Origin of the sequence: Cupriavidus sp. D39 (genome assembly GCF_026627925.1) — a bacterium.
Lineage (GTDB): Bacteria > Pseudomonadota > Gammaproteobacteria > Burkholderiales > Burkholderiaceae > Cupriavidus > Cupriavidus ulmosensis.
In genome coordinates this window covers 575280-632789 of sequence record NZ_JAPNLE010000001.1, presented here as the reverse complement: position 1 = coordinate 632789, position 57510 = coordinate 575280, and the positions used below count along the sequence as shown (strand labels likewise).

The following is a 57510-nucleotide window of genomic DNA, read 5'->3' as shown; positions in this document are numbered from 1 at the left end:
TAGCAGCCAGGCTGATCCTGCGAACAACAGGTAGCCAATCGCAATGTAGCGCCTCGCACCAACCAGATGCGCGCTGCCGAAGGTGAAAGCCAAGGCTGCGGCAAAGCCTATCAGACTGGTCGTGGTCAACACCATGCCGGTGGTCTGGAATGTAAAGCCTAGCCCGCCCTGTAGCATGGTGGATACCACATAGGTCCACAGCCCATTCAGGAAGTAATAGATCGCGTAAAAGGCCAGCCCGACCAGAAAGCGGCGACCTAGCAGCAGCTCGGGGTCAAGCCAGGGGTCGGGGTGCCCGTGCAAGTGAGCGAAGGCAGCAGCAAAGAAAACCAGGCCGATAATTGGGGTAAGGGCAATTGAGGGCGAACTGGCCAGTTCATAGAAGCGCAGGTCGCCCAGTCCGTGCAACAACGTTAGTGCACCGGCGCCGAGCAGGATGACCGTCACCCAGTCCATGTCCTGGACATCGACTTCCCACGGCGCGCGTGTGGCGGTAAGCCGCTTCGGATAGGTCGCCAGCACAAAGATCAGTGTCAGCAAGGCGATCCCCCTGAAGAATGAAGACCATCTGCCAATTCGCACTTTCTACGAGTTGCGTCGTGATCCATGGAGCCAGGGCGACCAGGCCCATGGAGCCAATATTGAAGCCGATGAAAAGCGGGCGTCGCTCCTCGCGCGCTGCGGCGATCTGGATGATGATGCGCGAAGCCGCAAACAGCCCCCAGCTCCGAATCCCTGGACAGCACGCGCAAGACTCAATTCCAGCGAATTACGAGAGAGTGCGCACAGCACAGCGCCGAGGCCGGCCACTGCCAGGCCCGAAAGCGTGAACCCACGATAACTAATGTCGCGGGCCAGGCGGCGCAGCATCAGATTGGCGACTACCGCGGCCGCCGCATAGGAAGTCATGCTCCAGAGGAAATCTTCTGGCGAAGCATGCACCCCCCCGAATGTGGGTGCCCGCGACCCCCATCATTGCCGATGCCCAGAAGTCGACGCCGGTGGAACAGCCGAGCGCTAGCCCGATCAGATAGACCCGCACCGCGGAGAGGTCCGGATGCATGCTCAGCAGAGCCTTGCTAGACGTCATGGTGGTCGGGAAATCAGCTCAAGTGATTTTCAAATTATTTTCATTGGTTGTCTCCATGACAACCAGGCTAGTTTTCCGCCCACTGAACGCTGGCGGCTCTTAGTGCAACCCGGGACCTACCTTGTTCAAGCCGAACAGCATGACACCGAGGAATCCCGCCTCCAGGAAGAACGCGGTCAGCACTTCATAGGTGAGCAGGGGACCGGTGATGCCGCCGGCGAATTCAGAGAAGAAGCTCCAGTTGGTGCCGAACTGGTACGCCATCACGAGGCCGGAAACCACCCCCATCCCAAAGTTGACGGCGAAAATCTTCGACCAGAAGTGATAGAGATCGCGATACACCGTTTCCTGCGTACGGAGCCAGCAGCCCTCCAGTACAACAAGATAGCTTGCCATGCCAACCGTAATGGCCGGGAAGATGATGTGGAAGGAAATGGTGAAGGCAAACTGCGTGCGTGCTAGTTCGAGTGCCGTCAAACCGAACATATGGAGTCTCCAAGCCGCATCTCGCGTTGACCTTCGTACTGCGGGTCACTGGCGCATGCGACATTCACTTCAGCCAGCGGGCTTTGATTGATCTCCAACTGGCGTTGGCCGGCTCGCCTGTTCCGACAGAATGTGTTGGGCCGTCCGCAAGGCCATGGCGAGGCCGTTTTCCGTCGAGTTGCAGGTACCGGCAGTCGGTAACACTCCAGTGCTCACAAGAAAAAGATTCTCGTGGTCGTATGTGCGTCCCCACTGGTCGCAAACGAACTTTGCGGGGTCGTTACCCATGCTCAGCGTGCCGCAGATGTGCTGGTTGTTGGCGAAATCACCGTCCTTGCTATAGCGCAGATTGGTGCCACCCATCAGTTCGGCAACGCGTTTGAAATCGTCTTTCGACCGTTCTGCTCCTCTGCGTGTGTAGTCATCGATTGCATAGTGAGCCTGGGGTTTCGGGATACCCATTGCGTCCTTCTGATCACTCAGGGTGATCCGGTTTTCCGGGTGCGGAAGCACTTCTAGTACGTTCTTCAGGTTCATCTCCCGTGCCGCACTGTAACGCAAGCGCTTCTCGAACTCGACGCCATAGACTCCCGCACTGATCAATGCCTTCGTGGTGCCATCGACACGGGATATATTCGTGAAGTCCAGCCGGTATGGGGCGTGCTCGGAACGGAAGGCGCCGTCGCGCAGGGTGTTGATTGAGGTGGGACTCTGCGGTCCCCGTCCCAGCCACAGGTCCTCATCGGCGTCGAATGTGAGCGAGGTACTTGGGTGATCCATCAGGTTCCTGCCGACCATGTCGCTGCTGTTCGCCAGGCCCCTGGGGTATTTGTCGCTGGCCGAGAGCAATAACAGCCTTGGGCTTTCGATCCCGTTGGCCGCGACGATAAAGGTCTTGCCCGTGACGCGATGAGATCGCTTGTCCGGATCGTAGTACAGCGCTGCAGTGATCCGCCCTTTGTCGTCGTGCTCCAGCTTGTAGACGTTGGCGCTCGTCAGGATCTTGACGCCGGCAGCCTCCGCCGAAGCTGCGGCGACGCCACCATTGTATTGCGCGTCGATCGGGCAGATCGGCTGGCAACTGTTGTTGCCGCAACACGGTGGTCTGCCGTCGTAGGTGCGGCTGTTGCGCGCTGTGGTATTGCTGACCACTTCATAGGCCGGGGCGAGCCGTTCCCGAATCCGACGCATGGCCCATACTTCCGCTACTGGTTCCATCGGAAACGGTTTGCTGCGTGGCGAGCCGGTATTGGGCGCTCCCGAGACGCCCATGATTTCCTCCGCTTCCTGGTAGAACGGCTCGAGCTCATCGTAAGTGATGGGCCAGTCGACGCCAACACCATATAGGCTCTGTATCCGGAAATCGTTCGGTACATTGCGCCAGGCTTGCGCAGCCCAATGCCAGGTGCTGCCACCATACATCCGCATGTATTCGGCGGGGTAGGGGTAGGGCCCCGCTTGAATCAGGTGCCCATTGTCCTTGGGCTGGTAAATCGGGTGCGGTGCCCATGGGGCGGGCGGATAGGGCGACATCCAGTCGCTCCTGCGCGTGGAGTTCCGAAATCGTGCAACGATTTCTGCGCGAGTGATACGCGGCCCCGCCTCTAGGATCAGTACGGAGGCGCCACTCTTGACCAGTTTTCGCGCGGTCAGCGAACCGATGATCCCGGATCCAATGACGACAAAATCAGCAGAGGACTGGTCAGCCATTTTTCGCTCCTGCGTTCGGCTTCGCTGCCCAACTGCCATACACGCCATAGCAGTAGGTCGGAGGTTTCAAGACATCCGAGACGATGACGGCGTTGAGTGCGTTCTCATACGCGAAGGTTCGCACATTGTCTCCACTGCCAACCATGCCCAGGAACCACGCCGTCGCAATCTTGCGCGGTACGGCGGCCAGCGGCGACTGCTCGCTGTCCAGCACTTGCTGTAACTGAAGCGGGTCGATATTGCGCTCGTTGATCAGGGCTAGCAACTGGCGAGCGTCTGCGGGGAATTTGGCATCGTCGTCGGTCAGCGCCTGATACAGGCGCTTTGCCAGTGCGCCGTCAAGTGCCTGACGCCCCGCTATGATGGCGGATAGCGCGAGAAATGCACCCTGGTCGCCATCGGCTACGGGCTGGGCCAGCGCCCAGGGAATCAGCGAAGCTGTATAGGTAGAAAGCAAGCCGGCCAGTAACGCCCGGCGCGTGCGATTGGGCTCAGCGTCCTTGGTCGTCATTTGTTCGCGAGATTCCATAGCGATACCCGTCAAGGAAAGGATTGCTTCGCCTCCTGCGGAAGCGATTGACGCCCGGCTTGCTCAAAAATTATGCACGATGCCAAACATGCCAACAAACTGATTGCTGCCGGAAGCCGGCGTACTATTCTGCGAATCGCCCACGGTCGCCGTGGCGTTGACGATCTGTCCACGGCCGGCCGCACCGAGCGTCTGCCCGCTAGCGTGCTGGTAGGCCTGCAGCGCGTATAGCGCAGTCCGCTTCGAGAAGTGATAGGACTCCTTGAGCGACACCTGGTGATAGCGGGCGCTATCGGAAATGCCGTTCGAGGCACTGGCGCGCGTGTAGCTATAGCCGATGGCGGCGTCGAACTGCGGGGCGATATCGAAGTGGGCGATGGCGCCGTAAGTGTTGAATACAGCGGTGTCGGTAAAGAGTGAATTATTTCCGGGCTTGAACCGCACGTTTGTGTAAGTGAGTCCAAGGAGCGCCCGCCCGAGCTTGTATGTAGCCGCCGCGCCAACGTGCTGGACATCATGCGCGGACACAAAGCCGGTAGTGACCGATGAGGATCCGTAGCTGCCACTTGCATTGGGATCCAGCGCCTGCACGTTTCCGGTGTTGTACAAACGCAGATAGGCTGCCCCGATGGCAAACGGCCCATTTGCGTATTTGATACCCGAGCTGATGGAGCTGCCGCGCTGCAAGGTTCCAGGTATCTCCCCAAAGGCGTATTGCACGGCTGCGCTAAAGCCGGAAAGCAGGGGGTGACGTACTGGACAGAATTGTTGAGGCGGACAGTGGTATCCAAGGCGTCGAGATCGCCAGGATGCGCGCCTGTCGCGCCGGTCAGATACCCAACTGGACCGAGCCCGCCGAGTATTTGGTAGTAGGCGGAGTACTGGCGACCTAATGTCAGCGTCCCGGCACGCGTGTCCTGCAGGCCTACAAAGGCCTGCCGGTTAAATATCAGGCCGGAACTGGATTCCTTGCCCGAGTCGATATCAAAGCCTTCCTGCAGATCGAAAATGGCCGAGGTCGTTCCGCCGAGGGGCTCGCTACCGCGCAGGCCGAAACGCGAAGCCGAGACATTGCCGCTTCGGGTATAGAAATTGGAGTGGCCTTGCTGATTATTCGCATAGACAAGGGCATCGTCCACAATGCCGTACAGCGTGACGCTGCTTTGCGCGCTGGCCGACGCGCCAGTAAGGCAGAACAACGCGATAGCTGTGGCCTTGAGCAAATGGGATGGTTTCATCATCTCTCCAGGTGGCCTCCGCAAATACGCCAGTTTCACGTTGACGGTTCGCCCCACTGCCGTCATGCCGGCCCTGCATCAGCTTAGGTTGACCTTCTGCGCCTGCGTCGGACGACGAAAAATATCAGGCCGATGACAACAATTAGACCTACCGCCATGCTGACGCGGGCGAGGGCGACAAGACTCGAAGGCGCTCCGCCCTGCCGCAACGATTTGACTTCATCGGCTGTGACGACCGCCTTGGGATTCCCGTAGCGTTGAGTCAGGTAGGACGCCAGCGTGGCGATTTGCTGGTCGGAGAGTGAATGGGCGAATCCGGGCATCCGCAGTTCAGGCGGATCGACCTGGCGCTGAACGCCGTCCAGTATCACCATGACCAGATTGTTGGCCTTGGATCTGCCAAGCGCCGCATTGTGAAACAACGAGGGCAAGCCTCCGTCAAAACTGCCTTCCGCGTGTGCCTGGTGGCAAGTCGCACAATGGGCGTCGTAGAGTTGGGGACCGGTCATCCGGTTCAGGTCAGTGGGCAAGGGAACCCCGCGAATACTGATCAGATCGTCCGCCTTGGCACCCCATGAAGAGGCTGCACGGGTATCGGCGGCGTCGTGGATCGGGGGCACGCTCTTCAGATAGATCGCGATAGCATGCAGGTCGGCATCGTTCAGATGTCTCAGGCTGTGATCAATGGCTTCTGCCATGGGTCCGGCGGCCTGTGATTTATTCATGGCGTCACCGCTGTGCAGATAGCCGGCAATCTCCTGCTCGTTCCAACTCCCGATGCCACTGATCGCATCCGACGTGATGTTCGGCGCATACCATGTTCCCACATCACCTCCACCGAACTCACGAGCGCTATCTTCGGCCATCATGAAATTACGTGGGGTATGGCAGGCGCTGCAGTGCGCCAGCCCGCGGCTCAGGTAGGCGCCGCGGTTCCACTCAGCGCTTTTGCTCGGGTCGGAGCGGAATGGCTTGTCGTCGAGGAATAGCAGATTCCAGGCCGCCATCGACAGACGGATATTGAAGGGGAAGGGCAGGGCAGTGGGGTCGGGTGCGGCATCTACAGGCGCTACGCCATGCATGAAATAGGCGTACAGCGCTGCCGCATCGTCATCGGTCACCAGCGCATAGGACGTGTATGGCATTGCCGGATACAGACGTTGCCCGTCTGCACGCTCGCCCTTGCGCAACGCGTCGGTGAACTGTGCAAGTGTATAGTTGCCGATGCCGTGGGTTTTCGACGGAGTGATATTCGTCGAAACAATGGCACCCAGGGGCGTTGGAAGTGACAGCCCGCCTGCATAAGGCTTCCCGGCTGGCGCACTGTGGCAGGCCACGCAGTCGCCTGCCGTTGCCAGGTATTGGCCTCGTTTGATCCGATCGGCATCGCCGGCGCTCTGTGCCTCGCTGTGCGATGCATATATACCTGAGAGCGACGTCATCACGTAACTCAGGACGAGGACAAAACGAGGCATCCATCGAATCGCATGCACCCTGATCGCTCCCGCTTTCAAGTGGGGAGTGGAATCCCCCTCAATGCGATTGAGCCTAGTGTAAGGAACGAAACTGTGCAATGTACGTTCCTCATTGTGGCGCCCGTTGTACGATCCGTAGAGGGCAACGCGACCATCTTTTATCACGATTGATCTCGCCTGCCTCAACCTGGATACATTTAAAGTGTGCGCCATTCAGGATCGACGCAGGAAAACCTTAACCCTGCGCAATCCGGGACAGACGTGAATTCGCCATGCGACCCCTATTCTCAGGGCGCTCGCACTGGGCCACGAGATCCATATACCGATGGGGCTCGCACCTTAAATCGCGACTATCCTTTCGATACATCCGGTCACGCGAATGATCACCGAAACCTGTTATCCAGGGGAGGTTGATGCGCTCAGGTCTGCGCAGGGCTTCTGACTGAGAGAGTGGCACGTCGCGCAGGGGATCTTCATTACGACCTGGCAGCATTTGGGGCGCCCACATACGCTTTAAGACGTAGAACGACGTGCCACGAGACTGTCTTTCGGCATGCCAACGCACAAGATCCGAGTGCGGCCGCGCGGCTCTTTCGACCGCGCTGGCCCCAGCCACGCTTGCAGGTTGCGCCGCGTTGGGCGGTTTCCACAGCACGCAGACTGTCACCGAGCCAGCCGTCTTGGTCCGTGCCCAGAGCCTACCCTCGCGGCACGGCCGATGGCCCTCGCTTGACTGGATCGGCCAGTTCAAGGATGCGCGGTTGCGCGGGCTGGTCGACGAGGCGGTAAGAGACCGCCCTAACCTGCAGACCGCGTTCTGGAGCGATCCCAGCTCGAGCACGCTGGCGGTTCGCAGGCCAGGCGAGTGGATGTACAGGTTGTTGCCGCGACAAGCGAAGACCTCAACCGGATCGTGCTCGCCGGAAAATTCCGCGCAGACCTGTATTACAAGCTCAATGTATATCCGGTCCCGATTCCACCGCTACGCCGACGCAGGGAAGACATCCCTCAGTTGACGGAACATTTCCTCGGCAAGTACAACGCCCTGTAGAAGCTCGACTTGGCATCAAGTGCGCGAAGCCGTTGGTCTCTCAAGGTCTGCCCATTTCAAGCGCTGGAGCGGAGTCGGTGGTCGACTATGTGATCGGTCAGCGCATGAAGAAGAACGGGCATATGCGTTGGACGATGTCGGGGCCCAATACACATGCTGCATGTGAGATGTGCCATCCTCAACGGTGAGGACATACACAAGTTCAGGCGTTGGTACCCGCCTGACAAAACGTGCAGGCCGCGTGACTTATGACAAGCCGACGGCGGACAACGCCATGATGCTGTTCATCGACCACCAGATCGGCTTGATGGCTGGGCTGCGTGATTTCACGTCATTGTCCGAAATCAAGAGCAACGTGCTTGGCCTTGCGCGAGTCGCGAAGGCGATAAAACTGCCTGTGCTGCTCTCCTCGTCGAACGCCCAATGGCAAAATGGCGACACGTTGCCCGAACTCAAGGAGATTTTCTCGCCGGACCGACATTGTCAACTGCTACGAGGACCCTACCTTCCGCCAAGCACTTGAAGACCTGGTGGCAAAGACGGGGCGGCGGCACATCATCATCTCAGGCGTCACAATCGGAACCTGCTTCACATTCCCGACCCTCTCGATGCTACAAGATGGCTACAGCGTTTTCCCTGTGGTTGACGCCTGCGGCGCGTGGAACGCTTACGAGGCACAGGCTGCGATGTCTCGCATGGCGAATTCAGGTGCCTCACTGGCATCGACCTCGCACTGGCATGCGAACTACAGGCCGACTAGATGCGCCCGACTGCGAATGACATGTTGGCGCCCTTTATTCAGAACTTGCCCGAGTACGGCTTCGTAACTACAGAATTTCTGGAACAACGCAAATCAGCATGTCGTGCCAGACCCCTTCGGCATGGTCAAGTAACTGAAGAGAGGCCAATCGACACTGATGGGCGCCGGGGTATCTAGCGCTTGATCATCGCGGCGACGCGATGCAGCCGCCATCGAAACGCGCCGGTCAAGTTCGAACATTGTCGGTGCGAAGGTGCCGGCGTAGCCCGCTGCTTGGTGCTCGGTATTGAGTTCCCGTGCACGTGCCGTGCAGCGCTCGCCTTTGGGGCGATGCGTGCCCATGTCAATCGCTCTGCAAAGGGGCAGCCTTTTCTCCTGTCGCCTGTGCCGCGATTGCGCCCCTTAGCCCTCATCACGCGGGCCGCAGGCCTGAGAACGGGAGTCCCTTTAGCTAGTTCGGGTCCTTCGAAAGCGGCAACCCGCGAATGTTGCCCAAGTCATCCGTCCTGGGCTTCTAGCGGCTTGAAGGCGTACCTCGCAGCGCTACTATATAGAGGCAGGCTGCCGCACAGACATACCCGCTAAATCGGCCCAACACGTGTCTTCGCCTTGGGCTGGCCGACACATCAACTGAAACTGGGGGCGACTATGTTAAAGAGTTTGGCCATTCCGCTGACTTGCGTCACGCTGGGATCCTTCGGGATCGCTTACGCGCAGGGCGTGACTTCTCCGCGCGACCCATATTCGCAAGGAGCAGACACTGGTGTAAGGGATCCATATTCACAGGGGGCTCGCACCGGCAAATTCGACCCCTACACCGAGGGCGCGGATAAGTCCACGAAACAGGAGTTGGTGCCGAGTGCGAATGCGCCGCGCGATCCCTATACGCAGGGCGCAAACGCAGGGGCACGGGATCCGTATACGGAAGGCGCTCGCACCCTCAACCGCGATTATCCGTTCGACACATCCAGCCACGTGCAGGACCGCCGTAACCCGTACTTCCTGGGTCCCTAGCCTTAACGCCCTAGGTCCTTCTCCCGCCCAGGGCCGGGACTCCGGGTCTGCCGATGGTCGGCAGACCCGGGTGGCGGCCTCACCGGGCCGCAACCCTACGATCGGCAGCCTCCTGCCTCCTGCCTCCTGCCTCCTGCCTGCTGCCGGAATGGCCTACGATTTCCGGTGCTGACATCTCGACGAGATGTGTTCAGCGCACGCCCCCGTGGGTGGACAGGTGACCGATGACCAGCGGGAACGATTGAAAAAAGATTCTCAAGCCGCTTCTCAACCGACTACGGCGAAAGGCAGGCCTCTGCTGAGCCTCGATGTACCCTGCAACACTACACCAGTGGCTGCCGCGCTTTGCCGCGTTGCGCCGGCAGCCTTTTCGTTGACCTTCCACGAATCGAGTTTATTGAGGTTGGATTCCTGCGTTCTTTACCAGGGCCTTCCATTTCTTGGTCTCGTTATTTCCAAATTGACCGAGTTCCTCGGCAATCGCCGGATACGTCTCCAGCCCTGCGATGGCGAACCGCTGCTGCACGTCGGCAGCCTTCAGGTCTTGCAGAATGACTCGGGAGAAGACGTCGATGACGGGTTGCGGGGTGCCGGCAGGCACGTACACGCCATACCAACCAACCAGTTCGAAATCCCGATGCCGAGGCATGTTCCGACGGCTTGACGACCACGCAATTGCCGGCGGCCAGCGCCGGCGCAAGCTTGTTCGCCAGCAGCGCCAGCGGGGAATTCCAGGCTGTGATGAGGTCGACCACGCCGTATGGTTCCAGGGACAGATAGTCGAGCGTGTCCGGCTGGTCCAGGGGAATATGCTGACCGAAGAGCTTGTCCGCGTAGCCGGCGAAGTAACGCAGTTGCCGCCCGACCCAGACCATCTGCGGACGCGTTTCCCGTACGATCTTGCCGTTGTCAGTGCTTTCGATCCGCGAGCGAAGCCAGCTTCAACATCAGGGCGGCACGCTTCACGCCGGGCGTGTCACGCACGCCAACCGTTGCTAAACGCCCTGTTTGCCGCTGCGCCGGCCAGAGCGACATCCTCGGCACTGGCGTCCGGGATCTCTGCCCATACCTGGCCCGTGTAAGGATTGGTGCATTGCAGTATGCGACCGCCTGCGGAATCCACACGGTGGCCGTCCACATACAGCTGGTATCTCTGTATCACCCTTGTCTCCTGATTATTCGTCTGCCTTACGAGCGCCATATGCACATTGCTGCTGGTAATGTGCCGCGCCACGATCCAGCTTGCGCACCGAGTATATGGAGATGGGGAGAGCGGCGTCTAATACAGTTTTAAAACTTCAGTTATCTGCAAATGTCGCGCTTCAGGCGAGCACGCGTGAGCGTGCCAGCGCCCGCCACGATTACTGGAGCTAGGCGACGGCCACGAGTCTCCGGATGTGGCGGAAACGACGGCGTCATCGCGCACTCCTAGCGATCGTAGCTCCAAGAGCGCTGCGTACGGGATTCGCCGGGCTGGCCGACGCTATCGAGGGCGCCCGTCACACTCCGCGCTTCCACCCAATCCGATGCCGTTCCTGCGTGGCCTTGTGCCGCGCATCCTCTTCGCTGTGCAGGTAGGCGCTGGTGGTCGAGATGGACGAATGCCCGAAATTGTCCCTCACGAAGCGCAGGTCCACCTGCTGGTCCGTCATATGCGACCCCGCCGTATGGCGCAGCCAGTGCGCCGAGGCGCTGGCCAGCACCGCGGCCCGGCTTTCCCAATCCGGTCCGCGCGCGCGCAGGCGCTCGGCCGCCAGCGCGAAGATCTCCTTGAGCACCAGGTGCAGCGCGCCGCGCGACAAGGGTTTTTCCTTGCCAATGACCGGTAGCACGATGGGGCGATCCTCACCGGGCAATGGCATCGGCGGCAGGCCGTAGGCCTCGCGATAGCGCGCCAGCTCCACCATCATTTCGTCCGTGGCCGGCACCAGCCGCGTCTTGTCCCCCTTGCCCGTCACCTCCAGCCACCAACGCTCCAGGCCCTGGCTGTCACGCCGGCAAAAAACGCCCCCATGCGCGTGCTGGCCACCTCCGCCGCCCGCAAGCCCCCCAGGTACAGCACGGTCAGCAGCCAGCGGCAGCGCGCCGCGTGCAGGCGGTCGCGCTCGGTCGCACGTTCGAGCGTCCCCGGCATGGCGTCGATCGCGTCCTTGACCGCCTGCCACATGTCGTGACTCAGGTAGCGCGTGATACGCGGCTTGGCCGCGCCGCGCCGGCTGCGCGCCAGCGAGAGCGGGTTGCCGGCCAGGTAGCCGGCGTCGACCAGCCAGGCGAACAGGCCATTGAGGATCACCATGGTGTGGCGCGCGCTCACCGGCGAGAGCGGCCCGGCGAACGGCCGCCACGCGGGCGCGCCGCGCGCCAGCTTCTTGCGCGACGCCATGACCCAGCGCCAGGCCGGCTGCGGATCGGCCAGGAAGCGCTCGTACAGCAGCTGTTGAGGATCGTTAATTCCGCTAGCGGTGACCGCTATAGCCGCTAGCAATCACATAGCTGTAAATCATTGATCTATATGGCGAAACGGCCGTTCAGTGGCGTTTTTTGCCGTTGTGCAAGAGCAACGCCATTTTCCGTCCATGTCCAACGATTCCGCTAATGCGGCGCGGCGGATCATTAATTCGGCTAACGCGAGCTACGCCGAGCCGGCGTCGGCGAAATTCTATTGCTGGCCGGGTAGGGCGGACGGGGAGGGTGACAGTTCGGTAGAGCCATGCGTATGACCTCGCGAAAGATCCCAAAAATAGGGCTATTCTGGCGATCTGTGTTCACACAACAATCTGCGCGACGGTGAGCTCTCCATTGAAAGCGCCCGCGAGCGTCGGCAGGACAAAGGGCATCTTGCACCTTCATCGTAAATCCATCCTGGTCGGCACCCACATTTGCACAATTAGTGATCGCCATTAGCGGAATTAGCGATCTGCAACAGCTGCCCCCGTCGTACGATGACTGGGCGATCGCGCGCGGTCATTGGATCTGCGCACCGGTAAGCACACCCACTACCGGGAACCCGGGCTGGGCGAATACATGCTGTGTGACCAGTACTCGACAGGAACGCCTGCGCGCGTTCCTGCCATTCCGCTCGTCTGTTAACAGCGTGATGCTAGGATGCTTCCAAGCATTAGGAGATAGTCATGCAGCGCATTACCGAATATCGTGGGTTCGAGATTCACGTGGACTTGGTGAGCATATCGGAGGACATGTTCGATGCGTGGTTTAGTATCAGTGGCCCGTTTCGACCACCCGGTGTCGCAGCGATCGGGGAGCGCATCAAATTACACGGCGGGCCGTTTTCCCGTCGGTGGGCGCATCTGATTGCAGAATTGGCTGGCAGAGCCGCAATCGATGTCATTCTGGGTATCGAATAGCATTATGTCGCGTCGGGAAATGGTGGTACTCCATGAGGCCGTCGGATTCCATGGCAGCATTCCGTACCTCGCAGGCCCTCATGAGTGCCATGGCCTCGCGGATGGGATGACCCGGCACTCGCAGCGCGGGTGGAGCAAGTGATCCTCTTCTGCCGTGTGGCGCGTGCCAGAAAAACCGGATCATCCTGGCCGCTGAAGCGGCGCGGTCAGGTGGTCGGTTATCTCGGCGACACAACTACGCCGTCCTTCAGCGCACCAAAGAAGTCATCTGCACGGCATCACCGGCAGCATCCGTGTGAACACCACCAAGGGAATCTCAGCCAAGGCAAGCTGGAAGCAACACGGCAGGAGAAGGCGTTGCCGCTTCCGGGCGAGTATCCAATCGGGCAGGTGGTCATCTTTCACCTGCCGCTCCAATGGCATGCAGGATCTCATTCCGACTTATTCGAAGACAGGCGGCTTCGAGATCTTTCCTGAAATGCTGTACCCAATCGGTTTCATAGCCGATGGAATATTCCCTTGTCACCGGGTAGTACGTGAGAAGACGAGCGAAGATTCAGGGAGATGTGCGATGGCATCTCCATCTCGGCAAGCCGCGGCATCTCGCTATTCCCTCGCGAAGGCCTCAACTCACTCCACTGTGATTGTGAAAGACTTGGGTTTCCCCGGCGTGGCCTTGGGCAAGTCCACTCGAAGTACACCGTTCTTGTAAGTTGCCTTGGCTTGGTCAGCCACTACCGGGGCCGGCAGGGGCAACACGCGACGGAAGTTACCATAGGCGCATTGCATCACGCGCCAGCGGCCTTCCGTGCTCTCTCGGTCGAAGCGTTTCTCTCCACACACCACCAGGGCGTCGTCGCGCACTTCGAGGTTGATTTCCTGCTTTTCCATGCCCGGTACTTCCAGGCGCACCACCACGTGTTTTTCGTCTTCGAACACGTCGCCGCCCAGCATGGCCCAGCCCTGGGTCGGTAGATAAAAGCTGTTCTCGACTTCGCTCCTGCCAGGCAGATTGGCGTCTTCACCCGGTTTGAACCGGGTCAGCGCGCCGGCGGCAGTCTGCGTGAGATGGTGCCAGCCTTCGGCCAGGTTATCCCACAGAGAACCGAAACTCTCTTTCAACGATTCCAGTTTCATGTCAGCCCGCCTACGTGTGGGCAGCCATGGGCAATGCCCAAGGCCCGCTCGGCTTACATCACGCGATCTTGACCTCAATGCGGCTCGGTTGCGCATATTCGGCTTTGGGGATGCGCAGCTTGAGCACGCCGTGGTTGAACTCGGCCACCACCTTCTCGGCATCTAGTTCCTTGGAGAGCGTGAACACGCGCCGGTAACGCGGCAGGGAAACCTCCACGTAGCTGGCTTCCATGCCCTCCGGCTGATCCAGGACGACTTCGCCCTTGATGGTCAGGATGTCGCCTTCCACCTGCACGACCAGCTTGTCCTTGGGCACACCCGGCAGATCGGCGTACAGGGTGATGCCTGCGGCGTCCTCGTACACATTCACTGGCGGCATCAGGGCCGCTTCAGCGCTGCCAGTGTCGGCTTGTTTGGTGACAGCAGTATTTTCGCTCATGGCCAGATCCTCCTCGCATCACTGGATGCTGATTTGGCGCCGCTGCGCGGCTTCGAGGCGCTGGATGCTGATGTGCAGCACGCCGTCGCGGTACTTGGCTTCCACCGCATTGGGATTCACGTCGTCCGGTAGGCTCACCACGCGACGGAAGCGGCCGGCGAAGCGTTCATCGATATGCAGGGAGGTTTGCTCGTCCTTGTCAGAGAGATCGGGCTTGCGCTCGCCGACAATGGTCAGTACGCCCTTCACCAGTTGGACGTCGATGCTGGCCGGATCGGTGCCGGGGGCAAAGGCGTAGATTTCCACCGAGTGGGGTGTGCCGCCTACATTCATGGCCGGAAAACTGACCCGACCACGAATGCTGGGAGACAGCTCGAATGCCTGTTGCATCTCGCGCTGCAGGCGGTCCAGTTCTGAGAATACGTCACGGGGAAACAGGGACCGATACATCATGTTTGCCTCCATTCACTCTGGCGCGGGCGCCATATTCTGACGTCTCCGGTTGGAATGGTAAGGCTTCTCCCGAGGATATCAAGCTCTTGATTTGACTGATATTCGCCGTCATTCTTTCGAGCGGAAGGGCAGCATTAGAGACGTGGAAAGGGGGACACGCATGGAATTCCAGGACTACTACAAGACGCTGGGAGTGACACGTGATGCCACCGCTGAGGACATCAAGAAGGCGTTCCGCAAGCTCGCGCGCAAGTTCCATCCCGACGTTTCCAAGCAGCCGGATGCCGAAGTGCGCATGAAGGAGCTCAACGAAGCCTATGCTGTACTCTCCGACCCGGAAAAGCGCGCCGCGTACGAGCAATTGGGACGAGGCCATCAGCCCGGCCAGAAGTTCCGTCCGCCGCCGGACTGGGACACCGGCTTCGAGTTCTCCGGTCGGGACTTCTCGCCGCAGCAAGAGGCCAATTTCAGCGACTTCTTCGCCGAGCTGTTTGGCCACATGGGGCGCAGACACCGCGGTTTCCATACACACGGTGGCAAGTCCCCGTCGCGCGGTGGGGATCACCGCGCCAAGGTGCTGCTGGACCTCGGAGACACCTTCACCGGCGCCACCCGTCAGCTTTCGCTGCAGGTGCCAAGCGTGGACGCCCAGGGCGGGGTGCAGCTCAGGAGCCGGACCCTCAGCGTGAAAATTCCCAAAGGCGTGCGCGAAGGTCAGCTCATCCGCCTGGGCGGGCAGGGTGCACCGGGGATCGGCGGTGCGCCGGCGGGGGATCTTTTTCTGGAAGTGCGTTTCAAACCGCACGACCAACTGAAGGTGAAGGGACGCGATCTACACCTTACCCTGCCGGTGGCGCCATGGGAGGCGGCGTTGGGGGCGGTGGTGCCCATCGATTTACCTGGGGGCGAGCTGAAGGTGCGCATTCCCGTCGGCGCCCAGAGCGGCAGCGAGCTACGCGTGCGCGGCAAGGGCATTCCCGCTAATCCACCGGGCGATCTGCTGCTGCACATCCAGGTGGTGTTGCCGCCGGCAAACACCCCTAAAGCGCGGGAGTTTTATGAAACCATGGCCCGGGAACTGGCTTTTAAACCGCGCCCGGATAGGAGAGCCCGATCCAAGCTGGATGACGACATTCTGATCGGCAGCTTGATGGAAGAGGCTTGGCTGACTCCAGAGCAAGTGGTGGCAGAAAGATACCACTGGGCTCGCTGTCTGGACGGCGGTGCTTTCAGTTTGCCAAGGTTCCTGTCCCACGAATCGGAACGTAGCACTTTCGAGTCAAGGCCGATCCTCATACGGTGCAAATGTAGACAAGCGCTGATCGACCACGGCGCCACCGACGGTAAAGTGATACAGGCTTTGCCAAGCGTGATCTTTGATTCCCAGCATGGCGTGCATTTCATCATCGAAAAAACAGCCAATTCCCGTAGCGCGCGCTCCGGATGCTTCGGCTTCAAGATAGAGCGCCTGGCCGAGGATGCCGCATTCCCAGAAAAGATGGCGATATCGCCATGGTTGCTTCAGGGCGATTTCGAAATTTGCGAGCATTCCCAGCGCAAAGCAGGAATCGGCGGCGATGTCCTGGTGACAACAGATCAACTTTGCCACCGCGCGTAAATCGTAAGGCAGCAGAAAATAGAGCGGCAGATGGTCCGGTCCAGTCTTTTGCCACAGCCATTCTGGGCGCATAGCCTGCTTGAGGCTAGGCAGCGCCCCGGAATGTCTCACTAGCACATACAGGCCCGGCTCCAGATCGTCCACGCGGTGCACCAATAGCGCCGGATGCACCGCGACTGGAGACATCAGCGTATTCCACGGTGGCGTGTCACTACGTACCAACAGGCATGCCAGCATGGCGAAGAAAGCCGCGGCGGTGATGCGCGTCGTACCATCGAAACTCACAGCGCTGCGGCGTTGCCGAGCGATTCGGGCAAAGCTCAGATCAAGGGCGGGCGTCGCGGACCACAGGTGCGGCTCCGGATCTAGCGAGCTCGGTTCGCGAGTACGAGACTTGTGCGTGGCGCGATGGATCGAATCGATGTCCGGCCAACTCTCATGTCCCGCGCTTAGTTGATTCGCGTATCCGTACCAGTGCGCCTTATCCAAAGCAGCCTGCAGGCACCCAGGGTCCGGCTGTGCTTCAAGATTCCCGATCCAAAGCAGGGCATCTGGCACCTCTGGTTCGGCCCGTCCAAAATCCTCGCGGCGGTTCAATCCAAGCAATGCGGCCAACGCGTCATCCGCAACCGCCTCCACCAGCCGAGTCTGCCAGCCGAGAGCTGCCGCGGCGTAACTCACTGCCGCGATAGCATGGCCGCAGTCATGCTGGCAGTAGCGCCATGCGCGCATTCCGTATTTCCACGCCTCGCGCCAGTGAATCGAGCTTATGCCGACCAGGATACCGCCGCCTGCAAACGCCTCGGTCCATCGAGGATCATCCACTTCAGCGCGATGTTCAAGTACATGGTCGCGGCTCAGGTAATGGTAGACCCCGCCAGCCAAGCCAGGCAGAGCCGGACACAGAAGATAGCCCTCGGTCGGATGCAGATTCCCGCTCGAAGGATTGCAGCGCAGTGACCACCGCTGAGCACCGTAGGATTTGCACGCTGACAGGCCGAGTGAAAGTTCAAACAGGATTGCCAGGGTACGAAGACTGAATCTTTGCGCGGGAGGCAGAGTGCCGCAGCGCAGCTCGTTGTAGCGTGCGGCCAAGGTGTCCGCGAGCAATGGCAGAGCAATCCGCGGTGTGCCTTGAAACACCCGGAACGGGTCCGGCTGGGTTGCCCAGTCGAGCCCTCCGGGGCCGGGAGCGTAGCTGTTGACACGGTGCTTGCTGCGTTCGTGATATTCAAGCAACACCTGCGTTAATCGGCTCATGTGCCTCAGTTCAGGAATACTGATTTTGAATTATGGATCCTTTTCGGCCACCTGGCGTCGCGGCGATAAGTGAGCGCATCGAAGTACAGGGAGGGCCATCTTCTTGCCAGTGGGCGCAGGCAGGGAGTTGGTCGGGCGCCCACCAGTTGAGTAACACTTGTTGGGAATCTAGTCGCTAGAGCGTATTCTTAAAAAGTGACATAACAGCAGACCAAAGCAACGACAAGGCACACATGAAGTACGCCCCCGTACCTCTGGCCCCGACAAAGCGCGGAACGTGTCAATGACTTTGCGTCACCTGGCTTCATGAATTTACTCTGCCGGACTGTGGTGTGTTTGGGGTAATGGCCTCCGATGGCGGCGGGTTGATCCAGACTGCTGTGGGCAGCCGCGGTGGTTCAGGGCGACGCCCTTTAAATCTGTTTGGGGACGCCCGGAATGCTGTGTCGAGTGCTGCCTGACGGGTGAGGTGCAACTCCTGGGCGAGCCCATAATGAACGCTGTGCGGCGTCATGAATCCGATGCCCGAGTGCCGATGCACGGTGTTGTACCAGGCGAAGAATGCCTGGCAGTGGGCGCGCGCATCCTCAATGCAGCCGAAGCGCGCGGGGAAGTCCGGGCGGTACTTCATCGTCTTGAACTGCGACTCCGAGAAGGGATTATCGTCAGATACGGAGGCCGGCTGTGGCTTTTGGTGATGTCCAGGTCGACCAGCAACGCGGCCACCGGTTTAGAGCGCATGCTGGCACCGCGATCGGCATGAAGCGTGAGCACGCCGGGGGCGATATCGTGGCGTGCCACGCTGTCGGCGATGAGCTGTTCAGCGAGCTCCGCGCTCTCGCGCCCGGCGATCAACCAGCCCACGACATGGCGGCTGAAGATGTCCAGGATGACGTAGAGGTGGAAGCACGTCCACCTGGCTGGCCCTTTGAGTTTGGTGATGTCCCACGACCACACCTGGTTAGGCGCGCGCGCCAGCAACTCAGGCCTGACGTAGGCCGGATGGACAAGCTGGTTGCGTCGCTCGCGCGAGCCGCCATTGGCCGCCAGCAGCCGGTACATGGTGCGCACCGAGCCCAGGTAGCGGCCCTCGTCGAGCAACGTGGCGTGTAGCGCCGCCGGCGCGGTGTCGGCGAAGCGCTCGCTGTTAAGGGTGTCCAGCAGCACCTGGTTTTCCAGGGCATCCAGAGCCAACGGTGGCCGGGGCCTGGCAGTGGACCGTGGCAGTGGACCGATGAAGGCCATGCGACGCAGGTGGGCCCGCTGCCGGGCAGGCGTGCCGCGCGGCACGCCCAGGGCATGGCAGGCCGCGCTCGCGCCCAGGGCCGGAGTGAGCTCTTGCACAGCCGCCATTACGGCTTGTCGGTGTCGTCGTCGATCGGATTGCCCAGCAAGGCTGCAAGTTTTTTTGGACGTCGATCACCAGCAGCGCCTTGTCGAGTCGCCTCCTGAGATTATCGCGCTCGCGCGTGAGCTGCGCGATGTGCCGCGCCTCGGCCCGAGTCTCGTCGAATTTGGGTCCGCGCTTTTGTGGGGCAAGGGCAGCCAGTTCGGCAGCCTCGCGCTGGCGCCGCCATGTGCTCAAGGATGACGAGTACACGCCTTCATGGCGCATCAGCGCGCCGATCTCTCCGGGCTTGGTGCAGCGGTCAGCCGCCTCCAGTATGCGGCGCTTGTCGGCGTTGGAAAATTGCCTGCGCCGAGCGCGAGCAACGACCTCTGAATCGGTGCCGGACGCTGCCGCCAGCGTCGCCGATCCGGGCGCCTCTTCAGTCGACCTACGGGCTCCTTGCGTTGCGCCCGGATCGGACACATTCTTGACGGCGGCCATCGTTGCCTTGGATGAGTTGTTGACGGTCATACCTATCTCGTTGCTCACTAATCTATCAGGGATAGGTGACGCACGTCATATTGGCACGGGGGGCGCTCGACAACATCGAGAAAGCGCCAGAGTGAACAACCAGATGAAGGTCGCAAGACTGCGCAACCCGGTCAATTCGATCCGCAAAACGAGCAGATTGCAGATTTGAGCTAGTTCGCGTCGAAGCAGCAATCCAATGCTTCATCAACATCACTTGTGGTGCTATCGCGCCTACAAACGGATTTCTGACGCTGCCATCGCGGCATTCCTGTCCGGCTGTACCAATCAACGTTGACACCATGGGTCTCAACCCTCCGAGCGCAGTCGTGCCCGGATAGCCGAGGTGCCGCTATGCGTACCCTTCTCTATTTTCGTTTCACAGATGCTGCTTCGGCACGAAATGGCTGGACTCAGGTGCTTGCCCTATCAAAGGCGCCAACTTACGTAACGGGCCCGTGGTTCCTGGGCAGAGGCCTCAAGCCTATCGCAGGCTTTCCGGTTGCCGATAGCAGTCATACCACCTTCCGACCCGAAGTTTCGATGGCTGGATATGTTATCTGCGCGGTACTGGGTATAGCTCTCGCCGGAAACTACGGCGACCATTCTGACCCGCTGAGTAGTCTCACCGCCTATGGCCTTGGCTTTATGATCGGCGGCTTCGGTGGCTGGTTCCTCGGCGCCTTGAGTGGAGCCAGGCTATCGCGGCCTCGATTAGCCCGGCATGCGGCTTTATTGTCGCAAGGCGAGATTCTCATGATTGTGGGCTGCAAATCTTCCGAGAAGGATAAGGTCAAGACCTTGCTATATGGCAGAGGCGGGGTCGGCATAGAGGAGCACGGCGATTTTCTGCCGCATCTCCGCTGGATATGACAATGGACGCCTGTCTCGCAAACAACCCCTACCAGGTCGTGGAGTTCGACGGGCACCGACTCGATATCCGGCTAGAAAGGTGGTAGTACGCGATGCATTGGGCTTTGAACATGAGTTCGAAATCGAACGCGTTTGGTTGCTCGCGATCATCGACGTCTGCACGCGTGCAGTGCTTGGCTATCACCTTGCGCTGGGTCGCGAGTATAGTCGCTACGACGTCATCAAGACCATCGAGTCGGCCCTGGAACCGCACCGACCGCGCGACTTCACGATTCCTGGATTGGTCTACGGTTCGCACGACGGCTTTCCCTCACAGCGCATGCCGGAGCTCGCGTACACAACCTGGGAGTGGATGAAGCTTGACAATGCGAAGGCGAACCTCGCCAAGGAGACACTGGATGCCTTGTGCGAGTTCGTTGGCTGTTGTGCAGACGCAGGGCCGAAGTACAGCCCCGATGATCGGCCCTACATCGAACGCTTCTTCGGGACCATTGCGAGCAGGAGTGTCGAGATCCTGTTTGATTTCAGTGTCGAGTACATCCAGTCGTATCGGAGCCCTGATCCGGTAACTACCGAAACCCAGATCACAGAGCCACTGCCCGTCGTTCATTGTCAGCACAAGTGCCATGTGGGTTCTGGGCCTAAGTATGCCCAGGAAAATGGGACGATCACGGTTGAGGCGGCGCGCCGCCCGGACGGGGCGGTGGCGATCGCCGTGTCGGACGACGGACCCGGCATCCCCGACAAAGAGAAGCCCATAGTTCTTGAGCGCTTCTACCGCGGCGACGCAAGTCGGAGTACACCGGGCGTGGGCTTGGGGCTCAGTCTCGTGGCCGCCGTCGCCAAGCAGCACGGCGACGTGCTCGAATTGACCGACAATCATCCTGGGTTGAGGGCGACGCTAATCCTGTTTTCGTAGGGGCAGCCAGCCGACCGCCCACGTTGGTGAACTGGTTTCGACCGGACGGATGCCATACCTTCCTCGAACTCCCGCGCTGCCCGCGCGCGCCGTACCGGAGAAATGTCGCACGGCGCCGCCCTCGACGCGGAAGCGAACGCCGCAGGCTATGCCGATTGGCACGATCCGCAGCGTCCGTGCAGCTTAAGGGCAGCGCCGTAACAGACGAAATTGGCCGATGGGGAGTGGAAACGTGCACGGTGCGATCGCGCCATGCCCGCGACCGATGCCTGCGCTAAGCAGCAGACGTATCGTTCCGGCGGATCACCGCGCCGGCCCGGGCGCCCGTGCTCTCGCCGCCGCTCCACGCAATGGTGCCGTTGACGATCACGGTCTCGATGCCTTTGGCGCGCGCAACTGGCTGCGCGAAGGTCGCCATGTCGGCCACCCCGGCGGCATCGAAGATGGTGATGTCCGCGAAGTTGCCGTGCGACAAGATGCCCCGCCCCGGCAGCCTGAAGTGGCGGGCCGTCAGGCCAGTCATCTTGTGCACGGCCTGCTCGAGCGAGAATAGCCCAAGGTCCCTGCAGTAATGCCCCAGGACGCGCGGGAATGTACCCCACAGACGCGGATGTGGCGCGCAATCGTGCGGCAGTCCATCGGAGCCGATCATGGTTTCGGGAAAGGCGAGGATGCGCTGCACATCCTGCTCGTCCATCAGGAAGTAGATCGCGCCCGCCGGTTGCAACGCATCGACGGCGTCTTCGGGCGTGAGACCCATTGCCGCCGCAATGTCATCCAGGTCCTGTCCGGCGAACTCGGGATGTGGCACCGAACGCGTCACGATGACGCGGCTCGACATGGCGAGCCGATCCTTGCGCAAGATTGTGGACCCTGCGGTGTACGGATAGCAGTCGAGTCCGATCGGCTGACGCTGCATTGCTTGCGCGATATGTCCCAGGGTCTCCACCGAGCGGCCATGATTCTTCGGACCAATCAGCTTGTGATGGGAGATCACGACTGGCGCGTCGCCCGCGGCGCCGACCTCGAACGCTTCGTCCAGCGCCTCGCGGATCCGATCACCTTCATCGCGGATGTGGCTGGCGTAGACGCCGCCGTAGCCGCGCATGACCTCCGCCACGGCGGCCATTTCGCCGGTCGTGGCCGGCATTGCAGTGGGATAGGCCGCCCCTGTCGAAAGTCCGATGGCCCCGCTCTCCATGGCGTCGCGCAGCAATGCTTGCATCGCCGCGATTTCGCTGTCGGTCGCCGCCCTGTCGAGCCGTTCCATCGTGGCGATCCGCAGCGTCGTATGGCCGACCAGGCAGGCTGCATTGACTGCAGCGGGCGCTCGCCCCAACTCGGCTAGATAGTCGCAGAACGCCGCGAAACGAAACACGGCGGGGTCGTCCCCCAGCAAATCAAGTGGCGGCGGAACGGACTGTCCCGCGGGCGCGCGCCAGGGCGCCAGGCTGATGCCGCAATTGCCTGTCACGACCGTGGTAACGCCCTGGCTGAGCTTGGCCGGCATCAGCGGATCGAGCATCAGATAGCGGTCATCGTGCGTATGCGAGTCGATGAAGCCGGGAGCGACGATGCGTTCCCGTGCATCGATCACCACCGCAGCGGTGTCGGATGACAGCGCGCCGAGCGCCGTTATACGCGATCCCTCGATCCCGACGTCGGCGAGCCTGCGCGGTGCGCCGGTGCCGTCGATTACCGTGCCACCACGAATCAGTATGTCGAATTGCGCCATGTCTCGCTCTCCTCAGTCGACGGCCGCACCGGAACTCTTGATCACTGCGGCCCATACCGGCCGCTCCTTGTGGGCGAGGTCGAAGAGCGCTGCGCGCGTCCCCGTAGAGACCTCGTATGCCATGTCGGCCAGCCGCGCCTTCATGGCGTCCGAGTTGACCGCCTTGTTGAAGGCCTTGTTGAGCAATTCGAGTATCTGCGGATCGGTCGCGGCAGGCGCGACATAGCCGGTCCATGCCACCGCCTGGTAATCCTTCAGTCCCGTCTCCGCCATGGTCGGCAGCTTCGGCAGGCGGCTGTCGCGGCGTGCACCGGTGACGGCGAGCGGCACGACGCTGCCGCTCTTCAGATACGGCGCGATCGACGTGATGTTCTCGAAGACCAGATCCACTTCGCCTCGCATCAGTGCCAGGTCCGCTTCGGGTCCGCCCTTGTAGGGAACATGTGTGATGGAGACACCTGCCATCGCCTTGAACATCTCGGCGCCCAGATGGCCCGTGGTGCCGTTCCCGGCCGAGCCGACGGAGAGCTTGCCCGGCGCGCTCCTGGCCAGCGAGATCAGTTCGGAGACCGACTTCACGCCGAGGTCCTTGCGCACCGCCAGCACGTTCTGCACGTAGCCGGTCAGCGCCACGGGCGCCAGCTGCTTGTCGGCGTCGTAGGGCAGCTTCTTGTAAAGGGACTGGTTGATGGCAAGTGTGGCCACGTTCGCGAAGCCGATAGTGTAGCCGTCGGCCGGCGCGTTGATCACGGCCTGCGTGCCGATGATGCCGGACGCGCCCATGCGGTTGATGACCACAATCTGCTGCCCGATGTCAGTGCTGACGACATTGGCAAGCAAGCGCGAGACGATGTCGGGCGTCGTGCCCGCATTGAACGGGACGATCAGCGTGATGGGACGCTCGGGATAGGATGCGAAGGCGTTGGCCGTGAGCAGCATGGAGACGGCTGTCAGTGAAGCCCGTATTAGTATCCGGGCACAGTTTCGGAAGCGAGACATGGTTGTGTTCCTTTCGTGGTAGGTAAGTTGGCGCCCGGGCCCGGCGTGGATATGCGCAGGACCGGTGACACGGCTGTCTCAAGTGCCGCGCGCGGCGGCTGCAGTGGGCTGCAGAATCGTTTGAAGCAAGGGAAGATCGACGTTGCCGCCAGACAGCACGATGACACCGTCGCGACCTTCGAGATCGATCGTGCCGGCGAGCAACGCTGCCAGCGCGACGGCCCCCCGGCTCGACCAGCAGGCGAAGCTCCTCCAGCGCGAAGCGAATGGCGGCGCTGACCTGCGCATCGTTGACTGCCACAGCGCCGGCGAGAAAGCACTTGTTGATTGCGTAGGGTAGTTCGGCCGGCGTGCTAGCCTGCAACGCGTCGCAGAGCGTCCTCGCGCCTATGGCATTGCTTTCTCTGCGGCCGCTGCTCAACGAGCGCATCGTGTCGTCGAAACCTGCCGGCTCGGCCGCGATCAGGCGCGCGCCGGGATTCAGCGTATCGACGACCAGGCCGCAGCCGGCCAGCAAGCCACCGCCGCCGCAGGGCGCCGCGAACAGGCCGAGATTGTCGAGCGCGGCCTCGGGCAGATCCTGCAACGCCTCGAGCGCCACGGTGCCCTGGGCAGAAAGAACCGCGGGATGATCGCCCGGCGGAATTAGCGTGCCGCCGGTTTCCTCCAACAGCCGCATTCCGATCGCCTCGCGGCTTTCATGGCGGCGGTTGTAGTGAACGACGCGTGCGCCTTGGGCAAGCGCGCGCGAGACCTTGTTGCGCGGCGCGTCGACCGGCATCACGATAGTCGCAGCCACGCCGAGCTGGCGCGCGGCCCACGCGACCGCCTGCCCGTGATTGCCAGTGGAATAGGCGACCACGCCCTTCGCGCGCTGTTCGCTGCGCAGCGACAGCAGCGCATTGAATGCGCCGCGGGCTTTGAACGAACCCGTGACCTGCAGATTTTCCGCCTTTAGCCAGACCGAAGCGCCGGCAATGGCGTCGAGCTTCGACGAACGCAGCAACGGCGTGCGCACAACATAGGGAGCGATGTCCTCGGCCGCCTGCTCGACATCAGCGAAATCGGGGACGCGCATGTGACCCAGCATCTCGTGCCGGATCGCGTGCGCGGGTCGTGGTCGTGCTGGATGGATATCCAGCGTTTCGATTGGCTGCATGGCGAGGCCCCTTGGTAATCGAGGAAGAAAGGAAAACGGGATCAGCGCGCCGGCCAGGCCGGCGGGGCCTCGCTGCCGACCTGATCGGTGATCCGTGCATACGCTTCGACCCGTCGGTGCAAGGCAAAGTTAAAGATGGTGGACCGGCCCAGTTTGCACATGTCCAGGTTGCAGTCGGCCACAATGAGTTCATCGTCCCAGCTGGTGGCCTGCGCCATGATTTCGCCCTGGGGATTGACGATGATGGAGTGGCCGAACATCTCGTGGCCGTCCTCGGTGCCAGCCTTCGCGACCGCAACGGCGAAGCACGCGTTCTGATAGCAGCCCGCCTGTATGGACAGCTGCGAGTGGAACACGCGCAGGTGATGGGCCTCGAAGCCGCGGTTTTCCATGTTCAAGCTTGGAGTGTTGTAGCCCAGCATGACGAGTTCGACCTGCTGCAGCCCCAGCACGCGCCAGGCCTCGGGCCAGCGGCGGTCGTTGCAGATCATCATGCCCATGTTCACACAGACGTCCTTGCCGACCGGCGCCCGGACCACCGGGAAGCCCAGGTTGCCGACTTCGAAATAGCGCTTTTCCAGGTGCTGCACCTTCCGCGCCGGCGCGTACTCTGCGTGGCCGGGCAGATGGACCTTCCGGTATTTGAGGATCATCTCGCCCGACGGTGCGATGATCGCCGAGGTGTTGAACCGGCGCTTGCGCGTGACACCGGCAACATCGGGCTCATAAGCGATCTCGGCGTAGCCCAGGTACACCGTCAGGCCAAAGCGGCGGATCGCCTCGAACAGCGGTGCGGTCGCTGGCGAGGGCAACGCCGTTTCAAACCAGCCGTCCGTCTCGTCGAGGTCCTCGTGGTACCAGCGCGGAAAGAACGTGGTCAGCGCAAGTTCGGGAAACACGACGACGTGAGCGCCACGGCGATAGGCGCGTTCTAGCAGCTGGATCATCCTTCCGACCGCGATCTCGCGCCCTTCGGACTTCTGGATGGGACCGAGTTGAGCGGCGGCGACGGTGATGCTATTGGGCATGTCTTGGGGTGCCTTCTCGATGAGCTCAGGCCGCAGGCTCAATTGTCAGAGATAGACTCTGGTCATGAATCCCCGCGGCCATTACGGAGGAATAGTTCAGCGAAGCCCTGTCATGCAGGAACTGCAGCCAGGCTTCCGACTAACGTTGCGCGCCGAGTTGATCGCGGAACTCCCAGCTTCCGTCAACGCACTGTACAAGCGCGCGGTTGTAGAGGTAGGCTGCGGTGCAGGTATGCCGGGGTACGAGAGCCGCTTGCTGGCCGATGTCTAGTTCGTCGGTCTCGATAACGACGTGCTCTTCTTTCATCATTCTGATCGGGCCCGGGCCCTGAAACCGTTCCTTCAGCGGTATGTCCGGCGAAATGGCTTTTGTTCCCGCGTCCAACGTGGCGGTGCCCTGGCGTGTGGACAGTACGGTAGCCAGCACGTATGCGCCGACTCTCCAACCGAAATCCGGCAGGTCTGCCTGATGCTGCGCACTCGAGTACGTCCAGCTTCCCGGCGCAACCCACTGTGCGAGATCAGCGGGCCAGACATCAAAGGAATAGCTGCCTCCCGCTATCAGGTCTGCTGGCAGGCCTTCCCGCCGTGCTTGCGATAACAGACACCTAACCTCTTCAATCAGGTTCTTGATTTCCTTTACACGCTCCGATCTATTGGCTCCCTTGATGTGGCCGTCGTAGCAGTGCCAGCCACTGAAGAGGCCCACTACCATCATGGCGTGAGCCAATTTCAGTGCTTCATGGTTGAGCGGAACGCCGGTACGTCCCAGACCAGGATCCAGATCGAGCCGCAGCTTGATGTTGGATGCTGGCCGCCAGCCCAGCTCATCGCGCCAGGCGGCAAATCCGCGTTGGGAATCGACTAACGCTTCGAATTGCACGTTGGGGTGCCTTCGCGCGATGTCGGCAACGCGAGAGATTGCCGCGGTGTTCACTGTCGGATACGCCCACACAAGATGTTGAGCGCCCCCGGCGGCGGCCATCTGCATTTCGGCGGGGGTCGCTGCCTTAAACGCCGTCACCCCCTTTCGAACCAGCAGCTCGACCAGCCATTGCGCTCGGTGCGTCTTGATATGCGGCATGAGCCGCCGGATTCCCCCGCTGCCTCTGCCGTCTTTTCCAGGTTATGGAGTACAGCCGCTTCGAGGATGACGAAACATGGCGTTTCGATGGGAAAGAAGGGGAGGGCTAGATCATCACTGTCTTGCGCGCTGGCGCAGGACGGGGCGGTTTGTAGTGGATCGCTGACTTCCATAATTCTTCTCCAGATCGATGGCGCGCAAGAGCGTGAGTTCATACACCGGTTGTTTCATCCCAATATGGGCAGGCGCAGCGGACTACGCGATCATGTGTGGCATGACGTCCGTCGGCCTCTTGCTCGCCGCTGCGTTGGCCTGGAGACGCCGGAGTGGGCCTGCACAACCTGCTCATCAAGAGGCTTGGATTCAACTGTCATCTTCTCTTCCCTCGTTAGACGCTTGCTATCAGGCAGCCACAAATGCGAATGGTCGAACCAGTGATAGAGCTGTCGAGTGAGCTGGCAGGAGAAGTCACCACATCCGCATACTCCTTTGGCTTGCCGTACCGGCCCAGCGCGATAGCCTCGGTGTCGTCGACGGCAACAGAATCAACGGAGTGTCCTTCTCGCTTCGCTTTTGCTTCATCTAAAAATCGAATGCGCTGGGTGGCGATACGTCCGGGAGGAACGATATTGCAGGTGATACCGTCGCGGCCGACCTCACGCGCCAGCGTTCTGGACCAACCGACCAACGCCATGCGCAGGGCAATCGGAAGTCCGAGATTCGCTATGGGGGCGACAACGCCTGAAGACGTGCTCCTCCCGATGCCCCTTCCGTAAACCACGCTTGCGTATTCCCGGGAGTACGCGATCAGTGAAACCCGTTAATCCCTGATTTTCAGAATCAATTCGATCTCGACGCTCATGCCGCGAGGCAGCGAACCCATTCCCACGGCAGATCTGGCATGCCTGCCGACCTCTGGCCCGAAGACCTCGATCAACAGATCAGAAACACCATCGATGACTTTTGGGTGATGCGAGAAATCCGGTGCAGCATTTACCATCCCGAAAACCTTGATCACCGCTTCGATACGACTGAGATCGCCTACGGCAGCCTTGATGGAGGCCAGGAGATTCAATCCGGCCAAGCGTGCGTCCGCATAGCCATCCGGGATATTGTCGGCGGTGCGTAGTTGCCAGATACGATACGTACCATCAGGAAGCTTTGGGCCTTGTCCAGAGAGATAGAGCATTGGTCCTACCGCTCGAAAAGGAACATAGCTCGCGCTGGGAGTAGGCGCAGGCGGCAGCGAGATTCCGAGCGCTGTGAGTCTTTCCTCAGGGCTGATCATCATTTTTCATTTTCCTATTCGGGCTACAGAGTTTCGCGTGTTACGAATGCAACTACACGAGTCCGCCATAGCCGGGTTCATTCCGTCACGGGCCAGTGACTTCATCGCTTTCAACACTTCGCCAATCATTGGGGCGTCGAGGTCGTGGGTTCAACAAAGAGCATGGCTGGCTGCGCGATCCCTAGTGCCCTGGCGACGGCCTCGCTCTGTGGGGTCTGGGGGCGGGAGTCGCCTACATCTTCTCCGGCTTCATTTTTAACGGAGCGACGTCTAAAATAAAGCGATATTTAACGATACTTGTCCATTCCGTTTGGATATACATTGCCGATGACACTCCAGATCACCTTTCATCATTTGCAAGCGCTCGTCGCTGTGGCTGACATGGGGTCGTTCGAGGCAGCGGGCGACAGCCTCGGCATCGCGCAGTCTGCGGTCTCCAAGCACATCCGGGGCTTCGAAAGCCGCTTCCCGTTTCCGCTGTTTGATCGGACGGAACGCGCGGCCCGTCTCACGCTGGAGGGCAGCGAAGTGTTAGCCCAAGCGCGTTATGTCCTTCACCAACGCGATGTCCTGCTCGAACAGCTCGGCAGCCCGCTGAAGATGAAGCGATCACTCCGCATTGGTGTCACGGAAATCGCGGCCATGACTTGGCTGCCCCGATTCGTCGGGGCCATTAAGGCGCAATTTCCACTGGTGGAGCTGAAGTTGGAGGTAGGGGGAGTTGCGTGGGAACTATACGATAAAGTGCGTCGTGGACAGCTCGAAATGGCTATGGTTTCCGATTCACCGCAGTGGTCCGGTCTGCTGCGGCTTCCGCTTGGCAGTATGCGATGCGGCTGGTTCCGTCTTCGCTCTTTCGAACCCCAGCTGATTCGTTGCTCGGTCGAGAAGCTTGCGGACTATCCACTCCTGATTCAGGACACGGATTCGGCTTTCGGACGTTGGATCATTCAATGGTTCGAAGAAAACAACGTGCGACCAGAGAAGACGCTCACTTGTAATAGCTTTGCTGCGCTGGGCGGTATGGCCACGGCGGGCATGGGAATAGGCTGCCTGCCACTCGCGGTGTCCAACGAGCTGGTCTCGATGCGATTGGTGAAGGAAGTCAAAATCACTCCCGCACTACCTGTGGTGCGCTATGTTGTCGTCGTGCGCGAGGAAGCGGTGACAACATTTCATCGAGAGGTTGCAACGATAGCGCGTAAGAACTGCGACTACAACAATAGATATCAAAATGCTAGCATCGCTGGCCCGAAAAACGACTTTGGGAAATAACCTATGTTATCCGTCAAACAAATTGAAGCCTTTTACTGGGTGGCCGAACTCGGAACCGTCCAACGCGCGGCAGACAGACTTCACATAACCCAATCCGCGGCAACAAAACGCCTGCAAGAAGTGGAAGCCATTGCCGCTGAGGGTCTGTTCGAGAGAATAGACCGAAAGAGATCCATTCTTTCCCCAAAAGGCCGAGAGATATACTCGCTATGCGAGAAATTATTGGATAGTCTTGAATCCATACAGAGACTGCAAAGAGGAGAACAACCGAGAGCTTAAGGCCTTCATTTTTGTATGACGGAATTAATCGATACAATGTCTTCGCGGTCTCGATAAGGTCCGCCCACTTCTTCTGCTCGCTGGCGATGAAACGTGCGAAGTCCTCGCGGTTGCATGTGCCCGGGACGTAAGCAAGAGGTCCTACATACCGAAATCCTGGTGGTGAAGGCGTTACCAGGGCCACGCGATGCTGGAGCCTATGCGGGCAGTGGAAGCTCGATCCTGGAGCAGGCGTGCCACGGTCAGGTCCTGCAGGGCGAGGCCCGTCATATCGAAGACCGTGATGTCGGCCGGTTGCCGGTTCGCGCTAGCCATGCCCGTCAACAGATCGCCCAGTTCGGTGGAAGACATCTCGGGGGCCCACTGAGACTCGCCGATCTGGCGCGCTTGCGCCTGGTCGTCGACGTAAAGACGCACCCGCTCCAGCAGGCCCTGCGGTAGCTCCCGCTTGCCCTTCGTGTCGGCGCCGACGCAATTCAAGTGCGTACCGGGTTGCACCGCCTGCGGTTCGAACAACGCGCCGCCGCCTGGGGTCGCGGTGATCACCACGTCGCTCTCGGACACCGCCACATTGGGGTCATCCGCGAGCGCGATATCGCATCGTTGCGCGAACTGCGCTTCGAACGCGGCGTCGCGTTTGCCGTCCGCAGTGGCATACTGCACGTGGCAGAGCGCCGGCAACAGCCGCAGCGCAAAGTCAAGTTGCACGCCCGCCTGCACACCGGTGCCGAAGACGCACAGGTTGGTACTGTCTGCACGCGCGAGCTGCTGCAGCCCGAGGCCACCTGCGGCACCGGTGCGCATGGTTGTGATTGCGTTGCCGTCTATGATGCAGGCGGGGCGCCCAGTGGCCGGGTCGATCAGCATGATAGTGGCCTGGTGGGGCTCAGCGCCAAGCCGGCGGTTGTTTGGCCAGAATCCGGCCGCCTTGAAGCCGAGCAAGCCTTGCGCCTGAACATCCCCCGACTTGATGCCGAATACGCCCCCCGTGATGAGTGGCTCCCGGACCAGGGGGAACACGCGGCCCTCGCCTTGACTATGCAGCACGAATGCCTCGCGCACGGCTCGCAGGACATCGTCATGGAGCAGCAGGGCCTCGACCTCGTTCTTAGCGAGCAGCAGGAGGCGCGCGTCACTTGGCATCGCTGTACAGCTCCAAAGTTCGTTTCGTCATATGGACAAAATATCCAGTATCGGACGTATTGTCAAGAGAGATTCCTCGGGAGCGCTGGCGGCTGGCTGCCCCTTGCGTTGCGCCAAGCGCAAATGCGCTGCCGTATCCGCCGAAGTACTGAACCGCGAAGCCAGCAACGGTGGGGCCAACACCACGAAATGTGAACTGGTGCAGAGGTTCATCCGTCCAGCCGACGACCACTTGGATGGCGTTGTGAAGCATCCTCCAGTTACAAAGCAGACTGCGGGCCCAAGCCCGCCGGTTTGGCGGCGCGCCCTCGTACCCGAGTACATGACGCTAGGGTAACTGATTGACATCGGAATAGGCCGCGCACCGCCAGGGCCCGGCAAGGCGCAGCACGACGGAATAGCATTCTTTCGAGGACCTCCGGAGAGCCCTGAACCAGGTCAGATTGGCCGGCAGGCGCAGGATGTCCCTGCCCTGCGGTTGCGGCTCGCCCAAAGCCGCGCGGGACAACGCCGGCCAGTAATCCGGCAGATCGCCGGTTGAGGATTAAAGGACGTGAGTGCATTGTAGCTGGCTCATTGACCTCTCACGAGAAGACCTGATCTTAGCCCCGCTTTGGCGCGCTCTCGAGATCGAAGGCTCATGCGCGGTGATGCTAGCCTGCCGCAGGTCCGGTCGGCCCTGCTTGTATCCAAAAAATCTCTATGGATTAAAGAAAAGCTTGCATGGTTTATCTTTGCTCAGGCATGCACCACACTTCCGTATTTCAATGCCACCGGTTCAGGTTGCCATGGGAAACAAATTGTTCGTCCCCGGCTCCCGCCCGGAGTTGTTCGACAAGGCGTTCGCCAGCGCCGCAGACGGCCTGTCGTTCGACCTCGAGGACGCGGTGGCGGAGGACCGCGAGCCGCATGCGCGCGAGGCACTGCGCGAGCTGCTGCGCCCGGGCTGGGGACGCGCGAGCGGCATGACGCTTATCGTCCAGGTCAACGCGCTGGACACCGCCCACTTCGCCGCTGACGTTGCCGCTGTGGTGCAGCCGGGCCTGGACATGATCAACCTGCCCAAGCCGCAGAGCGCCGACGATGTGCGCCGCGCCGCCGCCGCCATCGAACAGGCCGAACGCGCCAACGGGCTTGCCTATGGCGTGGACAAGCCGGTCCGCATGCTGCTCAACATCGAAACGCCCAAGGCGCTGCGCCTGGCCGGCGTACTGGCTGCGGCCCACCCGCGCATGGCGGGCTTGCAGCTTGGCCTGGGCGACCTGTTCGAGCTGCTGGGGATTGCCCGGCGTGAAAGCGCGGCGATCCAGCAAGCCGTGCACGGGGTGCGCATGGCTGCCGGCGAGGCCGGCGTGTTCGCCCACGACACGGTGTTTGCCAACATCAAGGACGAAGCCGGCTTTTGCGCCGAGGCTGAGCTATCCCTCCGCATGGGCTTCCTCGGCAAGAGCGGCATCCATCCCAGCCAGATCCCGCTGGCAAACGAGGCCTTTCGGCCGAGCGACGAAGAGATCGGGCATGCCGCGCGTGTCCAGGAAGCCGCGCAATGCCGAGGCCAGGGGCGTAGGCGCCTATGTGGTGAACGGCAAGAAGATCGACCCGCCGTTCGTGAAGCGGGGGAGGCCATTGCGGCTACCGCGAGGCACCTTGGATTGCTTCCCGCCTGACGCAGCCGGGATCAGGCTGCCCCGCGTGGGACAAGCAAAGACATGGAGGCATTTTGAAAACATCATCCGCGTCCGTTTCCCGTAGCGTGGCGTTCGCCGCCACGCTAATTGCTAGCTTGGTCTCCGGCGCAGTCTTCGCGCAGGGCGGGTATCCGACCAAGCCCATCACCATTGTCGTGCCCTATCCGCCAGGCGGCTCCAACGACATCTTCGCGCGCATCGTCGCCAAGGGGATCGGCGAGGAGCTCAAGCAACCTGTCGTCATCGACAACCGCCCCGGCGCCAGCGGCAATACTGGCACCGGCATCGTCGCCAAGTCCGCTCCGGACGGATACACGCTGGTTGCCGTGTCGTCCAGCATGACGACCAATGCCGCAGTGCAGGCTAAACTGCCGTTCGATGCGGTCAAGAGCTTCGCGCCGGTGGCGATGTTTGCGCAAGGGCCGTTCATCGTCGCGGTCAACAATGCATTCCCCGCCAAGACACCGCAGGAACTGATCGCCGCGATCCGCGCCAAGCCAGGCAAGTACAACTACGCCTCGTCCGGGCTGGGCGGGGTCAACCAGTTCGGCACCGAACTGCTCAAGGCCATGGCCGGCAATCTGTTCATCACGCATGTCCCGTATCGCGGCATGCCCCCCGCCTTGACCGACCTGATCGGCAACCAGACGCAGTTATTAATCTCCACCGGCCCGTCGCTGCTGCCGATGATCCGCGCCGGCAAGGTGCGCGCCGTTGGCATCACCAGCCTCAAGCCGAGCCCGATCGCGCCGGAACTCACGCCCATGTCCAGCGCCGTGCCGGGCTATGAGTTCGAGCTCTGGTGGGGCCTGCTGGCGCCGGCCGGCACGCCGCCGGCGATCGTTAACCAGCTCAACGCCGCCGTCAACGCTATCTTGTCCAAGCCTGAGATCAAGGCGGCCTTCCTGAAGGAAGGCGCCGAAGCCAGGCCCGTCACGCCGGCCAAGTTCGCCACCACCATCGAGCAGGACGTGGAGCGGTGGCGGGCGCTCGCCAAGCGACAGAACATCATCGTGGACTGATATGGGTCGATGTGTTTTCGCGTTGCCCACACTGCCAATTGCCCGGAGATTTCCATGCGCTCCCCAAACGATGACCGCGCTGCGCCGCCGAGCGAGCGCACCGGCAAGCCGGGCCCGCTGTCCGGACTGCCCGTGCTGGACCTGAGCGCATACATAGCGGGCCCCTCTGGTTGCTCCCTGCTGGCCGACCAGGGCGTCGAGGCCATCAAGATCGAGCCGCCCGCCGGCGACAACCTGCGCAAGTATCCGTCCTCGCTGGAGGCCGAGAGCAGCGCAATCCTTGGTGTCAACCGCAGCAAGCTGGGCGTGGTGCTCGACCTTAAGCAAGCCGAGGACCTGCAGCGGCTGACGGCGCTGGTCCGCGTCGCCGACGTGCTGGTGCACAACTTCCTGCCCACCGTGCCGCCAAGGCTGGGCATTGCCTACGAACAATTCAAACCGGTTAATCCATGCCTGATCTACTGCGCCGTGACGGGCTATGGCGAAGACGGCCCGCTCAAGCACAAGGCCGGCTACGACCAGGTCCTGCAGACCATGACCGGCAAGTGCACGCTGCAGGGCAAGCAGGGCGGCGCGCCAGAGATCCTGTATGGCTCGGTCGTTGACCACTACGGGTCGGCACTGGTCGCCGGCGGCGTCGCCTCCGCACTCTATGAGGCGATCTCAGAGCCAGCCGGTCAGGAGGAGAGCCGGCGGATCAGCCGGTAGAGAAATTCCCTGGTGTCGTGCAGTTCGTGAATGCCGACATGCGCGGCTTTGACCGCATATCTTCCGTCGAAGCGCCTAAGTGCGCCGACTTTTTCAACCGCCGTACTTAGCTGAACGGCTTGCCGCCGCCAGACTTCGCGTCGGCTGCTATTTACATCAAGACAACATGCAATCGAATCAAAGCGCATTCTGGACCTTCCCCTACACGTCGCAGCGCTTGCCGCTGGTCGCCGACAACGTCGTGACGACTTCGCAGCCGCTTGCGTCCGCGGCCGGCTTGCAGATGCTGCTGCGCGGGGGCAATGCGGCCGATGCGGCGCTTGCCACGGCAATCGCCCTGGCTGTGGTCGAGCCGTGCAACAACGGTATCGGCGGCGACGCGTTTGCGCTGATCTGGGATGGCAACAACAAATTGCACGGTTTGAACGGATCGGGCCGCGCACCGGCCGCATGGACGCGCGAGTATTTTTCAAAATACGAGGAGATGCCGAAGCGGGGCTGGGACTCGGTAACCGTGCCAGGCACCGTTTCAGCGTGGCGCGCCATGTGGGAGCGCTTTGGCAGCCTGCCGTTCGAAGAGCTGTTCGAACCGGCGCTGCGCTATGCGCGTGAAGGCTATCTGGTTTCGCACAATGTCCACAATCAGTGGCAAAAACAGGTCGACGAACTGATCGATCAGCCGGGCTACCGCGAAGCGTTTGCCCCCAACGGCCGGGCACCGCTTCAGGGCGAGCGCTTCATTTGCCCGGGACAGGCAAATACACTCGAGCGAATTGCGCGCACCAAGGGCGACGACTTTTACCATGGCGAACTGGCCCGTGCGATCGCCGACCACGCGCGCAATACCGGCGGCGCGATCACTGAAGCCGACCTCGCCGCGCATAAGGCGGACTGGGTCGAGCCGATCAGCATCCGCTACCGGGATGTTGAACTGTACGAGATCGGGCCTAACGGTCAAGGCATTGCGGCGCAGATGGCGTTGGGCATGCTTGAGCATTTCGATTTGAAGATCATGGACCAGGATAGCGCGCTGGCGATGCATCTGAAGATCGAGGCAATGAAACTGGCCTTTGCCGACTTGCATGAATACGTCGGCGACGTGGATCACATGACGGAAGTAACAGCGGCCGACCTGCTCAACCCGGCATATCTGGCAAAGCGCGCCAAGCTGATCGACCCCGAGTGGGCAGCGCCGGCCCGCATCGGAAAGCCGCTTGGCGGCGGCACCGTCTACCTGACCACGGCGGATCGCAACGGCATGATGGTTTCGTTTATTCAATCCAACTTCAAGGGCTTCGGTTCTGGCGTGGTGGTGCCCAATACTGGCATCGCCTTGCAAAATCGCGGCTGGGGGTTCAATTTGCGTGATGGCCATACCAACGAGGTGGCGCCTGGAAAACGTCCATTCCACACCATCATCCCCGGCTTCCTGATGCAAAACGGCCGGCCGCTGATGAGCTTTGGCCTCATGGGCGGATCCATGCAGGCGCAGGGTCATATGCAGATGGTCTCCCGCATGGTTGATCAGGGGCTGAATCCGCAGGCGGCTAGCGATGCGCCGCGCTGGCGCGTACTTGACGACAACCATGGCGTTACCGTCGAATGGAATATGCCGCAAGCGGTGATTGAAGGACTGACATCACGCGGGCATCCGATCACGGTTGCCAAACGTTTTGATACTGAGTTCGGCAGCGCCCAGGCGGCTCTGCGCCTGGACAATGGCGGCTATGTAGCGGCATGCGATCACCGCAAGGATGGCTACCCCGTCGGAATTTGATTCTCCTGTTTGCATTCAATATGCAATGTATAGGTGCACCGAACGATTCGTTTAGGTGCATACAGGCGTCATTTAGGTGCGAACGCAGTGTACAAATCGTTGCGCACTTTGTTCGCGCTTTGTTCGCATATTGAATGCAATCCGAAATGGCGCCGTGCTACTTGCGCGCACGATCCCATGTATCAACTTTGGAAGAGGCCGACCTGCTCAACGTGCCCATCTGGCAAAACGCGCCAAGCCGATCGACCCCGAGCGCGCAGTGCCGGCCCGCATCGGCAAACCGCCTGGCGGCGGCACGGTACTACCTGACCATGGCGAATCTCAACGGCAGATAGTTTCGTCTATTCAATCGAACTTCAAGGGCTTCGGTTCCGTGTGCCCAATACCAGCATCGCCTTGCAAAAATCGCAGCTGGTGCTTCAATTTGCGTCACGACCACATCAACGAAGTGATGCATGGATAACGTTCATCCCGGGCAACGGTGGCTACGTAGCGGCATCCGATCACCGCAAGGATGGCAATCCGGTCAGATGCGGCACCTGCGTTTTGCATTCACGATGCAATATTATAGGCACACATATGATGCTTTTAGGTGCGTATGGGCGGCAGGTGCGCGCATACGGGTGCCGTCCAGGCGGTATATGCGCTGGCGCTTTGTGCTAGGTTAGAATAATGAATGCAATATGTGAAATACTGGCATGCTACTTGCACAAGCGATCCCATGTATCAACTTGGGAAAAGCATGTTCGAAACACTCAAACAAATTCCCGATCTTGGGGGGCCTGCGCAGGCGTTGCTAAGCGTTCAGGGCCTGATCAAGCATTTCCCTCTGAAGGGTGGCCTGTTCGGGCGCAGCCCAGGCAAGGTTCAAGCGGTCGCCGGCGTGAACTTCGAACTGCGCAAAGGCGAGACGCTAGGCATCGTCGGCGAATCAGGCTGCGGCAAGTCCACCACCTCCCGGCTGATCATGGCCCTCATGCAGCCGACCGCGGGAGAAATAACATTCGACGGACAGACTGTCGGATCGCGCGGGCTGACGATGAAAGACTACCGCCGCCAGGTGCAGATGGTGTTTCAGGACAGCTATTCTTCGCTCAATCCCCGGCTGACCATTGAAGATATTGTCGCTTTTGCGCCGCAGGTGCATGGCTTGGGCAAACGGGAATCTCTCGCTGCCGCGCATGAATTGATGACTGCGGTGGGACTCAATCCCACCCAGTTCGGCCGCCGCTATCCGCACGAACTGTCGGGCGGCCAGCGCCAGCGCATCAACATCGCCCGCGCATTGGCGCTGCGGCCGCGCCTGCTCATTCTCGACGAGCCGGTCTCTGCTCTCGATAAATCGGTTCAGGCTCAAGTGCTCAATCTGCTGGTCGACCTGAAGGCGCAATACGACCTGAGCTATCTGTTCATCAGTCACGACCTCAATGTGGTCCAGCATATGTCGGACCGCGTACTGGTGATGTATCTCGGGCGCGTGGTGGAAATCGGACCCGCGGACGCGATCTACACCGACGCGGCTCATCCTTATACCGCGGCGCTTCTGGCCAGCCGGCCATCGATGGATCCGGTGCAGCGCGCCAACGAGCCGCCGCTGGCCGGCGATCCTCCCAATCCGGTCAACCCGCCCTCGGGTTGCCACTTTCGCACTCGCTGCGCGCATGCCGAACAGGTCTGCGGCGAGCAGAGCCCGGCCCTGGCGGCTGTCAGCGATCGCCATTTCGCGGCCTGTCTGATGGCCGAACGCGGTAGCGGCCACAGCCGTTCACTGCACGTCGCAGCTTAAGGGGCAACATGGAACCACTAGTACAAGTACGCGACCTGAAGGTCAGCTTCGTGTCCAAGGACGCGACGGTGAGCGCCGTCAACGGCATTGATTTCGACCTCGCGCCGCGCGAGGCGCTTTGTGTCCTGGGCGAAAGCGGATCGGGAAAATCGGTGATGTTGCGTTCGTTGATGCGCCTGAACCCACCGCGTAAAACGGTGATGTCCGGTGCCATGCGAATCGCTGGCCAGGATGTGATCGCCGCCTCTGAACGGCAGCTCGTCGATTTGCGCGGCGGCGTCGTCTCGATGATCTATCAGGAGCCGATGACAGCGCTGGACCCGGTCTTCAAGGTCGGTACCCAGATCGCCGAGACCATCGTCCGCCATGAGGGTATCAGCCGCGCAGAGGCCGATCGCCGCGCGCTCGATCTGCTGGAGCTGGTGCAGATCCCCTCCGCCAAGCAACGACTTAATGCCTATCCTTTCGAACTCTCGGGCGGATTACGCCAGCGCGCCGTCATTGCGATGGCGCTGTCTTGCCGCCCGAAGCTGCTGCTGGCCGACGAGCCGACCACTGCGCTCGACGCCACCGTGCAGATCCAGATCCTGCTACTGCTGCGGCGGCTGCAAAAAGAACTGGGAATGGGCGTGATCTTCGTGACGCACGACCTCGGCGTGGCCGGCGAAATCGGCGACCGGATCGCGGTCATGTACGCCGGCCGCTTCATCGAGGAGGGGACGACTCGTGAAATCATGCGCGGGCCGCTGCACCCTTACACGCAGGGGCTGCTCGGCGCGACGGTACACCCCGGCATGCGCGGCGAACGCCTCGCAACCATCCTCGGCGCGCCGCCTAACCTCGAACGGTTGCCGCAAGGCTGCGCCTTTGCGCCGCGCTGCGCCCAGGCCGAAGCAGCATGCCTGGCCGAAACGCCTGCGCTGCGCAGGCGCTTCCCAAGCCGCGCCACGCGTTGCGTGCTCGTGCCGGACGCCGTCTGACCATATCTAGAACACGAGGGAGTTACCTGTGATTTTCTACTTGCTGCGCCGGGTCATCTATACCATCCCGATTGCGCTTGCGGTCAGCCTCGTCTGCTTCATGCTTGTGCATATCGCGCCGGGGGATCCGATCAACGCCATCGTGCCGCCCGACGCACCGCAAGAGCTGGTGGTGCAACTCAAACACGACTACGGACTCGACAAACCGCTGCCGGTGCAATTCGGGATCTGGCTTGTGCACGTCGTACACGGAGATCTGGGGCGCTCGCTCGCCAGCGGCCGGCCTGTGCTGGAAGATCTCTCGGATGCGATAGGCAACACCTACCGGCTTTCGATGGTCGCAGCCACGCTCGGTTTCGTGTTCGGCTCGCTGTTCGGCGGACTCGCCGCAGCATTCCGCGGTACCTGGATCGACCGCACCCTGGTCGGCATCGCGGTGGCCGGCGTATCGCTGCCGCATTACTGGCTCGGCATGGTGCTGGTGGTGATATTCGGCGTCATCCTGAATGCATTGCCGGCGATGGGGGCGGGGCCCGACGGATCCGCGGTATGGTTGTGGGACCTGGATCATCTGCAGCATCTGGTGCTGCCGGCAGTGACGCTGGCAGCTATCCCGATGGGCATCATTACCCGCACCGTGCGCGGCATCGTCGTCGAGATCCTCAATCAGGACTTCATCACAACGCTGCGCGGAAAAGGCATGTTGCGGCGTGACATCTTCATCCACGTGGTCAAGAATGCGGCGCCGAACGCGTCCGCGGTGATGGGACTGCAGCTCGGCTATCTGATGGGCGGCTCCATTCTGGTCGAAACAGTGTTCAGTTGGCCCGGCACCGGCTTTCTGCTAAACAACGCTATCTTCCAGCGCGACATCCCTGTGCTGCAGGGCACGATCCTTGTCCTGGCCATGTGCTTCGTTGCACTCAACCTGTTGGTCGATCTGTTCCAGACCGCCCTTGACCCAAGGATTAAACGCTCATGACCGGCATTTCGACTACCCCGGCGGATCTCACGATCCAAACCAAACAAGCATCGCAAAGCCACGGCTACTGGCATGGCGTGTCGCGCCGGCTGCGGCGCGACAAGACGACCATCGTCTTTGGCGTCATTTTGCTGCTTATGTTCGCGGCGATCCTGTTGGCATCGGAGCTCACTTCCAACGATCCCTTCCAGGGCGATATGCTGCACCGCCTGATGCCGATCGGTTTCGAGCATCATCCGCTCGGCACCGATGAGCTCGGGCGCGACATGCTTACGCGCTTGCTCTACGGCGGGCGCACCTCCTGGTTTCTCGGCATCACCCCGGTCATCATCGCCCTTGCCATCGGCGGTCTGCTCGGCATCATCGCCGGCTTTGCGGGCGGCGGCGTGAACATGATGATCATGCGTGCCACCGACGTGTTCTTCGCCTTTCCCTCGGTGCTGCTCGCGGTCGCTATCAGCGGCGCGCTGGGAGGCGGCATCTTCAACATCATCCTGTCGCTCACATTAGTCTTCATTCCGCCGATCATCCGGGTCGCGGAAACGGTCACCACCAGCGTTCGGGAGCTCGACTATATCGAGGCCGCGCGGGCCAGCGGCGCCGGCAGCTTGACCATCGTGCGCGTGCACGTGCTGCCCAATGTACTCGGCCCGATTTTCGTGTACGCGACCAGCTTGATCAGCGTATCGATGATCCTTGGCGCAGGTCTCTCCTTTCTGGGCCTCGGCACCAAACCGCCGGACGCGGAATGGGGACTGATGCTCAATACCTTGCGCGGTGCGATCTACACCCAACCGCTGCTGACCATGCTGCCCGGCTTCTGCATCTTCGCTACCAGCATCGGCTTCAACATGGTCAGCGACGGCTTGCGCTCAGCCATGGATGTACGGGCCTAGGCCGGCGCACGCCTGACACCGACACTAACTATATATCCAAAAAACGTTCATGATTACTCGTCGCTTCCGTCCAGTTCTCGCCAGTTGGACCCTGGCCCTGGGCCTGGCCACTGCGCTGGTCTCGCCGGCCCAGGCCGAAGATACGCTGCGCATCGCCATGACCGCAGCCGATATCCCGACCACCACCGGCATGCCCAATAACGGCTGGGAAGGCATGCGCTTCCTCGGCTATCCGATTTTCGAGGGACTGGTGTTGTGGGATCTGACACATTCCGATCGCCTGGCAACCATACGGCCCGGACTGGCCGAAAGCTGGGAGCAGGCGAAAAACGACAAGAAGACCTGGATTTTCCACCTGCGGCGTGGCGTGAAATTTCATGACGGCACCGATTTCAATGCCGATGCGGTGATCTGGAATTTGGATCGCTACTTCAAAAAGAGAGTCCGCAGTTTGAGGCCGGAGCCACCGGCATCACGCGCTCGCGCGTGCCACTGCTGGCCAGCTACAAGAAGATCGACGACAACACGGTTGCACTCACCACAACCACGCCAGCCTCATATTTTCCGTCTACGGCAGTCTATATTCTGTTTACCTCGCCGGCCTCGTTCGAAAAGGCGGGCCATGATTGGGCCCGCGTGGCCACGCTGCCGGCCGCCGGCACCGGGCCGTTCCGCATCGCGCAAGTCACGCCGCGCCAATCGGTGCGGCTGGCGCGCTGGGACGGTTACTGGGATGCCGGACATAAAGCCAAGGTCGATTCCATACTGCTGCTGCCGATACCGGAGGCCAACACCCGTCTGGCTGCGTTGCGCTCGGGGCAAGTGGACTGGATCGAAGTGCCGCCTGCCGACGGCGTTCCGTCGCTGAAGGCCGCCGGTTTCACCATCTCGACCAATTCCTATCCGCATGTCTGGCCGTGGTTCTATAACATCGGCGCGGCCAACAGCCCGTTCAAGGATGTGCGTGTGCGGCAGGCGCTGAACTATTGCGTTGACCGTTCAGCCATCGTGTCGCTGCTCAACGGCACCGCCGAACCCGCGGTCGGCTGGCTCAAGCCGAATGATCCGGCATTCGGCAAACCGGCCAATCGCTACAGTTTCGATCCCGCGAAAGGCAAGGCCCTGCTGGCAGAAGCCGGCTATACCGCGCAAAAGCCGCTGTCGTTCAAGGTGATGATCTCCAATTCCGGCTCCGGCCAGATGTTGCCGCTGCCGATGAACGAACAGCTGCAGCAGAACCTGAAACAGGCTTGCGGCGTGGATGTGAAGTTTGATGTCGCGGAGTGGCAAGTGCTGCTGACCGCGGCGCGTCTGGACCCGGACAATCCGGCGCTGCACGGCGCGATGGCGCTCAATTTCAGCTCGCCCACAACCGACATCGCCGCGATGGCACGCTATTTCGCAGCGGTCAACGCCTCGCCGGCCGGCTCGAATTTCTCGCAATGGAAAGACGCGAAGTTCGAGACGGTGCTGGATATGGCGGCCAATGCAACGGACAACGCAACGATCCAGGCTTCCTACCGGACCGCGCATGAACGCCTGGTGGACAATCCGCCATGGCTCTACGTCGTCCATGACCTGAACCCGCGCGCGATGAACAGGAAGGTGCATGGCTTCGTGCCGGCGCAGTCATGGTTCGTCGATCTGAGTCTGCTCAGTCTGCACTAACAATAGGGAAACCATTCATGAACACTCGTCGCTTCCGTGGAGTTCTCCCCGGTTGGACCTTGGCCCTGGGCCTGGCCGCCGCGCTGGTCTCGCCGGCCCAGGCCGAAGAGACGCTGCGCATCGCCATGACCGCAGCCGATATCCCGACCACCACCGGCATGCCCAATAACGGTTGGGAGGGCATGCGCTTTCTCGGCTATCCGATCTTCGAAGGACTGGTGTTGTGGGATCTGAGCCATTCCGACCGCCTGGCAACCACACGGCCGGGATTGGCCGAAAGCTGGGAGCAGGCGAAAAGCGACAAGAAGACCTGGATCTTCCACCTGCGGCGCGGCGTGAAGTTTCATGACGGCACCGATTTCAATGCGGATGCAGTGATCTGGAATTTGGATCGCTACTTCAAAAAGGAAAGTCCGCAGTTCGAGGCCGGGGCCGCCGGTATCACCCGCGCCCGCGTACCGCTGCTGGCCAGCTATAAGAAGATCGACGACAACATAGTTGCGCTCACCACGACCGCGCCGACTTCTTATTTCCCATTAATGGTGGTCTACGTGCTGTTCACTTCGCCGGCCTCGTTCGAGAAGGCGGGCCACGATTGGGCCCGCGTGGCCACGCTGCCGGCCGCCGGCACCGGGCCGTTCCGCATCACTCGGATCACGCCGCGCCAATCGGTGCGGCTGGCGCGCTGGGACGGTTACTGGGATGCCGGACACAAAGCCAAGGTCGATTCCATACTGCTGCGGCCGATACCGGAAGCCAACACCCGTCTGGCTGCGTTGCGCTCGGGTCAAGTGGACTGGATTGAAGTGCCGCCGCCCGACGGCGTTCCGTCGCTCAAGGCTGCCGGTTTCACCATCTCGACCAATTCCTATCCGCATGTCTGGCCATGGATGTACAACATGGGCGCCCCGAACAGTCCATTCAAGGATGTGCGCGTGCGGCAGGCGCTGAACTATTGCGTCGACCGCCCCGCCATTGTGTCGCTGCTCAACGGCACCGCCGAGCCCGCGGTCGGCTGGCTCAAGCCGAATGATCCGGCATTCGGCAAACCGGCCAATCGCTACAGTTTCGATCCCGCGAAAGGCAAGGCCTTGCTGGCAGAAGCCGGCTATACCGCGCAAAAGCCGTTGTCGTTCAAGGTGATGATTTCCAATTCCGGCTCCGGCCAGATGCTGCCGCTGCCGATGAACGAACAACTGCAGCAGAACCTGAAGCAGGCTTGCGGCGTGGATGTGAAATTCGATGTGGTGGAGTGGCAGGTGCTGTCGAGCACAGCGCGTCTTGCGCCCGACAATCCCGGGCTGCACGGCGCGATGGCGGTCAATCCCAGTTCGGCCACGACCGACATCGGCTTGATGGCGCGTTATTTTGCCGCGGCCAACGCTACGCCGGCGGGCAATAATTTCGAGCACTGGAAAGACGACAGATTCGAGGCGGCGCTGGACACGGCGGCGAAGGCAACGGATCCGGCAATGATCCTGGCCTCTTACCGCGCCGCGCATGAACGCCTGGTGGACAATCCGCCATGGCTTTACGTGGTGCATGACCTGAACCCGCGCGCGATGAACAAGAAGGTGCATGGCTTTGTCCCGGCGCAATCATGGCTGCTCGACCTGACCCTGGTCAGTATGCATTAGGAAAATATGACAAACGATCCTCTTCTGTCTCCCGCGCATATTCTGTCGTGGGACGTTGCCGCGCGGCGTCTCTCGCCGGTCGATCTGATGGATGCATTGCTGGCGCGGATCGCAACATATGATCCGAAACTGCATGCCTTCGTCGAAGTCTATGCGCCCGAAGCGCGGCTGGCGGCGGAAGCCGCCGATATGGCCATACGCTCAGGCCATGCGCTCGGCCCCTGGCACGGCATTCCGATCGCGATCAAGGACATCATCGACATCGAAGGGCGGATCACCACCGGAGGTTCGGCCAGCAGGTTGAATCATCGCGCGACGACCACCGCGACGGTAGTGCGTCGGCTGGTCAATCAAGGCATGATTGTGCTGGGCAAGACGCAGACGGTGGAATTCGCCTGCGGCGCCTGGGGCACAAACCAGCATATGGGCACGCCATGGAATCCATGGGACGCCAGGACACCGCGTACGCCCGGCGGATCGAGCAGCGGCTCCGGCGTCGCGGTTGCAGCGCGCCTGGCGCCTTGGGCGCTCGGCACCGACACCGGCGGCTCGATCCGCATGCCAGCTTCCTGGTGCGGCATTACCGGCCTGAAAACGACGATCGGCCGCATCAGCACGCACGGCATCCTGCCGCTCAGCCCCAGTCTCGACACACCCGGCCCAATGGCCCGTACAGTGCGGGACGTGGCGCTGCTTTACGATCTGCTGCAAGGGCCGGACCCGCTGGATCCCGTCACGCGCGGCCGTCAGGCGACCGATCCGATGCCGACCCTGGAGCACGGCGTGCGCGGTCTGCGGCTCGCGCGTCTGCCGGCGGCGGAACGCACTGGCGTCGAGGCCGACGTGCTGGATGCCTACGACCGTTCGCTGGCAGTGCTGGCGGGACTCGGCGCAGAAATCGTCGACATCACTCTGCCGTTCCGCCTCGTCGATTTTGTGTCGATGACACAGATCATGCAGTCGGAATCGTATTTCCTGCGCGGTCCGACCGTCGAGGATCGCAGCCTGAAACTTGACGAGTTCGTGCGCAGCAGGTTGCTCGCCGGAGCCGGCCTCTCGGCCACCGATTACCTGGCCGCGCTGCGCCACCGGGACGAAATGAAGCTGTTGATGGAAGCCGCGCTGACCGGCGTCCATGCGTTCCTGACCCCATCCACGGCGACGGCGGCAATGCCGCTGCAAGAGGTGGATCAGAAGACCACGCCGACCCGCTTCATGCGCTTCGCCAACATTCTCGAAATGTGCGCATTGTCACTGCCGAACGGCTTTACCGCCGGGGGTGCCGACTTCCCTGCAAATCGCCTGCGGTGGTTACCAGGAAGCGCTGGCGCTGCGTATCGGCCACGCCTATCAGCAGGCGACCGGCTGGCATGACCGTATCCCCCTGCGGCCGCATAAAGTTCATGGTTTCAGATTTATGCCCCGCGCTTTCGCCCCGCCGTCATAGCGACTGCGAATTGAGCCTTTGTAACTGTAGCGAGACACTTGGTCGCTCGCTCGTCCAGCGATAGCCGGTGGTCGCCCGCAGTCAATTGTTATGCCCACTCCATGACGGAGCAATTGCCTCTGGGAAAAGTTGATTCCTTGCCAAATTGATGCAGGATTCTCTCTATGACGTCGGCATAGATATTGCATGGTTATTTCGTCGTTTCAAATCGATTTCGGAGTGAAATTGAGTCAGGAAAAGGGGGATTTCAATGGGAAAAAAGATTGTTCGTCTGGTAACTCTAGTGCTATCCATGTTCGTATTAGCTACTAGCGGGAATGTTGTGATGGCGCAGCAATATCCGATCAAGCCGATCAAGTTGATTGTGCCGTTTCCACCCGCTGGTGCGACGGATGTGATGGGTCGTGCCATCGCCCAGAAGTTGTCGGAAGGTCTCGGCCAAACGGTATTGGTGGAGAACCACCATGGTGCAGGGAGCACCATCGGAACAGACTTGGTTGCCAAGGCTACTCCCGATGGCTACACATTGCTGTTGGCATCCGGCTCGCTTGCTATTGCGGTAAACCTTTACAGCAAGCTTGGCTTCGACATGATGAAAAGCTTCGCGCCTGTTTCGCTGGTTGGCCATGTGCCGCACATGCTGGTAGTGCACCCATCTGTCCCGGCAAATTCGGTCAAGGAACTTATCGCCCTGGCCAAAGCAAAACCTGGACAGTTAACGGCGGCTTCCCAAGGAAATGGCACCCTGTCTCATTTAGAGCTTGAATTGTTCATGACTGCTGCCGGAATAAATATGCTGCACGTCCCTTATAAGGGTAGCAATAATGTGATGCCGGACCTACTGGCGGGGAACGTTTCCGTTTTTTTGACAGCGTTCCTTCGTCCATGCCGTTAGTGAGAAATGGAAAACTGAAAGCGCTGGGGGTCGTGGGCGATAAACGCTTGCCTACGAGTCCAAATATCCCAACTCTTGCCGAAGCCGGTCTGCCCGGTTTCGACGCCAAAAACTGGTTCGCATTGCTTGCTCCCGCTGGCACGCCGAAAGAGATCGTCCAATTGCTGAACACACAGATGGCGAAGGTGGTTGCAGCGCCCGATTTAGTGGCGCGTCTGGGTAGTCAGGGCGCCATCTTGGAGGCTAGCACACCGGAGCAGCTCGCCGCGATGATGAAAACGGATGTGGCAAAGTGGGCGAGAGTGGTTAAAGACGCGAACGTGCGCGCTAATTGACTGGGGTGGCTTCGATGGTGCCGATATCCGCAGGGCGACACGCGAGTCGATGATGCATGCATGCATGCGCTTGTTCGCTACGGCTTGCACCATAGAGGCACCAAGCACAGAAATGCTCGCAACCATTTGTCATTAGCCTATAGGGATTCTTTCCAAATCGTAAGCGCGCGCACGCTGCGCGGCTTCGTTCACGTAAAGTTCGGACGAGGACCGCGCTCGATCCAGACTTCGCAGCCGGAGAGCCATCGCTGGGGTTGTCGCCGCTGTATTTGAAAGAGAATTTCAACGTTATCAAGCAGATCGATGCATTGGGCATTATTGTCGTGCCTGTCGAGCAGAACGCGCGGCAAACGTTCGCTATTTCGCACTACGGCTACGTGCTGTCGCAGGGACGCGCCGTGGTACAGGGTACGTCTGAGGTACTGGCAAGCAATGACGAAGTGCGCTTGGCATATTTCGGCTAATGGAGAACTTGCATGAACGATTTCCTGGCACTGTCCGCGCGGGAACTGGCGGCACGCATGGTGAGGCGCGAACTCAGCGCTGAGGCGGTGGTAAGCGCATATATCGAACAGATTGAGGCGACTGAGCCCGGCATACTTGCCCGGCAGTATTTCGATCCGGATCTGGCTTTGCAGCAAGCACGGCTACTCGATGCGGGTCCCGCTAAGGGTACGCTGCACGGACTGCCAATCGGGGTGAAGGACCTGATGGATACCTCCGATATGCCCACCACCTACGGCTCGCCCATCTACGCGGCGCATCGGCCAGCCATGGATGCCGCCTGCGTTGCTGCGGCGCGCGCAGCCGGCGCCGTGGTGATGGGCAAGACCGTCACCACCGAGTTCGCGACCTTCCAGCCCGGCGTCACACGCAATCCGCGCGCGCCTGCGGACGCACCGCGCACGCCAGGTGGTTCGTCCAGCGGCTCGGCGGCGGCAGTGGCGGCGGGCATGGTGCCGATCGCCTTCGGCACGCAGACCGCAGGATCGATCGTGCGTCCCGCCGCTTATTGCGGTGTGGTGGGCTACAAGCCGACTTACGGCACTCTGCCGTCGGCCGGCATCAAGTCGCTCGCGCCAAGCCTGGACACCGTGGGGGCGCTGGCACGCACGGTGGACGATGCCGCTTTCTTCATCGGGTCGCTCGCGCGCCTGCCGCTCGCGCCGCCAGCGGGGCAGGCTGTACGGTTGCGCGTCGGCATTTGCCGCACGCCACACTGGAGACGCGCAAGCGACGACAGCCGTCGCGCGCTCGACGACGCCGCGCGTTTCCTGGAGAGCCAGGGGGCCGTGTTGGGCGATCTCGTGCTGCCTGGGGTATTCGACGAACTGACGCAAGCCCAGATCGACATCATGGCTTACGAAGCGGCCGCCGCGTTCGCGCCGGAGATGCGCGTGCACCGCGAAGGTTTCAGCAGCGCATTTGCCGCGCTGCTGGCCGCGGGCAGCAGCATCGATGGCAGCGGTTACTTCACAGCCCAGGCCCTTGCGGCTGCCGCGCGCAGGACATTCGAGGCCGTGTTCGATACCGTCGATATCGTCCTCGCGCCGAGCGCCGAGGGCGAGGCGCCGGCAGGCTTGGCAGCTACCGGCGACCCGATCTTCAACCGCATGTGGACCCTGCTGGGCAATCCCTGCGTTCATGTGCCCATCGGCATGGGTGGGCACGGCATGCCGGTGGGTGTGACGCTGATCGGCCCGCTCCGCGACGACGCACGCGTACTGGCGGCCGCGCATGCGCTTGAGCGCAGCATGGCGTGACAAGGCGTGATGGAGCAGAATTGCAGGAAAGCGCTTCCTTAATGCCTTACCTCGCTTCAGCGGCTTGCTGCTGGAAACGCTACCTATACGCTCTGGCGGCAGTCCGGTCGGGTCCCAGGGCTTTCTCCTGGGAAAGAAGTTGAGCCAGTATCCCTTTGAGGGGTGAGGAAGCTCCCGAGCATCGCAAGCCCAACCAGCGCGAGAACCGCACCGAGTTCGAAGTCCGCTGGAATGCCAAGCCGGTCCACGACGCCGCCGCCGAGAGACGAACCAACCGCGATCGCGACGGCATCCGTCAACCGCGCCGATGTACCAGGAAACGCCGGCCTGACCGGGATACACTTGGTCAGGCTGTCTAAGAAGTCCGAGGCGGGCTCGGCACCATAGCATCGGTTCATGCTTTGCGCTGGCAGCGCTGCAAATATGGCGCTAAGCCCAGGTTGTCGACAGGGTCTACTCGCATTGGACCACGCGATGTCTAGGCAGACCCTTGCTTTCCAACCGGCAGGCCTCGCTTGACTAGGTTCGCCATTAGTGCGCCGATGCCGAATGTCCACGGTGTTGCTTGGCTGCTGTGAGTGACCACGTTGTGTAGCCCGCCAAGCTGTTCATTGCGGATGCTCACGCGGTCGCCCAGCTTGTGGGTGAAGCCGCCGCCGGGGTGGTCGCGGTCCTCTGTGGGCGCGAAGAGCGTGCCGAGGAACAGCAGGAAGCCGTCCGGATACTGGTGATTGGCGTTGAGCGTCTGGCCGACGATGTCGGCCGGGTCGCGGCTGATCTGGTTCATGGAGCTGGCGCCGCGCAGGGTGTAGCCGTCGTCGCCGGCCACTTCCAGGTTGACCACGCAGGCGCGGACGTCGTCCAGGGTGAAGTGTTCATCGAACAGGCGGATGAAAGGGCCGATGGCGCACGAGGCGTTGTTGTCCTTGGCCTTGCTGAGCAGCAGGGCGCTGCGGCCTTCGAAGTCGCGCAGGTTGACGTCGTTGCCGAGGGTGGCGCCATGGATGCGGCCGCGGCTGTCGACGGCCAGCACCACTTCGGGCTCGGGGTTGTTCCATTCGGACTTCGGGTGGATGCCGATGGCGGCGCCGGACCCGACGCTGGCCAGCACGGGCGCTTTGGTGAAGACTTCCGCGTCCGGCCCGATCCCGACTTCCAAGTATTGCGACCACATGCCTTGTTCGATCAGGAGCTGCTTCAGGCGCATAGCTTCGGGCGAGCCGGGGCGGATGGCGCGCAGGTTGTCGCCGATGGTGGCCTGGACGATCTGGCGCACGCTCTCGGCCTTGACGGGGTCGCCGGCGGCCTGCTCTTCGATCACGCGTTCGATCATGCTGGCGGCAAAGGTTACGCCGGCAGCCTTGATCACCTGCAAATCAGCAGGCGCCAGCAGGAAGGGCGTGCCGGTTCCGGCGCGCCGGTGCTGTTGTCGAGCAGGTCTTGGATGCTGCAGACTAGGCGCCCCTGCACGCTGCGCACGGCTTGCAGGGGGAATCGTTTTCCAGAAGCTGGCTAAGGGTGGCGAAGGAGCGGGACAGGTCGAACACGCCGTCGGCGCGCAACGCCACGGGCGAGGGGCCGGCGATCTCGCCGGGAATCCAGGCGCGGCCGATCAGGGTGGCGCGTTCCCAGTCTTCGGGCAGGGAGTTGGAAAGCGTGAGTTGCACGTGGGGCATGGGTCGTCTACCGGTCTTGCGGTCTGAGAGGGTACAGGCGCTCCACATTAAAGAGGGCTGCTGATAAACTCCAATGACAATTTTTCAACATTCGATAATGCTGGGTTATCAAATCCGGCATATTGCATCCATGGCCGACCTCGCTTTCTCCCATCTCTGCAATTGGCTCCGTTTCAAGCATCTGGTGCTGATCGACACGCTGGCACGTACCAGCAACATGCACGCCACGGCCGAGCAGATGAACATCAGCCAGCCAGCCGTCAGCAAGATGCTGCGCGAGACTGAGAACCTGCTTGGCTTCGCGCTGTTCCAGCGCCTGCCTCGCAGCATGCCGCCCACCGAGCTGGGGGCGCAGGTGGTGCGTTTCGCGGAGATGGCGCTGAACGACGCGCACCGCTTCCTCGACCAGATGAACCGGCTGCGCAGCGGCGGGCATGGCTTTCTGAAAGTGGGCACCATCTTTGCGGCCACCTCCCTGGTGCTGCCGGAGGCCATCGTGAAGATCAAGGAACGTTACCCGCTGCTGTCCATCGAGGTGGTGGAACACACCAGCGACCACCTGCTGGAGATGCTCGAACAGAAGGAGCTCGACCTGGTGGTGGCGCGTTTCACCGAGGAGCGCCAACGGCAATTGTTCGCCTTCCAGCCGCTGGAGCCAGAGCCGTTCTGCATGGTGGTCAACAGCCGGCATCCCCTGTGCGTCATCACGCCGACCCCGCTGGAGCAGCTCGGCGACTGGCCATGGATCCTTTACCCGCAAGGCACGCCGATCCGCGCGCGCATGGAGCGGGCGTTCGCCGATGCCGGGATCCCGTCGCCGGCCAACACCGTGGAGACCATCTCGATGCATACCTTCCTGCAGGTGCTGCAGTCCGGGCCGATGATCGCCATGCTGCCGGAGTCCATGGTCCAGATGCATATCCAGGGCGGCTTGCTAAAGCGGCTCGACACTTCCCTGGTGCTCACGCCGCAGGACTACGGCATCCTGACGCGCAAGGATGAGCCGCTCACCGGTTCGGCCCGGGAGTTCGCCTCGATCCTGCTGCAGGGGGCGACGGGTGGAATGGCTGGCGGCATGGCGGACGATGCGGCGGCGCCGGCCTGATTTCGATAGCGTGAGGTTATTGTTCAATCCAAATTTATCATTGGGAAGGTATCGGGCGTCTCTCTAGAATGGGGGCCGTGGAAGTGCCGCAACGCGCGCCTCCAGACAAAAACGATAGCCCCCCGGATGTGCCCCGGGCAGAACGTTGGGGGCGCCATCCGAGGAGCCCCCAATGCAATCCATGGCCCAGCCCATTGCCGCTTGGCCGGCAATCGACAGACTCTGCGCTTTCGCCCGCTTGAAGCCGTAGCCAGCCGCCGCCGGTCCGGCTGCGGCTGGAGCAAACCGCGTCGACTTTGGCTCCGCACGGGCCTCGCACCAGGCTGTGCGCCGGCGCCATTCGTCCGGCCGGCATTGACCTGAGCCGGCAACCCGCAACCCGCTTTCACGCTTCATGCCCGGGGCGCACGCTTGCGCGCCCGGTACATCCCGGTACATCCCGGTACATCATATCGAAGGAGATTAATATGTCGGACAACGCCGGCTACAACTACATCGGTGGCGGCCGCAGCGCGGCCGGATCCGTCATCTTGCGCAGCCTGGACGCCACCACCGGCGAGGTGCTGCCGCAGCGCTTCATCCAGGCTACGGTGGAGGAAGTGGATGCCGCCGCCAACGCCGCGGCCGCAGCATTCCCGGCCTATCGTCGCTTGCCTGCCGAGCGCCGCGCGCAGTTCCTGGATGCCATCGCCGATGAGCTGGATGCGCTGGACGAGGCGTTCATCGCCATCGTCTGCCGCGAGACCGCGTTGCCGCCCGCGCGCATCCAGGGTGAGCGCACCCGCACAAGCGGGCAGATGCGCTTGTTCGCGCGCGTTCTGCGGCGGGGCGATTTCCTCGGTGCCCGCATCGACCGTGCACAGCCGCAGCGCACGCCGCTGCCGCGCGTGGACCTGCGCCAGTGCCGCATCGGCGTTGGTCCGGTGGCAGTGTTCGGCGCGAGCAATTTCCCGCTGGCGTTTTCTACCGCCGGCGGCGATACGGCCGCCGCACTGGCGGCCGGCTGCCCCGTGGTGTTCAAAGCGCACAGCGGCCACATGGCCACGGCGGAACTGGTGGCGGATGCCATCCTCCGCGCCGCCGGGCGTACCGGCATGCCTGTTGGCGTGTTCAACATGATCTTCGGCTCGGGTGTCGGCGAGACGCTGGTGAAGCATCCGGCCATCCAGGCAGTGGGCTTCACCGGATCACTCAAGGGCGGCCGCGCCCTGTGTGACATGGCCGCAGCGCGTCAGCACCCGATCCCGGTGTTTGCCGAAATGAGCAGCATCAACCCGGTTGTGCTGTTGCCCGGCGCGCTGCAGGCGCGCGGCGACAAGGTCGCCGGCGAGTTGGCGGCCTCGGTGGTGCTGGGGGCAGGGCAGTTCTGCACCAATCCGGGCCTGGTGATCGGCATCCGCTCCGCCGAGCTCAGCGCCTTTCTCGAGCGCTTCTGCGGGCTGCTGCGGGACGTGGCCCCGCAGACCATGCTCAACACCGGCGCGCTGGCCGGCTACAGCCATGGCCTGGAGGCATTGCTGGCGCACCCGGGCGTGACGCGCCTGGCGGGCAGCGAGCAAGAAGGCCACCAAGCGCATGCGCAGGTCTTCAAAGCCGATGTCAGCCTCCTGCTGGAGGGCGACGCGCTGCTGCAGGAGGAAGTCTTCGGCCCGGCGACGGTGGTGGTGGAGGTGGCTGACCGGGAAGAACTGATGCGCGCCTTGCACGGCCTGCGCGGCCAGTTGACTGCCACGCTGATCGGCGAGCCGGCGGACCTGCTGGCGTCCACCGACATCCTCGCGCTACTGGAAGAGAAGGTTGGCCGCCTGCTGATCAACGGCTACCCGACGGGCGTGGAAGTGTGCGACGCCATGGTCCACGGCGGCCCCTATCCGGCCACCTCCGACGCGCGCGGCACCTCGGTGGGCACGCTGGCCATCGATCGTTTCCTGCGGCCGGTCTGTTTCCAGAACTTCCCCGACGCCTTGCTCCCCGACGCACTCAGGAACGCCAACCCGCTAGGGATCGAGCGCTTGGTGGACGGCGTGGAGACGCGCGAGGCCCTGGCTTGAGCGCTTGGGCTATCACACCACCACCACGAGAGCGGACAAAGCAAAGGCAGGAGGAGATTCGATGCAAACTGAACTGAACACCGGCCGCTACGGCCACGACGCGCTGCTGGCGTTCGTCGAGGGGCTGTTCGACAAGGCCGGTGCGCAAGCCGAACTGGCCTCGGTGGTCGCCCGCACGCTGGTCGAGGGCGATCTGCTGGGCCATTCCACCCACGGCACCAACCTGGTCAACGGCTACCTCGGCAGTATTCTGGACGGTCACGCCATTGTCGACACCATGCGGTTTCGCACGCTGTCGCAAAGCGCATCGTCTGCCCTGTTCGACGGCAACTACGTGCTCGGCCCGTATTGCGTGAGCCGGGCGCTGGACTTTGCCTGCGAGGCGGCGGCCAGCCATGGCATCGGCATCGCGGTGGTCCGGCGCGCGCACCATATCGGCTGCCTTGCCGCCTACCTCCAGCGCGTGACGGATCGAGGGCTGGTCCCGCTGATCTATTCGTCAGATCCGTCGGTGGCCTCGGTCTCGGCCCACGGCGGCATCGAGCCGCTGTTCACGCCGAACCCGATCGCGGTCGGCATTCCCACCCGGCAGGTGCCGGTGCTGATCGACGTGAGCATGTCCACCATCACCAACGGCTTCGTCAACAAGACGCGCAACGCCGGCGAGAAGCTGCCGCAGCCGGTGCTGATGTCAAACCAGGGCGTGCTCACCGATGACCCGGAAGCCTTCTTCTCCACACCGCCCGGCAGCATCCTGCCGCTGGGCGGGCGCGCGTTCGGCCACAAGGGCTTTGCCCTGGGCCTGATGGTGGAGGCGCTGACCTCGGGCCTCGCCGGCCACGGCCGCAAGGACAAGCCCGACGCATGGGGCGCATCCGTGTGCACGATGGCCATCGACCCGGCCTTCTTCGGTGGGCTCGAGAGCTTTACCGAGGAGTCGTCTCACCTCGCGGATCAGGTTTGCGCCAGCACGCCGGTGGATGCCGGGCGGCCGGTGCGGCTACCCGGGGCCGCGGGCCTGGCGCTGCGCGAGGCGCAGTTGCGCGATGGCGTGAACCTGCCCGGTTTCGTGGTGGCCAGCCTGCAGGCCGCCGCGCAGAGGATGGGGGTCAAGGAGTTCCCCGCAACGCTCAGTCGATAAAGGCCCGCACGGGCCAGACCCATACTCCATATCAAGGAGACACATTAATGAGAAAAATTAAAAGCTATCAGACTGTCGCGGTCGTGTTCCTGTTCTTCATCGGCGTGGTGAACTACCTGGACCGCAGCGCGCTGTCCATCGCCAACACCTCGATTCAGAAAGACCTGTCAATCAGCCCGTCGGAGATGGGCATCCTGCTGTCGGCGTTCTCGATCGCCTACGCCTTCTCGCAACTGCCCATGGGCATCATCATCGACCGCCTGGGCAGCAAGATCGCCCTGGGTGCGTCGCTGATCTTCTGGTCCGTCGCCCAGACCGTGTTCGGCTTCGCCAGCGGCTTCGGCAACTTCATCGGCCTGCGCGTGCTGCTGGGCATCGGGGAGGCGCCGGTGTTCCCATCGGCGGCCAAGGCGCTGGCCGAATGGTTCGACGCGGAGGAACGGGGCACGCCCACGGGCCTGGTGTGGTCGTCCACCTGCATCGGCCCCTGCGTGGCGCCGCCGCTGCTGACGCTGTTCATGGTGCACTTCGGCTGGCGCGGCATGTTTGTCATCAGCGGTGTCCTAGGGCTGGTGCTCGCCAGCTGCTGGTTCGTGTTCTACAAGAGCAAGGCCGAATACATGGCCAGTAGCGGCCGCGCCGAGCCGGTGAGCGCGCGGGCCGCGCCGCCGAGCATGTCCGAGCAGCTGGCCGACTGGGCAATGCTGTTTCGCCGCGGCACCACTTGGGGTGCATTCCTCGGCTTCATGGGCGTGATCTACATGCTCTGGCTGCACCTCACCTGGCTGCCCGGGTATTTCGAGAAGCAGCACGGCATGGACCTGTACAAGACCGCATGGGTGGTCTCGCTGGCCTACCTGTTCGGCGCCATCGGTACGGTGGTCGCCGGACGCGCATGCGACCTGCTGGTGCGGCGTGGCATGAGCATCCTGGGCAGCCGCAAGTTCACCATCATCGCCGGCTTGCTGACGGCGGCGGGCTTTACCCTGATGGTGGCCTTCGTGACCAATGTGGTGGGCTGCGTCGTGCTGCTATGCCTGGCGCTGTTCTCCATCAACATGGCCAGCGCTACGGCCTGGATGATCGTCAACACCGTCATATCGTCCAGGCGCGTGGCTTCGTTCGGCTCGATCCAGAACTTCGGCGGCTACCTGGCCGGCTCGGTCGCGCCCATCGTCACCGGCTTCAGCGTGCAGTACAGCGGCTCGTTTTCTTTGGCGTTCGTCATCAGCGCGGCGGTTGCCGTGGCGGCGGCGCTGGCTTACTTCGTGCTGCTGCGCGAACCGATCCAGGAGGCAGTGCCGGCGCTAGCCTGAATCGTGGAGGGCCCTGGTGGCCGCGACGTGCCGCGCGGTCGCCGTGCCGGCCGGCTTGCGAGGTCTGCATGAGCGCTGGCCCCGGGCCGGATCATTCGTTTTTGGTGGTCGTCCTACCGCCATCGTGCGGGCCGAACTCGAGGCAGCGCAGCGAGCGTGGTGCTACAAGAGAAGCTGGACGCCACGCGCCTGGCCCACGCTGCTACGCAGACCAGTACCGCCTGTTGCTTCGTGTCGAACGTCCGGTGAACGCACGCAGTCACACAAATGCGGACACCCCGTCTCAGGTCAGAAACTCTCTGTATCCACCTCGCTGTTGCCCTGCGGATTGTAGCGGCTGCCCACCACGGTCCGCTGGTTGATCAGTGACTCCAACCGGGCCATGGCATCTGCGCTGAGCTTCACATCGATCGCCCCGAGATCATCCAATAAGTGCGCCACGCTGGTGGTGCCAGGGATCGGAATGATGTCATTGCCACGGTGCAACAGCCAAGCCAGCGAGAGCTGTGCCAGTGAGCAACCGACGTCGCGGGCGATGGCCTTGTAGCCGTCCAGCAGCGACAAGTTTGCGGCGTAAGCCTCGGGCGCAAAGCGCGGCATGGAGCGGCGGATGTCCTTGGCGTCGAGCAAGGCTATGTCGGTCAGTTCACCGCACAAAAAGCCGCGCGCCAGAGGGCTGAAGGCGACGAGGGCCACGCCAAGCTCGCGGCAGGCCTCTAGTACGGCGATTTCCGGGTTGCGCGTCAACAACGAATATTCGGTCTGCAGCGCGGTGATGGGATGTACGTTGTGGGCTTTGCGCAGCGTTGTTGCCGACACTTCCGAGAGACCGATGGAGCGGACATAACCCTTGCGCACCAGATCGCTTAGGGCGCCCACGCTTTCCTCGATGGGTACCTTTTTGTCCCAGCGGTGCAGGTAGTACAGGTCGATCACGTCGGTACGCAGGCGCTTGAGCGCGGCTTCGCAGGTGGCCCGGATGGTCTGTGGGCGGCCGTCGATGACTCGCACGGGCTTGCCATCGCCACTGATGTCTACGCCGGTCATGCCGCACTTGCTGGCCAGGGTGAACTGGTTGCGGTGCTTGGACAGGACGTTGCCGACCAGCGTCTCATTTGCTCCAAAGCCGTACAGGGCGGCCGTGTCAAAAAATTGACGCCAGCATCCAGAGCGGTCAGCAGTACCTTTGCGGCTTGCTCGGGCGATGGTGGCACGCCGTAGGCGTGGCTCAGGTTCATGCAGCCCAGACCGATGGAGCTTACGTTGAAGGTGCCGAGTTTGCGTTGTTGCATTGGATGATCTTCCTAAAAAGGGGTGCCCCCGATACGGTGACCATTGACAGGAGCACCGCCAACCTGGCCGCACTGCGTGA

The 57510-nt window shown here is 61.7% G+C and carries 45 protein-coding genes and 15 pseudogenes (2 of these 60 running past the window's edge); 33 read left to right on the top strand and 27 right to left on the bottom strand.

The features are described from left to right. From OMK73_RS03280 to OMK73_RS03255, 6 genes and pseudogenes are all read right to left on the bottom strand, one after another. Positions 1-540: the 5' portion of a hypothetical protein gene (locus OMK73_RS03280; RefSeq protein WP_267600666.1), read on the bottom strand. The gene continues 423 nt to the left of window position 1, outside the view; the window shows 540 of its 963 coding nt (coding positions 1-540); its start codon is at positions 538-540; its stop codon lies off the left edge, out of view. 652 nt (positions 541-1192) lie between these two features. Continuing rightward, a pseudogene (locus tag OMK73_RS03275) lies at positions 1193-1576 on the bottom strand (cytochrome ubiquinol oxidase subunit I); the annotation flags it as partial. A 69-nt stretch (positions 1577-1645) separates the two neighbouring features. After that, the gene (locus OMK73_RS03270) at positions 1646-3286 is read right to left on the bottom strand and encodes a GMC family oxidoreductase (RefSeq protein WP_267600664.1); all 1641 of its coding nucleotides are present in this window, start codon (positions 3284-3286) and stop codon (positions 1646-1648) included. Then, entirely contained in the window at positions 3279-3797 is a 519-nt protein-coding gene (locus OMK73_RS03265; RefSeq protein ID WP_267600663.1) for a sugar dehydrogenase complex small subunit, read from the bottom strand. The genes OMK73_RS03270 and OMK73_RS03265 overlap by 8 nt, the downstream gene beginning before the upstream one ends. An 81-nt stretch (positions 3798-3878) precedes the next feature. Further along, positions 3879-5053: pseudogene (locus OMK73_RS38745) on the bottom strand (porin). Between the two features lie 83 nt (positions 5054-5136). After that, complete coding sequence (locus OMK73_RS03255) at positions 5137-6528, bottom strand: cytochrome c (protein ID WP_267600661.1); 1392 nt, start codon at positions 6526-6528, stop codon at positions 5137-5139. 817 nt (positions 6529-7345) lie between these two features. Between OMK73_RS03255 and OMK73_RS03245 the strand changes: the two genes are divergently transcribed. The 3 genes from OMK73_RS03245 (at position 7346) to OMK73_RS03235 (ending at position 8406) form a co-directional block, all read left to right on the top strand. Further along, positions 7346-7579 carry a sigma 54-interacting transcriptional regulator gene (locus OMK73_RS03245; RefSeq protein WP_420715452.1) on the top strand — a complete coding sequence of 78 codons (234 nt, stop codon included), beginning with the start codon at positions 7346-7348 and terminating at the stop codon, positions 7577-7579. A gap of 241 nt (positions 7580-7820) precedes the next feature. After that, complete coding sequence (locus tag OMK73_RS03240) at positions 7821-8102, top strand: hypothetical protein (protein ID WP_267600658.1); 282 nt, start codon at positions 7821-7823, stop codon at positions 8100-8102. Next, on the top strand, positions 8011-8406 hold the full coding sequence (locus OMK73_RS03235) for an isochorismatase family protein (RefSeq protein ID WP_267600656.1): 396 nt from the start codon (positions 8011-8013) through the stop codon (positions 8404-8406). Before OMK73_RS03240 ends, OMK73_RS03235 begins: the two co-directional genes overlap by 92 nt. Positions 8407-9747: 1341 nt before the next feature. Here the strand turns inward: OMK73_RS03235 and OMK73_RS03225 are convergent. The 4 genes and pseudogenes from OMK73_RS03225 to OMK73_RS03210 all read right to left on the bottom strand — a co-directional run. Continuing rightward, complete coding sequence (locus tag OMK73_RS03225) at positions 9748-9960, bottom strand: tripartite tricarboxylate transporter substrate-binding protein (RefSeq protein ID WP_267600653.1); 213 nt, start codon at positions 9958-9960, stop codon at positions 9748-9750. A 73-nt stretch (positions 9961-10033) separates the two neighbouring features. Continuing rightward, positions 10034-10291 (bottom strand): annotated as a pseudogene (locus OMK73_RS03220) (aldehyde dehydrogenase family protein); the annotation flags it as partial. 38 nt (positions 10292-10329) lie between these two features. After that, on the bottom strand, positions 10330-10554 hold the full coding sequence (locus tag OMK73_RS03215) for an aldehyde dehydrogenase family protein (protein ID WP_267600736.1): 225 nt from the start codon (positions 10552-10554) through the stop codon (positions 10330-10332). Positions 10555-10852: 298 nt separating this feature from the next. Continuing rightward, positions 10853-11787 (bottom strand): annotated as a pseudogene (locus tag OMK73_RS03210) (tyrosine-type recombinase/integrase); the annotation flags it as partial. Between the two features lie 697 nt (positions 11788-12484). Between OMK73_RS03210 and OMK73_RS03205 the strand changes: the two are divergent. Continuing rightward, entirely contained in the window at positions 12485-12718 is a 234-nt protein-coding gene (locus OMK73_RS03205) for a hypothetical protein (RefSeq protein WP_267600651.1), read from the top strand. A gap of 129 nt (positions 12719-12847) precedes the next feature. Beyond that, positions 12848-13195 (top strand): hypothetical protein, encoded by a 348-nt coding sequence (locus OMK73_RS03200; RefSeq protein WP_267600649.1) that lies wholly within the window; start codon positions 12848-12850, stop codon positions 13193-13195. Between the two features lie 153 nt (positions 13196-13348). Here the strand turns inward: OMK73_RS03200 and OMK73_RS03195 are convergent, their stop codons facing one another. Genes OMK73_RS03195 through OMK73_RS03185 form a run of 3 tightly spaced genes read right to left on the bottom strand, consistent with a single transcriptional unit; the run spans position 13349 to position 14747 of the window. After that, positions 13349-13855 (bottom strand): Hsp20/alpha crystallin family protein, encoded by a 507-nt coding sequence (locus tag OMK73_RS03195; protein ID WP_267600647.1) that lies wholly within the window; start codon positions 13853-13855, stop codon positions 13349-13351. A 58-nt stretch (positions 13856-13913) separates the two neighbouring features. After that, positions 13914-14294: an Hsp20/alpha crystallin family protein gene (locus OMK73_RS03190; RefSeq protein WP_267600646.1), complete on the bottom strand. Its 381-nt coding sequence runs from the start codon at positions 14292-14294 to the stop codon at positions 13914-13916. An 18-nt stretch (positions 14295-14312) separates the two neighbouring features. Next, positions 14313-14747 (bottom strand): Hsp20/alpha crystallin family protein, encoded by a 435-nt coding sequence (locus OMK73_RS03185; RefSeq protein WP_267600645.1) that lies wholly within the window; start codon positions 14745-14747, stop codon positions 14313-14315. 160 nt (positions 14748-14907) lie between these two features. Here OMK73_RS03185 and OMK73_RS03180 point away from each other — a divergent pair. Beyond that, positions 14908-15858: pseudogene (locus OMK73_RS03180) on the top strand (DnaJ C-terminal domain-containing protein); the annotation flags it as partial. A gap of 168 nt (positions 15859-16026) precedes the next feature. Here OMK73_RS03180 and OMK73_RS03175 read toward each other — a convergent pair. Next, a complete protein-coding gene (locus tag OMK73_RS03175; RefSeq protein ID WP_267600644.1) occupies positions 16027-17625 on the bottom strand; it encodes a SagB/ThcOx family dehydrogenase in 1599 nt (532 codons plus the stop codon). A 304-nt stretch (positions 17626-17929) separates the two neighbouring features. Next, positions 17930-19372: pseudogene (locus OMK73_RS03170) on the bottom strand (IS3 family transposase). A gap of 70 nt (positions 19373-19442) precedes the next feature. On the opposite strand from OMK73_RS03170, the gene OMK73_RS03160 reads away from it, so the two are divergent. The 4 genes and pseudogenes from OMK73_RS03160 (at position 19443) to OMK73_RS03145 (ending at position 21275) form a co-directional block, all read left to right on the top strand. Then, a complete protein-coding gene (locus OMK73_RS03160) occupies positions 19443-19655 on the top strand; it encodes a hypothetical protein (protein ID WP_267600642.1) in 213 nt (70 codons plus the stop codon). A 182-nt stretch (positions 19656-19837) separates the two neighbouring features. Beyond that, positions 19838-20356, top strand: coding sequence for a hypothetical protein (locus OMK73_RS03155; protein ID WP_267600641.1), 519 nt, complete (start codon positions 19838-19840; stop codon positions 20354-20356). Positions 20357-20373: 17 nt separating this feature from the next. Then, positions 20374-20858: pseudogene (locus OMK73_RS03150) on the top strand (integrase); the annotation flags it as partial. A 126-nt stretch (positions 20859-20984) separates the two neighbouring features. Next, positions 20985-21275, top strand: coding sequence for a sensor histidine kinase (locus tag OMK73_RS03145; protein WP_267600735.1), 291 nt, complete (start codon positions 20985-20987; stop codon positions 21273-21275). A gap of 274 nt (positions 21276-21549) precedes the next feature. On the opposite strand, the gene OMK73_RS03140 is transcribed toward OMK73_RS03145, so the two are convergent. From OMK73_RS03140 to OMK73_RS03110, 7 genes are all read right to left on the bottom strand, one after another. Continuing rightward, positions 21550-23010 (bottom strand): N-acyl-D-amino-acid deacylase family protein, encoded by a 1461-nt coding sequence (locus OMK73_RS03140; protein ID WP_267600640.1) that lies wholly within the window; start codon positions 23008-23010, stop codon positions 21550-21552. 12 nt (positions 23011-23022) lie between these two features. Next, on the bottom strand, positions 23023-23895 hold the full coding sequence (locus OMK73_RS03135; RefSeq protein ID WP_267600734.1) for a Bug family tripartite tricarboxylate transporter substrate binding protein: 873 nt from the start codon (positions 23893-23895) through the stop codon (positions 23023-23025). Further along, on the bottom strand, positions 23825-25168 hold the full coding sequence (locus tag OMK73_RS03130) for a threonine ammonia-lyase (protein ID WP_267600639.1): 1344 nt from the start codon (positions 25166-25168) through the stop codon (positions 23825-23827). Before OMK73_RS03130 ends, OMK73_RS03135 begins: the two co-directional genes overlap by 71 nt. A 41-nt stretch (positions 25169-25209) precedes the next feature. Further along, positions 25210-26196 (bottom strand): N-carbamoyl-D-amino-acid hydrolase, encoded by a 987-nt coding sequence (locus OMK73_RS03125; RefSeq protein WP_267600638.1) that lies wholly within the window; start codon positions 26194-26196, stop codon positions 25210-25212. Positions 26197-26335: 139 nt separating this feature from the next. Further along, positions 26336-27280, bottom strand: coding sequence for an alanine racemase (locus OMK73_RS03120; protein ID WP_267600637.1), 945 nt, complete (start codon positions 27278-27280; stop codon positions 26336-26338). A 388-nt stretch (positions 27281-27668) separates the two neighbouring features. Further along, positions 27669-27974: an SDR family oxidoreductase gene (locus tag OMK73_RS03115; protein WP_324291645.1), complete on the bottom strand. Its 306-nt coding sequence runs from the start codon at positions 27972-27974 to the stop codon at positions 27669-27671. Between the two features lie 126 nt (positions 27975-28100). After that, positions 28101-28571 (bottom strand): RidA family protein, encoded by a 471-nt coding sequence (locus tag OMK73_RS03110; protein WP_267600636.1) that lies wholly within the window; start codon positions 28569-28571, stop codon positions 28101-28103. A gap of 324 nt (positions 28572-28895) precedes the next feature. Between OMK73_RS03110 and OMK73_RS03105 the strand changes: the two genes are divergently transcribed. Together OMK73_RS03105 and OMK73_RS38740 are read left to right on the top strand one after the other, a co-directional pair. Further along, positions 28896-29843 carry a LysR family transcriptional regulator gene (locus OMK73_RS03105; RefSeq protein WP_267600635.1) on the top strand — a complete coding sequence of 316 codons (948 nt, stop codon included), beginning with the start codon at positions 28896-28898 and terminating at the stop codon, positions 29841-29843. Positions 29844-29846: 3 nt separating this feature from the next. Next, on the top strand, positions 29847-30122 hold the full coding sequence (locus OMK73_RS38740) for a LysR family transcriptional regulator (RefSeq protein ID WP_420715444.1): 276 nt from the start codon (positions 29847-29849) through the stop codon (positions 30120-30122). A 171-nt stretch (positions 30123-30293) separates the two neighbouring features. On the opposite strand, the gene OMK73_RS03100 is transcribed toward OMK73_RS38740, so the two are convergent. Together OMK73_RS03100 and OMK73_RS03095 are read right to left on the bottom strand one after the other, a co-directional pair. After that, positions 30294-31265, bottom strand: coding sequence for an ornithine cyclodeaminase family protein (locus OMK73_RS03100; protein ID WP_267600634.1), 972 nt, complete (start codon positions 31263-31265; stop codon positions 30294-30296). Continuing rightward, the gene (locus OMK73_RS03095) at positions 31255-31518 is read right to left on the bottom strand and encodes a hypothetical protein (protein ID WP_267600633.1); all 264 of its coding nucleotides are present in this window, start codon (positions 31516-31518) and stop codon (positions 31255-31257) included. The genes OMK73_RS03100 and OMK73_RS03095 overlap by 11 nt, the downstream gene beginning before the upstream one ends. A 535-nt stretch (positions 31519-32053) precedes the next feature. Between OMK73_RS03095 and OMK73_RS03090 the strand changes: the two are divergent. The 14 genes and pseudogenes from OMK73_RS03090 (at position 32054) to OMK73_RS38730 (ending at position 47086) form a co-directional block, all read left to right on the top strand. Next, a pseudogene (locus OMK73_RS03090) lies at positions 32054-32932 on the top strand (HpcH/HpaI aldolase/citrate lyase family protein). Between the two features lie 86 nt (positions 32933-33018). Continuing rightward, entirely contained in the window at positions 33019-33975 is a 957-nt protein-coding gene (locus OMK73_RS03085; protein ID WP_420715451.1) for a tripartite tricarboxylate transporter substrate binding protein, read from the top strand. Positions 33976-34029: 54 nt separating this feature from the next. Further along, positions 34030-34656 (top strand): annotated as a pseudogene (locus tag OMK73_RS03080) (CoA transferase); the annotation flags it as partial. Positions 34657-34849: 193 nt separating this feature from the next. Next, positions 34850-36460 carry a gamma-glutamyltransferase gene (gene ggt / locus OMK73_RS03075; RefSeq protein WP_267600630.1) on the top strand — a complete coding sequence of 537 codons (1611 nt, stop codon included), beginning with the start codon at positions 34850-34852 and terminating at the stop codon, positions 36458-36460. 742 nt (positions 36461-37202) lie between these two features. Next, a complete protein-coding gene (locus tag OMK73_RS03070; RefSeq protein ID WP_267600629.1) occupies positions 37203-38246 on the top strand; it encodes an ABC transporter ATP-binding protein in 1044 nt (347 codons plus the stop codon). A gap of 8 nt (positions 38247-38254) precedes the next feature. Next, on the top strand, positions 38255-39226 hold the full coding sequence (locus tag OMK73_RS03065; protein ID WP_267600628.1) for an ABC transporter ATP-binding protein: 972 nt from the start codon (positions 38255-38257) through the stop codon (positions 39224-39226). Between the two features lie 28 nt (positions 39227-39254). After that, positions 39255-40208, top strand: coding sequence for an ABC transporter permease (locus OMK73_RS03060; protein WP_267600627.1), 954 nt, complete (start codon positions 39255-39257; stop codon positions 40206-40208). Then, positions 40205-41104 (top strand): ABC transporter permease, encoded by a 900-nt coding sequence (locus OMK73_RS03055; RefSeq protein ID WP_267600626.1) that lies wholly within the window; start codon positions 40205-40207, stop codon positions 41102-41104. The genes OMK73_RS03060 and OMK73_RS03055 overlap by 4 nt, the downstream gene beginning before the upstream one ends. Positions 41105-41153: 49 nt before the next feature. Beyond that, positions 41154-41495, top strand: a pseudogene (locus tag OMK73_RS38735) (ABC transporter substrate-binding protein); the annotation flags it as partial. Between the two features lie 95 nt (positions 41496-41590). Next, positions 41591-42772: an ABC transporter substrate-binding protein gene (locus tag OMK73_RS03045; protein ID WP_267600622.1), complete on the top strand. Its 1182-nt coding sequence runs from the start codon at positions 41591-41593 to the stop codon at positions 42770-42772. Positions 42773-42789: 17 nt separating this feature from the next. After that, on the top strand, positions 42790-44409 hold the full coding sequence (locus OMK73_RS03040) for an ABC transporter substrate-binding protein (RefSeq protein WP_267600621.1): 1620 nt from the start codon (positions 42790-42792) through the stop codon (positions 44407-44409). Positions 44410-44415: 6 nt separating this feature from the next. Then, the gene (locus tag OMK73_RS03035) at positions 44416-45783 is read left to right on the top strand and encodes an amidase (RefSeq protein ID WP_267600620.1); all 1368 of its coding nucleotides are present in this window, start codon (positions 44416-44418) and stop codon (positions 45781-45783) included. 323 nt (positions 45784-46106) lie between these two features. After that, complete coding sequence (locus OMK73_RS03030) at positions 46107-46751, top strand: Bug family tripartite tricarboxylate transporter substrate binding protein (protein WP_420715443.1); 645 nt, start codon at positions 46107-46109, stop codon at positions 46749-46751. Positions 46752-46783: 32 nt separating this feature from the next. After that, the gene (locus OMK73_RS38730; RefSeq protein WP_420715442.1) at positions 46784-47086 is read left to right on the top strand and encodes a tripartite tricarboxylate transporter substrate-binding protein; all 303 of its coding nucleotides are present in this window, start codon (positions 46784-46786) and stop codon (positions 47084-47086) included. Positions 47087-47135: 49 nt separating this feature from the next. On the opposite strand, the pseudogene OMK73_RS03025 reads toward OMK73_RS38730, so the two are convergent. Beyond that, positions 47136-47255: pseudogene (locus OMK73_RS03025) on the bottom strand (lecithin retinol acyltransferase family protein); the annotation flags it as partial. A gap of 70 nt (positions 47256-47325) precedes the next feature. Here OMK73_RS03025 and OMK73_RS03020 point away from each other — a divergent pair. Both OMK73_RS03020 and OMK73_RS03015 read left to right on the top strand, forming a co-directional pair. Then, positions 47326-47550 (top strand): annotated as a pseudogene (locus OMK73_RS03020) (ABC transporter ATP-binding protein); the annotation flags it as partial. A 12-nt stretch (positions 47551-47562) separates the two neighbouring features. Next, positions 47563-48849 (top strand): amidase, encoded by a 1287-nt coding sequence (locus OMK73_RS03015; RefSeq protein WP_267600618.1) that lies wholly within the window; start codon positions 47563-47565, stop codon positions 48847-48849. 478 nt (positions 48850-49327) lie between these two features. Here OMK73_RS03015 and OMK73_RS03010 read toward each other — a convergent pair. Further along, positions 49328-50525: pseudogene (locus OMK73_RS03010) on the bottom strand (fumarylacetoacetate hydrolase family protein). A gap of 130 nt (positions 50526-50655) precedes the next feature. Between OMK73_RS03010 and OMK73_RS03005 the strand changes: the two are divergent. The 4 genes from OMK73_RS03005 to OMK73_RS02990 all read left to right on the top strand — a co-directional run bounded on the left by OMK73_RS03005 (position 50656) and on the right by OMK73_RS02990 (position 56138). Then, entirely contained in the window at positions 50656-51630 is a 975-nt protein-coding gene (locus OMK73_RS03005) for a LysR family transcriptional regulator (protein ID WP_267600617.1), read from the top strand. 467 nt (positions 51631-52097) lie between these two features. After that, positions 52098-53681 (top strand): aldehyde dehydrogenase (NADP(+)), encoded by a 1584-nt coding sequence (locus OMK73_RS03000; RefSeq protein WP_267600616.1) that lies wholly within the window; start codon positions 52098-52100, stop codon positions 53679-53681. Between the two features lie 61 nt (positions 53682-53742). After that, the gene (locus tag OMK73_RS02995; RefSeq protein WP_267600615.1) at positions 53743-54822 is read left to right on the top strand and encodes an Ldh family oxidoreductase; all 1080 of its coding nucleotides are present in this window, start codon (positions 53743-53745) and stop codon (positions 54820-54822) included. Between the two features lie 47 nt (positions 54823-54869). After that, positions 54870-56138, top strand: a complete 1269-nt coding sequence (locus OMK73_RS02990; protein WP_267600614.1) for an MFS transporter — start codon at positions 54870-54872, stop codon at positions 56136-56138. A 288-nt stretch (positions 56139-56426) separates the two neighbouring features. Here OMK73_RS02990 and OMK73_RS02985 read toward each other — a convergent pair. Next, positions 56427-57430: pseudogene (locus OMK73_RS02985) on the bottom strand (aldo/keto reductase). Between the two features lie 15 nt (positions 57431-57445). Here OMK73_RS02985 and OMK73_RS02980 point away from each other — a divergent pair. Further along, positions 57446-57510, top strand: a pseudogene (locus OMK73_RS02980) (DDE-type integrase/transposase/recombinase) (its annotated part continues 247 nt past the right edge of the window); the annotation flags it as partial.

Coding starts and splice junctions, on each gene's coding strand:
- OMK73_RS03235 (WP_267600656.1), top strand. CDS start 8,011: ATGGCGACACGTTGCCCGAACTCAAGGAGATTTTCTCGCCGGACCGAC.
- ggt (WP_267600630.1), top strand. CDS start 34,850: ATGCAATCGAATCAAAGCGCATTCTGGACCTTCCCCTACACGTCGCAG.
- OMK73_RS03120 (WP_267600637.1), bottom strand. CDS start 27,280: ATGCCGCATATCAAGACGCACCGAGCGCAATGGCTGGTCGAGCTGCTG.
- OMK73_RS03055 (WP_267600626.1), top strand. CDS start 40,205: ATGACCGGCATTTCGACTACCCCGGCGGATCTCACGATCCAAACCAAA.
- OMK73_RS03175 (WP_267600644.1), bottom strand. CDS start 17,625: ATGAGCCGATTAACGCAGGTGTTGCTTGAATATCACGAACGCAGCAAG.
- OMK73_RS03185 (WP_267600645.1), bottom strand. CDS start 14,747: ATGATGTATCGGTCCCTGTTTCCCCGTGACGTATTCTCAGAACTGGAC.
- OMK73_RS03040 (WP_267600621.1), top strand. CDS start 42,790: ATGAACACTCGTCGCTTCCGTGGAGTTCTCCCCGGTTGGACCTTGGCC.
- OMK73_RS03095 (WP_267600633.1), bottom strand. CDS start 31,518: ATGCTTCACAACGCCATCCAAGTGGTCGTCGGCTGGACGGATGAACCT.
- OMK73_RS03110 (WP_267600636.1), bottom strand. CDS start 28,571: ATGATGATCAGCCCTGAGGAAAGACTCACAGCGCTCGGAATCTCGCTG.
- OMK73_RS03130 (WP_267600639.1), bottom strand. CDS start 25,168: ATGCAGCCAATCGAAACGCTGGATATCCATCCAGCACGACCACGACCC.
- OMK73_RS03065 (WP_267600628.1), top strand. CDS start 38,255: ATGGAACCACTAGTACAAGTACGCGACCTGAAGGTCAGCTTCGTGTCC.
- OMK73_RS03205 (WP_267600651.1), top strand. CDS start 12,485: ATGCAGCGCATTACCGAATATCGTGGGTTCGAGATTCACGTGGACTTG.
- OMK73_RS03125 (WP_267600638.1), bottom strand. CDS start 26,196: ATGCCCAATAGCATCACCGTCGCCGCCGCTCAACTCGGTCCCATCCAG.
- OMK73_RS03115 (WP_324291645.1), bottom strand. CDS start 27,974: ATGGCGTTGGTCGGTTGGTCCAGAACGCTGGCGCGTGAGGTCGGCCGC.
- OMK73_RS03035 (WP_267600620.1), top strand. CDS start 44,416: ATGACAAACGATCCTCTTCTGTCTCCCGCGCATATTCTGTCGTGGGAC.
- OMK73_RS03005 (WP_267600617.1), top strand. CDS start 50,656: ATGGCCGACCTCGCTTTCTCCCATCTCTGCAATTGGCTCCGTTTCAAG.
- OMK73_RS03015 (WP_267600618.1), top strand. CDS start 47,563: ATGAACGATTTCCTGGCACTGTCCGCGCGGGAACTGGCGGCACGCATG.
- OMK73_RS03100 (WP_267600634.1), bottom strand. CDS start 31,265: ATGCCAAGTGACGCGCGCCTCCTGCTGCTCGCTAAGAACGAGGTCGAG.
- OMK73_RS03265 (WP_267600663.1), bottom strand. CDS start 3,797: ATGACGACCAAGGACGCTGAGCCCAATCGCACGCGCCGGGCGTTACTG.
- OMK73_RS03155 (WP_267600641.1), top strand. CDS start 19,838: ATGCGTACCCTTCTCTATTTTCGTTTCACAGATGCTGCTTCGGCACGA.
- OMK73_RS02990 (WP_267600614.1), top strand. CDS start 54,870: ATGAGAAAAATTAAAAGCTATCAGACTGTCGCGGTCGTGTTCCTGTTC.
- OMK73_RS38740 (WP_420715444.1), top strand. CDS start 29,847: ATGTTATCCGTCAAACAAATTGAAGCCTTTTACTGGGTGGCCGAACTC.
- OMK73_RS03030 (WP_420715443.1), top strand. CDS start 46,107: ATGGGAAAAAAGATTGTTCGTCTGGTAACTCTAGTGCTATCCATGTTC.
- OMK73_RS03105 (WP_267600635.1), top strand. CDS start 28,896: ATGACACTCCAGATCACCTTTCATCATTTGCAAGCGCTCGTCGCTGTG.
- OMK73_RS03255 (WP_267600661.1), bottom strand. CDS start 6,528: ATGCCTCGTTTTGTCCTCGTCCTGAGTTACGTGATGACGTCGCTCTCA.
- OMK73_RS03140 (WP_267600640.1), bottom strand. CDS start 23,010: ATGGCGCAATTCGACATACTGATTCGTGGTGGCACGGTAATCGACGGC.
- OMK73_RS02995 (WP_267600615.1), top strand. CDS start 53,743: ATGCAAACTGAACTGAACACCGGCCGCTACGGCCACGACGCGCTGCTG.
- OMK73_RS03070 (WP_267600629.1), top strand. CDS start 37,203: ATGTTCGAAACACTCAAACAAATTCCCGATCTTGGGGGGCCTGCGCAG.
- OMK73_RS03270 (WP_267600664.1), bottom strand. CDS start 3,286: ATGGCTGACCAGTCCTCTGCTGATTTTGTCGTCATTGGATCCGGGATC.
- OMK73_RS03195 (WP_267600647.1), bottom strand. CDS start 13,855: ATGAAACTGGAATCGTTGAAAGAGAGTTTCGGTTCTCTGTGGGATAAC.
- OMK73_RS03190 (WP_267600646.1), bottom strand. CDS start 14,294: ATGAGCGAAAATACTGCTGTCACCAAACAAGCCGACACTGGCAGCGCT.
- OMK73_RS03000 (WP_267600616.1), top strand. CDS start 52,098: ATGTCGGACAACGCCGGCTACAACTACATCGGTGGCGGCCGCAGCGCG.
- OMK73_RS03215 (WP_267600736.1), bottom strand. CDS start 10,554: ATGGCGCTCGTAAGGCAGACGAATAATCAGGAGACAAGGGTGATACAG.